The sequence below is a fragment of the Granulicella rosea genome (genome assembly GCF_900188085.1).
Taxonomy (GTDB): domain Bacteria; phylum Acidobacteriota; class Terriglobia; order Terriglobales; family Acidobacteriaceae; genus Edaphobacter; species Edaphobacter rosea.
In genome coordinates, this window is sequence record NZ_FZOU01000002.1 from 171,775 (window position 1) to 229,445 (window position 57,671).

The 57,671-nt window shown below is 64.0% G+C and carries 46 protein-coding genes and 2 tRNA genes (2 of these 48 only partly in view); 27 read left to right on the plus strand and 21 right to left on the minus strand.

Annotation, left to right across the window (positions count from 1 at the left end):
* From CHB87_RS06775 to CHB87_RS06790, 4 genes are all read right to left on the minus strand, one after another.
* A protein-coding gene (locus CHB87_RS06775) for an efflux RND transporter periplasmic adaptor subunit (RefSeq protein WP_089407664.1) crosses the window boundary here: on the minus strand, window positions 1-102 show its start. It extends 1,143 nt beyond the left edge of the window; 102 of the gene's 1,245 nt are visible here — the first part of the coding sequence; its start codon is at window positions 100-102; its stop codon lies beyond the left edge, outside the window.
* A 224-nt stretch (window positions 103-326) separates the two neighbouring features.
* Window positions 327-1,862, minus strand: a complete 1,536-nt coding sequence (locus CHB87_RS06780) for a methyl-accepting chemotaxis protein (protein WP_089407665.1) — start codon at window positions 1,860-1,862, stop codon at window positions 327-329.
* Window positions 1,863-1,926: 64 nt separating this feature from the next.
* The gene (gene recJ, locus CHB87_RS06785) at window positions 1,927-3,744 is read right to left on the minus strand and encodes a single-stranded-DNA-specific exonuclease RecJ (RefSeq protein WP_089407666.1); all 1,818 of its coding nucleotides are present in this window, start codon (window positions 3,742-3,744) and stop codon (window positions 1,927-1,929) included.
* An 11-nt stretch (window positions 3,745-3,755) separates the two neighbouring features.
* Window positions 3,756-4,217, minus strand: a complete 462-nt coding sequence (locus CHB87_RS06790) for a hypothetical protein (RefSeq protein WP_089407667.1) — start codon at window positions 4,215-4,217, stop codon at window positions 3,756-3,758.
* A 106-nt stretch (window positions 4,218-4,323) separates the two neighbouring features.
* On the opposite strand from CHB87_RS06790, the gene CHB87_RS22730 reads away from it, so the two are divergent.
* The 3 genes from CHB87_RS22730 (at window position 4,324) to CHB87_RS06805 (ending at window position 5,052) form a co-directional block, all read left to right on the plus strand.
* Window positions 4,324-4,602, plus strand: coding sequence for a DUF507 family protein (locus CHB87_RS22730; RefSeq protein WP_089408111.1), 279 nt, complete (start codon window positions 4,324-4,326; stop codon window positions 4,600-4,602).
* Entirely contained in the window at window positions 4,599-4,874 is a 276-nt protein-coding gene (locus tag CHB87_RS22735; RefSeq protein WP_089407668.1) for a DUF507 family protein, read from the plus strand. Before CHB87_RS22730 ends, CHB87_RS22735 begins: the two co-directional genes overlap by 4 nt.
* Window positions 4,875-4,975: 101 nt before the next feature.
* Window positions 4,976-5,052 (plus strand) — tRNA-Glu (locus CHB87_RS06805).
* Window positions 5,053-5,368: 316 nt separating this feature from the next.
* On the opposite strand, the gene CHB87_RS06810 is transcribed toward CHB87_RS06805, so the two are convergent.
* Window positions 5,369-5,444, minus strand: a tRNA-Glu gene (locus CHB87_RS06810).
* A gap of 114 nt (window positions 5,445-5,558) precedes the next feature.
* Here CHB87_RS06810 and CHB87_RS06815 point away from each other — a divergent pair.
* Window positions 5,559-6,272: a queuosine precursor transporter gene (locus CHB87_RS06815; protein ID WP_089407669.1), complete on the plus strand. Its 714-nt coding sequence runs from the start codon at window positions 5,559-5,561 to the stop codon at window positions 6,270-6,272.
* Here the strand turns inward: CHB87_RS06815 and CHB87_RS06820 are convergent.
* Genes CHB87_RS06820 through CHB87_RS06830 form a run of 3 tightly spaced genes read right to left on the minus strand, consistent with a single transcriptional unit; the run spans window position 6,269 to window position 10,232 of the window.
* Window positions 6,269-7,036 carry a 2-keto-4-pentenoate hydratase gene (locus tag CHB87_RS06820; RefSeq protein WP_089407670.1) on the minus strand — a complete coding sequence of 256 codons (768 nt, stop codon included), beginning with the start codon at window positions 7,034-7,036 and terminating at the stop codon, window positions 6,269-6,271. The two genes, CHB87_RS06815 and CHB87_RS06820, sit on opposite strands and share 4 nt — an antisense overlap.
* 60 nt (window positions 7,037-7,096) lie before the next feature.
* A complete protein-coding gene (locus CHB87_RS06825; RefSeq protein WP_176441635.1) occupies window positions 7,097-7,408 on the minus strand; it encodes an NTF2 fold immunity protein in 312 nt (103 codons plus the stop codon).
* A 16-nt stretch (window positions 7,409-7,424) separates the two neighbouring features.
* Entirely contained in the window at window positions 7,425-10,232 is a 2,808-nt protein-coding gene (locus CHB87_RS06830; protein WP_176441636.1) for a PIG-L family deacetylase, read from the minus strand.
* Between the two features lie 144 nt (window positions 10,233-10,376).
* Here CHB87_RS06830 and CHB87_RS06835 point away from each other — a divergent pair, with 144 nt between their 5' ends.
* A complete protein-coding gene (locus CHB87_RS06835; protein ID WP_281252321.1) occupies window positions 10,377-11,744 on the plus strand; it encodes an APC family permease in 1,368 nt (455 codons plus the stop codon).
* A gap of 71 nt (window positions 11,745-11,815) precedes the next feature.
* Window positions 11,816-13,951 (plus strand): DUF1800 domain-containing protein, encoded by a 2,136-nt coding sequence (locus CHB87_RS06840; RefSeq protein ID WP_089407674.1) that lies wholly within the window; start codon window positions 11,816-11,818, stop codon window positions 13,949-13,951.
* Here the strand turns inward: CHB87_RS06840 and CHB87_RS06845 are convergent.
* A complete protein-coding gene (locus tag CHB87_RS06845; RefSeq protein ID WP_089407675.1) occupies window positions 13,948-14,487 on the minus strand; it encodes an MOSC domain-containing protein in 540 nt (179 codons plus the stop codon). The two genes, CHB87_RS06840 and CHB87_RS06845, sit on opposite strands and share 4 nt — an antisense overlap.
* Before the next feature lie 39 nt (window positions 14,488-14,526).
* Here CHB87_RS06845 and CHB87_RS06850 point away from each other — a divergent pair, with 39 nt between their 5' ends.
* Together CHB87_RS06850 and CHB87_RS06855 are read left to right on the plus strand one after the other, a co-directional pair.
* Window positions 14,527-16,002: an RNB domain-containing ribonuclease gene (locus CHB87_RS06850; RefSeq protein WP_245817861.1), complete on the plus strand. Its 1,476-nt coding sequence runs from the start codon at window positions 14,527-14,529 to the stop codon at window positions 16,000-16,002.
* A 26-nt stretch (window positions 16,003-16,028) separates the two neighbouring features.
* On the plus strand, window positions 16,029-16,562 hold the full coding sequence (locus tag CHB87_RS06855) for a hypothetical protein (protein WP_089407676.1): 534 nt from the start codon (window positions 16,029-16,031) through the stop codon (window positions 16,560-16,562).
* Window positions 16,563-16,565: 3 nt separating this feature from the next.
* On the opposite strand, the gene CHB87_RS06860 is transcribed toward CHB87_RS06855, so the two are convergent.
* From CHB87_RS06860 to CHB87_RS06875, 4 genes are all read right to left on the minus strand, one after another.
* The gene (locus CHB87_RS06860) at window positions 16,566-17,360 is read right to left on the minus strand and encodes an EcsC family protein (RefSeq protein ID WP_089407677.1); all 795 of its coding nucleotides are present in this window, start codon (window positions 17,358-17,360) and stop codon (window positions 16,566-16,568) included.
* A gap of 33 nt (window positions 17,361-17,393) precedes the next feature.
* Window positions 17,394-18,011, minus strand: a complete 618-nt coding sequence (gene pdxH / locus CHB87_RS06865; RefSeq protein WP_089408113.1) for a pyridoxamine 5'-phosphate oxidase — start codon at window positions 18,009-18,011, stop codon at window positions 17,394-17,396.
* 118 nt (window positions 18,012-18,129) lie between these two features.
* Window positions 18,130-18,861, minus strand: a complete 732-nt coding sequence (locus CHB87_RS06870) for a PIG-L deacetylase family protein (RefSeq protein WP_089407678.1) — start codon at window positions 18,859-18,861, stop codon at window positions 18,130-18,132.
* On the minus strand, window positions 18,852-19,568 hold the full coding sequence (locus tag CHB87_RS06875) for a ribonuclease HII (protein ID WP_245817897.1): 717 nt from the start codon (window positions 19,566-19,568) through the stop codon (window positions 18,852-18,854). Before CHB87_RS06875 ends, CHB87_RS06870 begins: the two co-directional genes overlap by 10 nt.
* 241 nt (window positions 19,569-19,809) lie before the next feature.
* Here CHB87_RS06875 and CHB87_RS22195 point away from each other — a divergent pair, with 241 nt between their 5' ends.
* Window positions 19,810-20,760, plus strand: coding sequence for a hypothetical protein (locus tag CHB87_RS22195; protein ID WP_176441637.1), 951 nt, complete (start codon window positions 19,810-19,812; stop codon window positions 20,758-20,760).
* A 68-nt stretch (window positions 20,761-20,828) separates the two neighbouring features.
* Here CHB87_RS22195 and rplS read toward each other — a convergent pair whose 3' ends face one another.
* The 3 genes from rplS to CHB87_RS06895 all read right to left on the minus strand — a co-directional run bounded on the left by rplS (window position 20,829) and on the right by CHB87_RS06895 (window position 23,556).
* Window positions 20,829-21,185, minus strand: a complete 357-nt coding sequence (rplS, locus tag CHB87_RS06885) for a 50S ribosomal protein L19 (RefSeq protein ID WP_089407679.1) — start codon at window positions 21,183-21,185, stop codon at window positions 20,829-20,831.
* 170 nt (window positions 21,186-21,355) lie between these two features.
* Entirely contained in the window at window positions 21,356-23,149 is a 1,794-nt protein-coding gene (locus CHB87_RS06890) for an ATP-binding protein (protein ID WP_089407680.1), read from the minus strand.
* A gap of 32 nt (window positions 23,150-23,181) precedes the next feature.
* A complete protein-coding gene (locus tag CHB87_RS06895; RefSeq protein ID WP_089407681.1) occupies window positions 23,182-23,556 on the minus strand; it encodes a response regulator in 375 nt (124 codons plus the stop codon).
* A 232-nt stretch (window positions 23,557-23,788) separates the two neighbouring features.
* Between CHB87_RS06895 and CHB87_RS06900 the strand changes: the two genes are divergently transcribed.
* The 8 genes from CHB87_RS06900 (at window position 23,789) to rpiA (ending at window position 31,456) form a co-directional block, all read left to right on the plus strand.
* A complete protein-coding gene (locus CHB87_RS06900; RefSeq protein ID WP_089407682.1) occupies window positions 23,789-24,493 on the plus strand; it encodes a winged helix-turn-helix domain-containing protein in 705 nt (234 codons plus the stop codon).
* A gap of 176 nt (window positions 24,494-24,669) precedes the next feature.
* On the plus strand, window positions 24,670-26,040 hold the full coding sequence (locus CHB87_RS06905; RefSeq protein WP_089407683.1) for a sensor histidine kinase: 1,371 nt from the start codon (window positions 24,670-24,672) through the stop codon (window positions 26,038-26,040).
* Between the two features lie 146 nt (window positions 26,041-26,186).
* A complete protein-coding gene (gene pstS / locus CHB87_RS06910; RefSeq protein ID WP_245817862.1) occupies window positions 26,187-27,173 on the plus strand; it encodes a phosphate ABC transporter substrate-binding protein PstS in 987 nt (328 codons plus the stop codon).
* Window positions 27,174-27,270: 97 nt separating this feature from the next.
* Window positions 27,271-28,377 (plus strand): phosphate ABC transporter permease subunit PstC, encoded by a 1,107-nt coding sequence (gene pstC / locus CHB87_RS06915; protein ID WP_245817863.1) that lies wholly within the window; start codon window positions 27,271-27,273, stop codon window positions 28,375-28,377.
* 16 nt (window positions 28,378-28,393) lie between these two features.
* Window positions 28,394-29,290, plus strand: coding sequence for a phosphate ABC transporter permease PstA (pstA, locus tag CHB87_RS06920; RefSeq protein WP_089407685.1), 897 nt, complete (start codon window positions 28,394-28,396; stop codon window positions 29,288-29,290).
* The gene (gene pstB, locus CHB87_RS06925; protein WP_089407686.1) at window positions 29,290-30,048 is read left to right on the plus strand and encodes a phosphate ABC transporter ATP-binding protein PstB; all 759 of its coding nucleotides are present in this window, start codon (window positions 29,290-29,292) and stop codon (window positions 30,046-30,048) included. The genes pstA and pstB overlap by 1 nt, the downstream gene beginning before the upstream one ends.
* 1 nt (window position 30,049) lies before the next feature.
* Window positions 30,050-30,715 carry a phosphate signaling complex protein PhoU gene (gene phoU / locus CHB87_RS06930; protein WP_089407687.1) on the plus strand — a complete coding sequence of 222 codons (666 nt, stop codon included), beginning with the start codon at window positions 30,050-30,052 and terminating at the stop codon, window positions 30,713-30,715.
* A 51-nt stretch (window positions 30,716-30,766) separates the two neighbouring features.
* The gene (rpiA, locus tag CHB87_RS06935; protein WP_089407688.1) at window positions 30,767-31,456 is read left to right on the plus strand and encodes a ribose-5-phosphate isomerase RpiA; all 690 of its coding nucleotides are present in this window, start codon (window positions 30,767-30,769) and stop codon (window positions 31,454-31,456) included.
* A 4-nt stretch (window positions 31,457-31,460) separates the two neighbouring features.
* Here the strand turns inward: rpiA and CHB87_RS06940 are convergent, their stop codons facing one another.
* Window positions 31,461-33,290 (minus strand): NHL repeat-containing protein, encoded by a 1,830-nt coding sequence (locus CHB87_RS06940; protein WP_089407689.1) that lies wholly within the window; start codon window positions 33,288-33,290, stop codon window positions 31,461-31,463.
* 11 nt (window positions 33,291-33,301) lie between these two features.
* Window positions 33,302-34,981 carry an exosortase J gene (gene xrtJ, locus CHB87_RS06945; RefSeq protein WP_089407690.1) on the minus strand — a complete coding sequence of 560 codons (1,680 nt, stop codon included), beginning with the start codon at window positions 34,979-34,981 and terminating at the stop codon, window positions 33,302-33,304.
* 360 nt (window positions 34,982-35,341) lie between these two features.
* On the opposite strand from xrtJ, the gene CHB87_RS06950 reads away from it, so the two are divergent.
* The 3 genes from CHB87_RS06950 to CHB87_RS06960 all read left to right on the plus strand — a co-directional run bounded on the left by CHB87_RS06950 (window position 35,342) and on the right by CHB87_RS06960 (window position 47,622).
* On the plus strand, window positions 35,342-39,544 hold the full coding sequence (locus CHB87_RS06950; protein ID WP_089407691.1) for a choice-of-anchor D domain-containing protein: 4,203 nt from the start codon (window positions 35,342-35,344) through the stop codon (window positions 39,542-39,544).
* 225 nt (window positions 39,545-39,769) lie between these two features.
* A complete protein-coding gene (locus CHB87_RS06955) occupies window positions 39,770-43,924 on the plus strand; it encodes an Ig-like domain repeat protein (protein WP_089407692.1) in 4,155 nt (1,384 codons plus the stop codon).
* Window positions 43,925-44,061: 137 nt separating this feature from the next.
* On the plus strand, window positions 44,062-47,622 hold the full coding sequence (locus CHB87_RS06960) for a TonB-dependent receptor (RefSeq protein WP_089407693.1): 3,561 nt from the start codon (window positions 44,062-44,064) through the stop codon (window positions 47,620-47,622).
* A 67-nt stretch (window positions 47,623-47,689) separates the two neighbouring features.
* Here CHB87_RS06960 and CHB87_RS06965 read toward each other — a convergent pair whose 3' ends face one another.
* Window positions 47,690-48,592 (minus strand): S1/P1 nuclease, encoded by a 903-nt coding sequence (locus CHB87_RS06965; RefSeq protein ID WP_089407694.1) that lies wholly within the window; start codon window positions 48,590-48,592, stop codon window positions 47,690-47,692.
* Window positions 48,593-48,840: 248 nt separating this feature from the next.
* Here CHB87_RS06965 and CHB87_RS06970 point away from each other — a divergent pair, with 248 nt between their 5' ends.
* The gene (locus CHB87_RS06970) at window positions 48,841-50,991 is read left to right on the plus strand and encodes an NHL repeat-containing protein (RefSeq protein WP_089407695.1); all 2,151 of its coding nucleotides are present in this window, start codon (window positions 48,841-48,843) and stop codon (window positions 50,989-50,991) included.
* A gap of 79 nt (window positions 50,992-51,070) precedes the next feature.
* Here the strand turns inward: CHB87_RS06970 and CHB87_RS06975 are convergent, their stop codons facing one another.
* Window positions 51,071-52,105, minus strand: coding sequence for a YncE family protein (locus tag CHB87_RS06975; protein WP_245817864.1), 1,035 nt, complete (start codon window positions 52,103-52,105; stop codon window positions 51,071-51,073).
* A gap of 201 nt (window positions 52,106-52,306) precedes the next feature.
* On the opposite strand from CHB87_RS06975, the gene CHB87_RS06980 reads away from it, so the two are divergent.
* Together CHB87_RS06980 and CHB87_RS06985 are read left to right on the plus strand one after the other, a co-directional pair.
* On the plus strand, window positions 52,307-52,954 hold the full coding sequence (locus tag CHB87_RS06980; RefSeq protein ID WP_142988255.1) for a hypothetical protein: 648 nt from the start codon (window positions 52,307-52,309) through the stop codon (window positions 52,952-52,954).
* Between the two features lie 383 nt (window positions 52,955-53,337).
* Entirely contained in the window at window positions 53,338-54,291 is a 954-nt protein-coding gene (locus CHB87_RS06985; protein ID WP_089407697.1) for a hypothetical protein, read from the plus strand.
* Between the two features lie 92 nt (window positions 54,292-54,383).
* Here CHB87_RS06985 and CHB87_RS06990 read toward each other — a convergent pair whose 3' ends face one another.
* Window positions 54,384-54,776: a response regulator gene (locus CHB87_RS06990; protein WP_089407698.1), complete on the minus strand. Its 393-nt coding sequence runs from the start codon at window positions 54,774-54,776 to the stop codon at window positions 54,384-54,386.
* A 158-nt stretch (window positions 54,777-54,934) separates the two neighbouring features.
* On the opposite strand from CHB87_RS06990, the gene CHB87_RS06995 reads away from it, so the two are divergent.
* From CHB87_RS06995 to CHB87_RS07010, 4 genes are all read left to right on the plus strand, one after another.
* Window positions 54,935-55,690: a flagellar hook-basal body protein gene (locus tag CHB87_RS06995; protein WP_089407699.1), complete on the plus strand. Its 756-nt coding sequence runs from the start codon at window positions 54,935-54,937 to the stop codon at window positions 55,688-55,690.
* A 65-nt stretch (window positions 55,691-55,755) separates the two neighbouring features.
* On the plus strand, window positions 55,756-56,544 hold the full coding sequence (gene flgG / locus CHB87_RS07000) for a flagellar basal-body rod protein FlgG (RefSeq protein WP_089407700.1): 789 nt from the start codon (window positions 55,756-55,758) through the stop codon (window positions 56,542-56,544).
* A gap of 34 nt (window positions 56,545-56,578) precedes the next feature.
* Window positions 56,579-57,082 carry a flagella basal body P-ring formation protein FlgA gene (locus CHB87_RS07005; protein WP_089407701.1) on the plus strand — a complete coding sequence of 168 codons (504 nt, stop codon included), beginning with the start codon at window positions 56,579-56,581 and terminating at the stop codon, window positions 57,080-57,082.
* A 15-nt stretch (window positions 57,083-57,097) separates the two neighbouring features.
* Window positions 57,098-57,671 carry the 5' portion of a flagellar basal body L-ring protein FlgH gene (locus tag CHB87_RS07010; protein ID WP_245817865.1) on the plus strand. The gene runs 251 nt beyond the window's last position, so only the first 574 of its 825 coding nucleotides appear in the window; it begins with the start codon at window positions 57,098-57,100; the stop codon falls past the right edge of the window.

Consider the following 57,671-nt stretch of genomic DNA (forward strand, 5'->3'; position numbering starts at 1 on the left):
CGTCAGGGCGCGCACGCCGAAGACGATGATAACGACGATGACGGCTCCCGCGATCCAGAGGAGGGCGGGTCCTACGCGTCTTGGCTGCTCGACATTGGGCATAAGTAAGTCTTGAAGAGACAGTATATAAGACGCTGGCCCCGTAAAAACGGTCCATCTCTTTTCGACCTGTACCCGGGGAGTGTCCTGCGAGGCGCCTTGCCGTATCCGGCCGGGTTGCACCAACGGTGGTTCAACCCGAAACGAGGGGTTAGGCCAATGAAATCAGCGTGCCGACGCCTGCCGGGTGGGCGTTTCGGAGCTGCCCGAATTGGTGCGGGATATCCTCAGCCGTTGGCGGAGCTGTAGTGAAAACGGCGTACGCTGTCCACCAGTTCGTCCGACATGGTCTGCAGCGAGTGGCTGAGCTGGCCGACCTCGCCCAGGCTGGTCGAATTCGCCGCCACCGATTCGCCGATCTTGCGCATGCGGTCGACGACGTCGCCGGTCAGCTCGCGATGCCGGTCGGCGAGCTTGATGACCTGCTCGGCGCGTTCGGCGACCTGCGGAAGCTGCGCGACGGCGCTCTGCAGGCTTTTGCCGGCGCGGCTGAGCTGTTCGCCGCCGCTGATGGCCTGACCCCGGCAGTTGTCGGCGATGCGCCGGACGCGGTCGGTCTTGGTGCGCACCTGCCCGACCACGGCCTGCGCCTGAACGAGCGAGCCCTGGGTGCGCTGCGAAAGTTCGCGGACCTCCTGCGCGACGACGGCGAAGCCGCGGCCGAGGTCGCCTGCGCGGGCGGCCTCGATGGCGGCGTTCAGGGCGAGGAGGCTGGTCTGGTCGGCGATCTCGGAGACGATGCGGATGATCTCCTCGATGCGGCTGCTCTCCTGGTGGAGATCGTCGATCTGCGCGGAGAGACCGGTGACGGCGGCGACGACCTCTTCCATGACGGTCTGACTGAGACCCATATTCTCGCGCCCGTCGACGATCAGGTTTCCGGCCTTCTTGACGACGCTGACGACCTCCTCGAAGTCGTGGGTCATGGAGAGCGTGGAGCTGGCCATCTGCTGCACGGCCTGCAGCACGCCGTCGGCGTCCCGCTGCTGGGTGTGGCCTGCCTGGAGCATGCGTCCGGCGGCCTGGGTCATGGTTCCGGAGATGCCTCCGATGCCGAATGCGACCGAGCCGGCGTGGCTGACGGCGTCGTTGATCGTCCCCAGAAATTTGAGCATGCTGTGGCCGGAGGAGGTGCGGGCGTCGAGCCCAGGGCTGGTCAGGTCGATGACGCCGTCGTTCGAGTCGGACAGGCGTTGTCCGAGCTGGGCGATCGCCGCGGCTTCGAGCGCCTCGGTCCGGATCATCTCGCTAAGATAGACAAGGCCCGCGACCTCGAAGACCACGAAGCCGACATGCAGCCAGACGAGGTCGCAGTTGTGTCCGGGGGGAAAGACGTAGAAGCCGGTACCCGCCATCTGCAGGCGGCAGCCGATGAGATGATGCAGCGCCACGGTGACGGCGCCGGCCACGACCGGACGCCAGTCGCGGTAATAAAGGAGAAAGGCCAGGAAGGCGAAGATGCCGAAGTGCGCCTCGATGAGTCCATGCCATTGATGGATGAGCACGCCGGCGTAGGCCATCAGGACGATACTGCCGGCGAGCCGCGTGACGATCGAACCGGGCCGGAGCATCAACAGCGCCGTCATGGCGAGCGAGAGCGAGAGCGCGATCGTGAAGCTGACCATCCATGTGCCGTAGAGCGCGGCAACGCAGAGCGAGACGAGCCAGAGGATCCAGGAGAGCGCGCACATCAGCCGGTCGCCGTTGATCCGGATCGACGCGAGGACTGCCTCCTCTTCACGGCTGGAATGTAGTGCTGACATCGGTCTCCTGGGCGGGGATGCGTTCCTCGCTCTGTTCGTCTATCGGCGGTAGACCGGGAAAGGCTTACGCCGGATCGATATCGATCAGCTCCAACTCCAAACCTCCGTACTGCGGGTGGAGGTTGCGGCGCAGGCGGAAGAGCGTATCGATGTTGGACCCAGTCGTGAGCGCGGCTGTTCGTTCGGACCATGCAGCGGCGCCGGTGCGGCTCCAGCCCATGGCGTTGATGGGCTTCGCGCCCTGCGCGTCGGTGAGCTGCAGGCAGATGTGGCGGTCCTTGATGATGCGCGGCGGCGCGGAGAGGCGCAGGCCGCGCGCGACGAAGACTGGCTCCGGATTGTCCATGCCGAAGGGCGCGCAGCGGTCGAGCCAGTCGAAGAGTTCGGGCGTGATCTCGGGCAGGCTGATGGCGAGGTCGCAGGCAACCTCCGGCGTGAGGATCTCGCCGGTGAGCAGCTTCGCGCCGTATGCCTCGAGCCGTTCGCGCAGAGCCGCGAGCCGGAGCTTCGGCAGCGAGAAGCCGACGGCATGGGCATGTCCGCCAAAGCGGGTGAAGATATCGTCTTCGCCCTCGTCGTGGATGGCTGTGAGGGCGTCGAGCAGATGGAAGCCGGGGATGGACCGGCCGGAGCCGTGCGACTGCCCATCCTCTTCCGTCAGGATCAGTGCTGGTCGACCGGTGCGTTCGACCACGCGCGAGGCGAGGATTCCAAGGACGCCGCGGTGCCACTCCGGGTGGTCGAGCACGATGGGATGCGGCGGATAGGAGCCGTCGGCGTCGCGCATGCCCAGAAGCTGAAGTTCGATGGCCTCGAGCGCGGCGGCCTCGGTCGCGCGGCGGTCCTGGTTCAGGTCGTCGAGCTTCTGGGCGAGCGATTTTGCCAGTTCGACATCGCGCGTCAGGAAGAGTTCGACGACGTCGCTGGCGATGTCCATGCGGCCTGCGGCGTTGATGCGCGGGGCGAGGCGGAAGCCGACCTCGGTCGCCGTGGGCGCTCGGTCGAGCGGCAGCTTGGCGACCTCCATCAGCGCGCGCAGCCCGCTCTGGACGGGATTCTTCAACTCCCGCAGGCCGAGCCAGACGATGGCGCGATTCTCGCCCGTGAGCGAGACGGAGTCCGCGACCGTGGCGATGGCGACCAGCTTGAGGAAGGAGGGAAGCAGCAGACGGTTCAGGCGGTCGGTCTGTTGTTCGGGCTGGGCCGACCTGGCTGCCGCGGAGGCCAGCAGCGCGTGCGCGAGCTTGAACGCGACCGCGGCGCCGCAGAGCTGCTTGTAAGGATACGGGCAGCCCTCCTGCGCGGGGTTGATGACCGCCACTGCCTCCGGAACGCCAGCCATGCCGTCGGGCAGGTGATGGTCGGTGACGATCAGGTCGAGGCCGAGCGCCTTCGCCTCCTCGGCGGCCGCGAATGCGCGAATGCCGGTGTCGACCGAGATGACGAGGCGTACGCCCGACTCCGCCGCCAGCCCGAGACGGCTGTTCTGGATGCCGTAGCCCTCGCGCAGCCGGTGGGGGACGTGATAGGTCACCTGCGCCGGAAGCTCGGGCGCGGCGATGCGCTCGATGGCGGTCTTCAGCAGGACGGTTGCGGTCGTGCCGTCGACGTCGTAGTCGCCGTAGATCAGGATGGGTTCGCCGTCGCGTACGGCGCGTTCGATGCGCTCGACCGCCGACGCCATGCCGAGCATGAGCAGGGGATCGTGGAGGTCGGCGAGTGCCGGAGAGAAGAAGGTGGAAGCCTTGGCGGGTGTGTCTACGCCGCGCGAGACGAGCAGACGGGCGATGGACTCCGGGCAGCCGACGGCCTGAGCCAGCTCACGGACGGCGGAATCGGGTGCTTCACAGACGACCCAGCGCTTCGTCGCTTCTTTGGTCATCGCGGCGAAGGCTAATCCTGGTCGTGGTCGTCGAGGACGACTCCGCCGAAGTCGGTGGCGGTCTCCATCAGGTCCTGGAAGCGGTCGTACCAGTCGGTGGCGATCTCGAAGAGGAACATGACGCCCTGGTGGGCGAATCCGAGCTGCAGGTAGCCGAGCTTGCCGACGTGGCGCAGCAGCGATTCGGCGTCGTCGATGTCGAGGATGCCGTCGTCCGAGAAGCCGTGCTCGCGCAGTTGCTGGATGAGGATGGCGACGTCGGATTTCTCGAGCACGACCTCGCTCATGGTGACGAAGGGCGCGCCGGCGGCCTTGGCATGTTCGACGAAGTCCTTCCAGCCGTCGGGGTTTTCTTCCTCGAAGAGAACGGTGGGGACCTCTTCGGTGACGTAGCCGGGAAGCCGGCGCATGCCATGTCCGGCGATGAACGCCACCATGTCGTCTTTGAGCGAAATGAGATTGTCTGCCTGCATCAACCTTTATTGTCTCACCGTTAGGGTGGTTGCGATGGTGGAAATACAGACGTTTGCGGCGCCCCGTACCGGGTGCATGGCGGTGGTATACTTCGATTCCAAGACCATGATTTTCTCCAAGGATTACGTCGGGTATCTGGCGCGCCAGACGGTGAAACACCTCGTCGCCGAAAAGATGATTCATACGGATAAGGTTGGGCCGGTGAGTGAGAAGGTTGCGACCGCGATGGTCGATGAGCTTTCGCTCGAAGACCGGATCAACGATGAGGTCCGCGCCATTCTGGAGGCGATCCAGGAGGACATGCGCAAGGGCGGCGTCAGCTATCCGGAGATGTTCAAGAAGGTAAAGATCAAGCTGGTGAACCAGTACAAGGCGGTGCTATGAGGATCTCGCGCGACAAGCTGAACAAGCTTGCCCACACGATCGCAGACGCGCTGGCCGAGATTCCCGAGTGCGACTTTCTGGAGGATCGGAATACGATCCGGCAGGAGGCGCGCAAGGCGCTCGAAAAGCTGCTGATGGAAGAGACGAAGATCGACGCGGCCGCGCGCCTGAAGATCTCGTCGCAGCGTAAGATCATCGTCGAAGGCTCGCAGGAGTGGGAGATCCTCTACCGCAAGTACTACAACGACGAGGTCAAGAAACTGGGTCTGTAACGACCGGTTTTCCTAAGGGCAGGGATTGCGCAAACCGTAATCCCTGCTATACTTAGAAAGTCGCAAACGGGTGGATGCAACGTCCGCCCGGCAACAAATATGGCGTTATGGTGTAACTGGTTAACACGTCGCCCTCTCAAGGCGAAGAGTCCGGGTTCGAGCCCCGGTAACGCTACCAAAATCAAATTCCCACTACAATCCAATTTCCTGCGAAGCCGATTCGTCATGCCTGTGGGTATGGTGTGATTGCCGTTTTGAAAGCAATGGCCCATTGCCGGCGTGCATCGAGGAAGCAGTCGGACACCCTAAAGGCAATTCGCTCTGAAAGCGTGTGACCGACCACTTGGCTGCATGCGATGATGTGAGCGCTGCGTCTGGGAGGCTGCGGATTCGTGAAGTAGGGGTTATCCGGGGAGTCGGCTTCCTGCCGCTCCGTCTGCGCTTCATCGCGATAGAAATCGGGTGTGAAAGCTGAGATGTGATGGAAGTGAAATTGGCGTCCCCGACGGGATTCGAACCCGTGTTCTCGCCTTGAAAGGGCGGCGTCCTAGGCCTCTGGACGACGGGGACGCAACAGATAAGAGGCAGCCCCACGCCGCGCTCATCTCTTTCAGATTAACAACATATGGTGTGCATGTCAAAAGGGGGCTTACGCTGCTGCCGTTCTTACGGGATACTGGTGCGATGGATGCCCAAGTTGAATCACGCCGCTTCCGCTATCTGGATGCACTGACAACCACGTTCGTGGTCGTGCTGCTGGTCTCGAATCTGGTCGCGCAGAAGATCTGCCAGATCGGGCCGGTCTTCGGTCACACCTTCTTTGTATCGGGCGCGGTCCTGCTGTTTCCGGTCACATATATCTTTGGGGATGTCTTTACCGAAGTTTACGGGTTCGCCGCGTCGCGTCGCGCCATCTGGCTGGGGTTCTTTGGAACGGCGTTACTCTACGGTATGGGCGCGACCGTCATCGCGTTGCCGGCGGCGCCGGGCTGGCCGAATCAGAAGGCGTTTGAGACGGTCTTCGGCATCATTCCGCGCATCCTGGTTGCCAGTCTGATCGCCTTCTGGGCGGGCGAGTTCGTTAACTCCTACACCATGGCCAAGCTGAAGCTGGCGACCGGCGGCCGCATGCTGTGGACGCGCACCGTCGGCTCGACCGTGGCCGGGCAGGCGGTCGATACGGCGCTCGTGATCGCGCTGACCTTCGGCGGCACGATACCGGTGAGGACGCTTGTGAACATGATCCTCACCGGCTACGGGTTGAAGGTGGGATACGAGGTGCTGGCGACGCCGCTGACCTATCTCGTCATCCACGGCCTGAAGCGCGCCGAGGGCGTGGATGTATTCGATCGCGGCATCAGCTTCAATCCCTTTGCCTTCGGCGCTCGCCGCGATTAGGCGAAGGTCAACGTGACCCGGCCCACCGTGCCGAACCGGACGTCTACATCCGAGGTCGCCGTCGCGAGAGTGTTGCCGGTCCAGCTTCCGGTGGTGATCCACTGTCCGGCCTTCAAACCGCCGGTGCGCGACGCGCCTTCGTTCGCGAGCCAGGGGATGAGCTTCAGGAAGTCGCCCGAGGTGTTCGAGCCGGTGCGGTCGACGCGGATGCTGCCGTCGACCGCCAGCGTCACGTGCTCCTGGGTGAAGTCGACCGACTCCCACCCCGCGAAAGCCGGACCGTAAACGAAGCCGCCGTGCATCTGCATGTCGGCGATCATGGAAAATCGATTGGCAGCGGAGGGATCGGCGAGGCCCGCCTCCAGAATTTCGATCACCGGATGGCAGCTTGCGATGGCGGCCAGCGCCTCTTCGCGCGTGTAGGGCGTGGCGCGCGGCGGCAGGTCTTTGCCGAGGAGGAATGCGATCTCCGCCTCGAGCCCTCGATAGCGCCAGGTCTTGCCGGAGAGCACGCTGCCGGCCGGCGCGATCCAGGCGAGCGGCATGGGCGCGAAGATGGGCGTGGCCTCGGGCGTCGGCGCGCCGACCTTCCATCCACCGATGGTCTCGTAGGCCTCGGCCATGGCGTCCTGCACGAAGTAGGCCTCGTCGAGCGTGGTGGGCTGCAGTTCGGCGGGCAGTTCGGCGATGGGGCTTGCGTTGCGGCGCGCGTTCAGGAGGAGGTTGGCGGCTTCGATCAGTTGCTGTTCGCGGAGTCCAGTCATAGTCCTGCCAGTGTCGCTCATTCAGCAGTCGTATGTCATGTGCGGCTCACATCTAGTGTGCTATTTACCGTGGATCATCCCGACGATCCGGCCGTCTGCCTTTCGAATCTTCACCGTCGCAACGCCGCCTTCACATCCTGATTTTGCGCAGGGAATTGTTCCACTCACGACCCAGACCCCGCCTTCGAGAATCGCTGTGAAGGGCCTTTCGGATTCGATGAGCGCTTTGCCGTAGACCGGTTTCAAAACTGCTTCTGCGATCTCGCGGGCAGTTGCCGCATCCGGGACGTAACCATCCTTCGGCACAACGTTCTGCGCAAGAGAGGATGAAGCAAGAAGCAGCAATAGCCAAATGCATCTCGTTCGGCCCATCGACAAACTCCTCATGCTACTTCGCCGCCGGCGCCTTGCCCAGACTGAGCAGATTCGCAAACAGCCGGTAGCCGCCGGGAACACCCTCGGGCAACTGACGGTACAGCGCCAGCGACGTGTAGATGTACTTGCCCTTGCCGGTTTCGGCGATCAGCAGGCCGCCCTTCTGCGGGGCCTGGCCTGCATCGTGGGTCTCCAGGAGAGGGGTGAAGTGTGGGTCCCATGAGGCCATGAAGCCGTGGCCACGCTCTTCCACCCAACCGTCGAAGTCCTTCGAGCCGATTTTGTTCGGCCAGTTCAGCAGGGCCGCGTCGGGTTCGAGAATCTTCACCGGCGCGGTCTCTTCGACGACCTTTTCGTTGTCTCCCAGCGAGAGCGGATACGGCGTTACGCCAGAGGGAAATTCCCGGTAGGCATACTGCGCGATGACCACGCCGCCGGCCTGCGCGTAGGCGAGCAAGGCAGGGCTGGCCGCTGCGAGGTCTGGATGCGCCTCATATGGCCGCACCCCCAGCACGACCGCGTCGAAGTTCTTCAGGTTGTCGGCGGTCAGGTCGGCGACCGTCAACATCTTTGCGTGGACGCCGAGGTTTTCAAGCGTTGCCGGCACGTCGTCGCCGGTGCCGGGCAGGTAGCCGACCTTGAGGTCCGGCGCGATTTTGACATCGACGCCGTAGGCCCGGTAGGTCGCGGGCCGGTAGAGGTTCGTGCCCTGCAGGCCGGGGTATCCGGCTGTGCGATAGCCCTCGCGATACTTGTGGCCGTCGACCTCGGCGACGGCGGTCAGGGTGTACTCCGTTCCGGGAACCAGCTTCGCCGGCGTGACGGTGAAGGTCACGTCGCGCTCGGCGCCGCGCTGGGCGGAGTCGAGCGCGACCGTCTCGGGCGAGGAGGTCCAGCCAGACGGCAGCTCCAGCTTGAGTGTGCCTTTGGTCTGGCCTGTGCCGTTCTGCCCAAGGCCATCGATGCGAACATGCGTGGTCAGCGAGAGCGTCTTTTCGGTCAGCGGGATGATGCCCGCGCCCGGCGAGACCGACACCGAGACCGGCGGCACGACCACCAGAGGGCCATTGGAGCCGCGCACCACCTGCCGCATGATCAGGTCGACGCCGTCATAGCGAAAGCGCGCCACGGCCACCAGCGGGTAGGGCGTGATGGGCGAGTCGCGCAGTGCGGGGGCGGCGATGTCGTAGTACGGCTGCTCGATGCCGGGACGGAAGAAGTAGGGGCGCGTCGGCTTGGCATCGCTCGGGACGACAACCGTCACCTGGTCCTTGCAGGACGGCGTCGCGGAGTCGGACGAGAGCGCCGTGCCGTCCGCCGACTCGACCGTCAGGCCGACTGAATCAAGCTGGGTCTCTTCGTTGTGTTTCAGTCCGATGGCCAGCGGCAGCTTCTCGCCGGGCGCCAGCGGCTGCGCGGTCATCTCCTGCCCGCAGGCAGGGCCGACGGTCAGGGTGAGCGAGAGCGCCTGCACCAGCGCATCGTTGAACTGCGTATGCTTCACCCGCAGATCGTGCAGGACCAGCTCTTTTTCGACCGGCGTGATGTTGCTGGCGCGGACGTGGTCGGTCAGATCGGTAACAGCGATAAAGCCGTCGCGGAGGAAGGGCGCTATCTTCTCCGGCTCAGCGGGCGTGAAGGTGGCCTGCGCCTGATCCACGAGGGCTTGAATCTTCTTCAGCTCGGTCTGCAGCGCGGCCTTCTCGGTGGGAGAGGAGGTCACATAGCTCGCGATTCCCGCAAGGCTGGTGTCGATGCCGTCGAAGAAGCCCGTCTCCTTGCCGCTGATCTCGCCGTCCGGCTGGCCGAGGTGCGATCCATAGCGGTGATACTCGACATCGTGGACGCCGGCGGATGGCGGCCGCATCATTCCGCCCATCTGGCTCCTCTGCATCGAAAGACCCTTCCGCGCGAACTGCAGGTAGCTCATACCCAACAGCGGATCGGCATCTCCTTCGGGCACGACGACGTTCGCCTTCGGCACTGTCGTCGTGGTGACGCCCGAGACGTAGTTGTAAAACTTCGTCGGCGCGTACTGGTTGGTCGCGTAGTCGAACATGCCCTTGTCGTCGATGCGGGCGAAGGGGATGCGTGCGTAGACCTTCAACGGAGTCCAGGGCGGCAGCTTCATCTCGGGGAAGACCTTCGGATCGCCCGCCGCGTTGAAGACCTCCTGATCGATCTGTCCCGCGACCTGGTGGTGGCCGTGGCCGTCGGTGACGCCGCCGACGAAGACGCTCGCCAGCACCAGCGGGCGATAGAGCCGCACGGCGCGCACCGCGTCGTAGAGCACGCGGTCGTGGCCCCACTTCGCCAACGTCTCCTCTTTGGTCTTCGAAAAGCCGAAGTCGACGACCGAGCCGAACATCTGGTCCACGCCCATGTAGCGGTCCGCGGCCAGCAGCTCCTGCGTGCGGTCGAGGCCGAGCGCATCGTAAAAGTCGGCAGACATCACGTTCTGTCCACCTTCGCCGCGATTCAGCGTCAGCATGGCGACGCGTACGCCTTTGCCGCGCGACTCGTAGGTCAGCATGCCGCCGTCCTCGTCGTCCGGGTGGGCGACGATCATCATCATCGACGCGCGCGTGGCGAGCCTGCGCAGACTGGTCGCGAGCGCGATGGCGCCGGTGTTCTCGGGGATCGGGTCGGCGATGGGGTTGGCTTTGACGCGATCGGCGGCCAGGTTCGCGGGATCGGTCTGCTGAGGCGTCGGATTCTGGTTGCGAGCTGGATTCTGTCCCGCGCCGGGCAGGGTGTCGGCGAGCAGCAGCGAGAGCGCAAGCGCGGTGACGAGTCTAGGGGAGCTGCCAGAATTAGCCATTGGTTTAAATCTCTCATATCGCATGCGGCGGTGGAGGGGAAAGAATCAGGGCTTCGACTGGATTGGACGCGGGTTTGGATTCTGTAGACTCACCATATCTCTACTTTCGACCAACCCGGCGCCCAGCTTACCCGCACGCTCACGCTGCGTTCAGCCGTTGCGCTGAACATGCTGGACATGATCGGCGTCGGCCCGTTCATCACGCTGCCGCTGATTCTCTCGGCCATGGGCGGCCCGCAGGCGATGCTCGGCTGGATTCTGGGCGCGCTGCTGGCGCTGTGCGACGGGCTGGTATGGGCGGAGCTGGGCGCGGCAATGCCCGAGGCTGGCGGCTCCTACCAGTTCCTGCGCCGGATCTACCCCGGCAGGCTCGGTCGTTTTCTCGCCTTCCTGTTCGTCTTTCAACTGACATTTTCGGCGCCGCTCTCGGTCGCCAGCGGATGCATCGGACTCAGTCAGTACGCGACGTATCTCGTGCCGGCGCTGGGCGGCCATACGGTGCATGTCGGCTCGCGGATTACGGCAGGGCCGGGGACCGCGCTCGCCATCGGCGCCGTGGTGCTGGCAGTCGTTCTGCTCTATCGGAATCTGGCGAATCTGAAGGCGCTTTCGCTGGTGCTCTGGACGACGGTGCTCGCGACGATCGCCTGGGTGCTGGCGACCGCGCTGCTGCATGGGCATCTGGCGCAGGCCTTCACGCTGCCGCCCGATGCATTTCGCCCCAGCCCCGCGTTCTTTTCCGGGTTGGCGTCGGCGATGCTGATCGCGACCTACGACTTCTGGGGTTACTACAACATCACCTTCCTGGGCGCGGAGGTGAAGGATCCGGCGAGGACGATTCCGCGCGCGATCCTGATCTCGATCGGATGCGTGGGCGTGCTCTACCTGCTGCTGAATGTCGCGGTACTGGCGGTGCTGCCGTGGCAGCCGCTGCTTTCCGCGCAGAATCTCGACGCGCGCCGTGCGCTGATCTCGGTCTTCATGCAGACGGCCTATGGTCCGCGCTATGGCCATTTGATGGGAGAGATCGCGGCGGTCTTTGTCATGATCACGGCGTTCGCGAGCGTCTTCTCGCTGCTGCTTGGCTACTCGCGCATTCCGTATGCGGCGGCGCGGGACGGCAGCTTCTTCCGGGCGTTCGGCAAACTGCATCCGAGACGCGGCTTTCCGTATGTCTCGCTGCTGTACCTTGGCGTGGCGGCGTCGCTCTTCTGCTTCTTCTCGCTGGGAGAGGTGATCGCGGCGCTGGTGGTCATCCGCATCCTGCTGCAGTTCGTGATGCAGCATGTGGGCGTGCTGTATCTGCGGCGTTCGCAGCCGGGGCTGCCGAGGCCGTTCCGACTTTGGCTCTATCCGGCGCCGCCGCTGCTGGCGTTGGCGGGATTTCTCTATATCGTGTTCAAGCGGGCAGGCTCGGGCCGGGAGGTTGCGATGGCGGCGGTCGTCGTGGCGCTGGGCACGGCGGTCTTTTTCCTCTCGGGGAGAGCTTCGAGATCGGGTCATTCGGGTTAAGCGAAACAAAAGGCTCGGGCCGACGCAACTTTGCCCTCCGTTTTCGGTTCCAATCAGACAGAGGTCCAGCTATGCGTGTGCTCTCGTCCACCCTCGCCCTTGCACTGATCCCGCTTTCCGCTACCGCTCAGAATACGAAGCTCAAGCTGCCTCCGCCGTCGGCCTCGCCGCAGACGCCGCTCGACCAGCGCGAGCGAGCTGTTCAACTGCTCAATCGGTTCACCTTCGGCGCGCGTCCGGGCGATGTGGAGGCTGTGCTCGCCAGTGGGACGGACCATTGGTTCGACCAGCAGCTTGACCCCGCCTCCATCAAAGACGATGCCCTTAACAGGCGGCTCGCCGACTATCCGACCCTGGCCATGACGCCCGAGCAGGCGCTCACCGTCTACCCCGATCGCGGCACGGTGGAGCAGGTAGCCGACGGCAAGCGCCCCTACCCAACGGACCCGCTGCTGGCCTGCGTCTACGAGGTGCAGGTCCACAAGTTGATGGACGAGCGCGACCAGAAGAAGCAGCTTGCGCTCGCCAGGCCCGAACCCACCGACGCCGAAAAGGCCGCCGCGAAGAAGGCGGATCAGGAGACTGCGGCCCGCGTTGCCGGCGAACTCTTCTCGCTGCCCAAGGCTCAGCGCATGGCGACGCTGATCAAGATGCCGGTGGAGGATCGCATCGCCTTCGCGAACAACGTTGCGGGCGACCAGAAGAATCTGCTGCTTGCCGACTTCACGCCGCGCGAACGCGAGACCTTCTACGGCATGCAGGGCGGCGTTGGAGTGCAGTATCAGATCGGCAACGAGCTGGCGCAGGCCAAGATCGTCCGCGCCATCCTGACCGAGCGGCAGGTGCAGGAGGTGATGACCGACTTCTGGTTCAACCACTTCAACATCTATGTGAACAAAGATTCGGACCAGTGGTATACCACCAGCTACGAGCGCGATGTCATTCGCCCGCACGCGCTGGGCAAGTTCCGCGACCTGCTGCTTGCGACCGCCGAGTCGCCGGCCATGATGGTCTACCTCGACAACTGGCTGTCGATCGGGCCGGAGTCGCTCGCGAACGGCGTTAACCCCGCGAACCCCAAGTCGAAGAAGGGCGCGAAGGGCCTCAACGAGAACTATGGCCGCGAAGTCATGGAGCTGCACACGGTCGGCGTGAACGGCGGTTATACCCAGGCCGATGTGACGCATCTTTCGGCGATCCTTACGGGATGGAGCGTCGACCGCCCGAACCAGGCGGGACCGTTTATCTTCGATCCCAAGAAGCATGAGCCGGGTACGAAGGACTGGTTCGGCTATCGCATCGACGAGGACGGCAACGCCTCGAGGATCGGCCCGGCCGACGCCAAGGGGGATTCCGCCCCGGCTGGCGCCGCTCCCGTGGTGCGCGCCGCCGCCGTACCCGGGGCCGTGCCTGAGGCCCCCGGCCTGAAGCAGGGAATCACCGCGCTGAACCTGCTGGCCGCCAGCCCGAAGACCGCTCACTTCATCTGCTACCTGCTGGCCCAGCGCTTTGTCGCGGACGATCCACCGGCGGCGCTCGTCGACCGCATGGCCGCAACGTATATGTCGTCCGACGGCGACATCAAGGCCATCCTGCACATGTTGGTCGGCTCGCCGGAGTTCAACTCGCACCGCTACTTCCGCAACAAGGTGAAGACGCCGGTGGAGTTCATGGCTTCAGCCTTCCGCTCGACCGCGACAGACCCGCAGAACCCCGGCGCCCTGACCAATGCGATCCGCGATATGGGCATGCAGCTTTACTACGCGCTGCCGCCGACTGGCTACTATCTGACCGCCGATCATTGGATGAACACCTCCGCACTGGTGGGCCGGCTGAACTTCGCCGACCAGCTCACCCACAATCGCTTCTCGAACCAGAAGTTCGACGCGCCGCGCGTGCTGGCCTTTGGTCTGATGTCGCAGCCCGCCGCCGCAGGTTCGGCCACGCAGGTTGGCTTCGGTGGCGGTTCGAGCAAGCCGCGCCCGATGAACATTGCGGACCATGTCGCGACCGCGGAGTCGCCAGCAACCGGCGCCGACGTCGCGCTGCATGTGCTTGAGGGAACGCTGATCGGCGGTGATGTCTCCGCCCAGACCAATCAGTTGATTCGCAAGCAGGTGACCTCGCAGGCGGCGAACAATCCTACTGAGAAGCTAAACCTGCTCACAGCGCTGGTGCTCGGCTCGCCGGAGTTCCAGTTGCGCTAAACCGGCCCCATCTTCCGGTGCGGCAGCGGCGGCAGTTCGATACGGATGGAGTCTCCGGGTCGGACCTCACCGCCGCTGAGCACAGTGCCCATGATGCCGGCCTTCCGGACCAGTTCGCCATCCGCGTCGCGCGCGATGCAGGCCTTCATCAGCCCTGGTTGCAGGTCGTTCATCAGGTTGCAGGGGTCGCGTAGTCCGGTGACCTCGACGACCGCCTCCGCGCCGATCGAGATCAGCGCTCCGACGGGAAGCGAGAGCAGGTCGACGCCGGCGGTTGTGATGTTCTCGCCCATCTCTCCCGGCCCGATTTGCAGACCCTGAGAACGCAGCTCGTCGAATAGCTCGGCATGGATGAGATGGACCTGGCAGAGGTTCGGCGCGGTGGGATCTTTACGGACGCGGTAGCGATGCTTCACCAGCGCGCCGGCGTGAGCGTCGCCCTCGACGCCGTAGTTTTCGATCAGCCGGATGGCGAGTTGCGGCGACTTCGAGAAGCTGTGCGTCGGACTCAGGCTGACGGCGATGACGGAACTCATGCATACGAGAATACTGCAGGCGTGATAGCCTTCCCGAGAATGTCTATCGCGCCCTCTGTTCATCCGTTCGATCTCGCTGCGGCCGCCCTTTCGGAGATGATCCGCGATGGCTTTCATGTCGGTCCGGTTGCCGGAGCGGACGAGCAGGTCGCCGCGATTCGCGCCGCCGAGGCCGCCGAATCGCACCGGCCCACGTTGCTCGACCTGCGCGGGCTGGAGTGGTCGTCGATCGATAACGACACCTCACGCGATCTCGACCAGATCGAATACGCCGAGCGCGTTCCGGGCGGCATCCGGGTGCTGGTTGGAATCGCCGATGTGTCGGCGGTTGTGGAAAAAGACACGCCGCTCGACCAGTTCGCCCGTGCGCAGACCCAGACCATCTACACCGCGGTACACAACTTTCCCATGCTGCCGCTGGCGCTCTCGACCGATCTCACTTCGCTGAACGAGGGCGAGGATCGAGCATCGCTGGTGATTGAGTTCACGGTCGATCCGCAGGGCGTGCTGATCGATACAAAGATCTATCCCGCGCTGGTGCGGAACAGGACGCAGCTTGCGTATTCACGCGTCGGGCCGTGGCTTGAAGGGACGGCGCACGCGGACGAGAAGCTGGCCGCCTCGCCTAGCCTGCAGGCGCAGATCCGGCTGCAGGACGAAGCCTCTCGGCTGCTGCGTGCGCAACGCATTCAGCTTGGCGCGCTGGACTTCAGCCGCGCCGAGGCCGATCCCGTCGTCATCGACGGCAAGGTGCAGGCGCTGCGGTCCTCGGTGCAGAATCGCGCTGGCGAGCTGATCGCCGACTTCATGATCGCCGCGAACGAGACCATGGCGCGTACGCTGCGTGCGTCGGGCCGGTCGAGCATCCGCCGCGTCGTCCGCTCGCCGGAGCGCTGGTCACGCATCGTGGCGCTGGTCGCGGCGAAGGGAACGACGCTGCCCGCAACGCCCGACTCCGCTGCGCTGAACCAGTTCCTGCAGGCGCAGCGCGCGGCCGACCCGCTGCGTTATCCCGACCTGTCGCTCTCGATCATCAAGCTGATGGGGCCAGGGGAGTATGTGCTCGCGCGTGGCGGCGAGCCCGACCAGCCGGGACACTTCGGCCTTGCTGCGCTCGACTACACGCACTCCACCGCGCCGAATCGCCGCTTTGCCGATCTCGTGACGCAGCGCGTGGTGAAGGCGATGCTCGCCGGCACGCCCGCGCCCTATACCGACGACGAACTCGCCGCCATCGCGCAGCACTGTACCGAGCGCGACTCGGCCGCACGCAAGGTCGAGCGCGCCATGCAGAAGCGCGTCGCCGCCGTCGGTCTGCAATCCAGCATCGGCCACCAGTTTCACGGGGTCATCACCGGCGCCAAGGACAAGGGCACCTTCGTCCGTGTCTTCGATCCGCCGGTGGAGGGCAAGATCATCCGCGGGGCCGAGGGTCTGGACGTCGGCGACACCGTCACGGTCACGCTGGCGAACGCCGATCCGGTCCACGCGTTTATCGACTTCACCCGGCCTTGAGCATGCGCAGGCGTACCATGAGGGCTATGGTCAAGCGTTTGTTTGCCTCATCCGCCGTGCTGGTCGTGCTGCTGACTGCCTGTAACTCGAAGACGGCCGCGACGCCGGAGAACTATACCGCCGCGTTGAATGCCTGGTTCGTCGATCACCCCGAGTGCCTGCTCGACGGCTCGGTCCACTTTCCGCTGGAGACGACCGACGCCGCTCAGACGAAGCAGATGGACTCGCTCGTCGCCGCGCAGATCCTCGAAGCGAAGAAGGAACCGGCGATCCACATCACACGCTACACCCTGACGACTACAGGCGAACGCGCGGGAACGCACCTCTGCTACGGACACCGGCAGGTAACGAGCATTGTCAGCTCCACGCCTCCCGTGCAGGCCAACGGGTTCCTCGAGAGCAACGTCACCTACGGGTACAAGCTGGTGGACACGCCGATGTGGGCGAAGACCGCCGAGGTCGAAGCCGCCTATCCGAAGATGGCGGAGCAGGTGAGCGGGAACGCGAAGGCGACGATGACGCTCGCACGCAATCGCGTCGCGTGGGTTGTGCCGGAATAGAGGCTACGCCGAAGCCTGCAACGCCTCGTATGCGTGCCGCACGGGTAGGGGGCCATAACGCCGCTCCAGCGCGCGGACGGCGAAGTGGCCCTCGGCGATCTGCTGGAAGTGCTGGGTGAAGAGCACGTTCAACGCCAGCCCACCCACCGCGCCAGCTACCGGAACGAGCTGGGCCGCAGCCTTCTCGCTGACCTCGAGTCCAAAGCGCGCCGCGATCTTCGCCAGGAACGAGACCAGCACCGGCGTGCCCTCCTTCGCCACGCCCTTCTGCGCGAGATAGGCGACGGCGTCGCGCGTGACCTGCGCCAGCGCCGCACGGGTGGTGTAGTACGCGCTCTCGATCAAGTCGTTCTGGCTGCCGTCCGGGCCGAGCGCCAGCACTTCAAGACACGCGAGCGCGGCATCGGGTTGATTCAGGTCCTCGCCGTGGCTGCGCGCGATCTCGGCGATGGAGTGGAGCATCAGCGTCGTCGTTACGGGCAGCTCGACCAGCATGCCGGGCAAGCCGAAGAAGCCCCCGGCGGCGCCGGTCGCGGCGGTCAACAATGTATGGGTCCGGTTCCGCGGAGCCGTGGGCAGGGCGCCGCGCCCGGCTGCCAGCGCGACCTGCAGACACTGCTCCAGCGCCTTGTTCACCGCGCCGCCCACCTTGTGCTGGACCGGCGCGGGCAGCAGCCGCACTAAACCTTCGACCGGCATGCCGACCTTCGCCGCGACGGTCATGGCGAAGCTCTGTTTCTCAAGGCGCGCGACTGCCTCGCGAAGTACCTGCGTGTCCTGCGGTGTAAGGCTGTTCATGTGTTCAGGCTACATCCAATGTCAGATCGGCGCTTAGGGGAATATGCGGCCTTTGCCCCAGCTTCCGTCCGCGCCACAGGTGAATAGGATGCGGTCATGCAGGCGAAAGTCGCCCTCCTGCCAGAACTCGATCGTCCTGGGGGTGAGCAGGAAACCGGTCCAGTATGGCGGCCGCGGAACCTCTTTGGGAAAGCGTTCGCCGACCTGCTTCGTCAGCGACTCCAGCTCCTCGCGGCTGGCCAGCGGGCGGCTTTGCTGCGAGGCCCATGCGCCGACCTGGCTCATGCGCGGCCGGTGTTCGAAGTAGGCGTCGGCGTCGGCTGCCGGAAGCTCCGTGATCGTGCCCTCCACGCGTACCTGGCGGTGGCGGCTCTTCCAGTGGAAGCAGAGCGCGGCGTGCGGATTGGCGCGCAACTCGCCGCCCTTGCGGCTCTCGCCGTTGGTGTAGAAGGCGAAGCCGGAGGCGTCGAAACGCTTTAGCAGCACGATGCGCACCGAGGGAACGCCGCCGGGCGTCGCGGTCGCGAGCGACATGGCGTTCGGGTCGTTCAGCTCGGAGGCCTTCGCGTCCTTCATCCAGCAGTCGAAGAGGACGTGCGGGTCGGTGGCTTCTGCAAGAGGGATGCCGCAACGTTGATGCATTTCGGACATGTTCACGCTCCAGACCACGAAGTCTATCGCGAAAAGCGCCAATAGGGAAACTAGTCTTCAGGACTTCCAAAAAATCGATGGCCCCAACAAATCTCAGCCGCGCCTCCAGGCAGCGAAACTAGCCCTCCAGCCCCGCGAAGAGGTCGGTAACCTGCTCGGCCGGCTGCGGCTCCGTGGCGGCGGCCAGGGTGTAGAACTCCGCCTTGCCGTAGCGCTCGAACATGGATTTGGTCTGCTCCACCAGAGGCGCCTGCGAGACGTGGCGGCGGAAGGCCTCCTGTTTGCGCGCGAGTACGCTGCGTACGTCGAGCGCCGCGGTCCAAGGCGCGGGCAGCGGTGTGGGCCGGCCCTCCATGAAGAAGTTGGTCGACAGAAAATAAAGGCGCGCGGCGGTGTGTGTCGGGCCCAGCTCCGGGAAGCGCTTCGCCGACGCCGCCCAGTGGAAGGCTGCGCTGGTGAAGCAGGAGACCATCGTGTGATCGGGATGCGTGTTTACCGCGCCGTCCTGGCCGAAGGTGAGCACCACGTGCGGCCTGAAGGCGCGAATCTTTTCGACCAGCCGCGCGGCGGTGTGGGAGAAGTTCGCGAACTCCAACTGTGCGTCCTGGTAGTCCAGCAGTTCGTAGTGATCGACGCCCAGCACCTGGCAGGATGCGACGAACTCCTGCCGGCGCATCCTGCCCAGCTCTTCGCCCGAGGCGGCATCGCCGCGATAGGTCGCCGCCTGCCCATCGGTCAGACAGATGACGGTCGTTTCGACGCCACGGTCCGCAGCCAGCGCCAGCGCGCCGCCAAAGGCAAAGCACTCGTCGTCCGGGTGCGCCACAATGCAAAGCAGTCTCAGGCCCATGCGGCTCCTTCTTTCAACTCTTCGAGAACATCGTCGTCCAGCAGTCCATCATCGAAAATCAACTCTTCGCCAGGCGCGCCGAGCCCGGCAGCCGCGCGCACCGGCGCAAAGGTCATACGATGCAGCGGCGTCGGGCCAAACTCCACCAGCGCGCGCCGGTGCGCGGGCGTACCGTAACCTTTGTGCGAGGCGATGCCGTACGCCGGATGCAGCGCGTCCAGGTCGCGCATCATCGCATCGCGGTGGACCTTCGCGACGACAGACGCAGCCGCGATCGACAGGCTGAGCGAGTCGCCGTAGATCAGCTTCGTCTGCGCGCACGGGTGGTCGAGCCGCATCGCATCGATCAGCAGGTGGTCGGGCGCAAGCGACAGACCTTCGACTGCGGCCAGCATCGCCAGCCGCGTCGCCTGGTAGATGTTCACCCGGTCGATGGTCGCGGCGTCGATCTCGGCCACGCTGATGCAGAGCGCGATGCGGCGAATCTCGATGTCCAGCTCCTCGCGCTGCTCGCGGGTCAACTGCTTGGAGTCGCGCAGCCCCGCGCCGGCGAGCGAGTCCATGCACTCCGGCAGGATGACTGCGGCGGCGACGACCGGACCGAAGAGGCTGCCGCGTCCCACCTCGTCCACTCCGGCGATCGACTGCGCGCCGCGATAGCGCAGAGCCTGCTCGGGCGCGTCGCTGCAGACCAGTTGGCGGAGCATCTTCTGCTTGGCCGTCTGCTTGCCAACCGGGGACGGGACGACCTTTGGCGTGCGCCTGGACTTCGTGTCGGAAACTGGAGAGGAAATCTTCATGCGCTGCATAGAGTTTATCGCTTCGTCATGAAAAAAGACGGTTCTTCACAGGCGGCATCGCGTATTCTTCACTCAAACGGGGACCGCCCTCATCGGTACCGTTTTACTCCCTGCCCACCAACCGTCTGTCTGCCTTTGGAGGTTCTCCGTGCGCGCGTTCCTGTCCCCCCTTGCCGCCGCTGTTCTGCTTGTACTTCTGTCTGTCGCAAATACTCCTGGCAACGCTCAGCGAACCGCCCCGCCGGCGGCTCCGGTGGCGCAGGAGCAGGAAAAGCCAGCCGATGCGGCTCCGGTGACAGCGCCCCCTGCCGATGCTGCCGCGGCTCCGGCTGCGGTCAAGCCGCCGGTACTTGGTCCGGACGGCAAACCGCTGCCCGCTTTGACTCCGGTCAAGGGAGGGAAGCCGGAGAAGAAGAAAAAAGAGAAGCCGCCGAAGCTCTATCCCGTCACCATCACGCGCGGCATCCTGACGGTCGACGGCTGGACCAGCCGCGCCGCCCTGAACTACGACATCCCCGACTTCAAGTTCCTCTATATCTCCGTTCCCGGGATGGGGACGACCGTCGTCTCGAATGCGCCATTTCCGGGCGGCAAGGAGCAGGCTGACGCGTTCAAGGATTCCAGCATCATTGTGAAGGTGGACGGTCATGTGCTGGAGCTGGCCTCCGACAACCGCCTGATGGGCAAGAAGCCTCTGCCTGCATGGGTGCTGCTCGACACCACTTACACCTACCCCTCGACCTACCCGACGGTCGGCTACGGCTACGACGTGCATGCGCCGTACCTGTGGCCGGGATCGAAGCCGAACGTCGCGGCGAAGGGAATCGCAGCCACCGCGCCGCCGCTTCCGAAGAATCTGCGTCCGGTGGATCTGGCAAAGCCTTGCCTGCCGATCAAACCCGGCCCCGGACCGGCGCCGCCGAACCCGAAGGGTCTGCCGCCATGCGTGGCGCCGCCGAAGCCCATTGCTCCAGTTTCCGCAACTCCCGTGGCTGCGGTGTCCGCGCCTGCACCGGCTGTAGAGGCTCCTCCTGCCGCCCCGGCGCCGGAACCCGCTCCTGCGGCAGCCCCCGCTGCAGCGCCGGAGTCCGCGAAGTAAACCTGCTGACGGGCATAAAAAAGCCACGGCCCGAGGGTCGTGGCTTTTCACATGAAAGAAGGGAAAGACTAGCGGGCGCGCTCGACCTCGCGCAGACGGGCAGCCTTGCCGCGCAGACCACGGAGGTAGAAGAGCTTCGAGCGGCGAACCTGGTAGGAACGAACCTTCTCGACCTTGTCGACAACCTTGGAGTTGAAGGGGAAGATACGCTCGACGCCCTGGCCGAAGCTCATCTTGCGAACGGTGAAGGTGCCCTGCGGTCCACGGCGGCATGCGATGACCATGCCCTCGAACGCCTGCAGCCGCTCCTTCTCGCCTTCTTTAATCTTGACCTGAACGCGGACGGTGTCGCCGGGTGCAAATGACGGTAGATCGGTCCGCTCGTATTTGGCGGCCAGCTTCTGCATGATTGGATGAATGGACATGGACTACTTTCCTGTAATGAACTCTGACATCTAAGTGTACACCAAAAATGACGCAGCCGGGTCCGATAACGGCCGGAAATCCGCGCGACTTATCTACATCATTGTAGCTTATCCGGTTGGATTGCACCACAAATGCAACAGCAGATCCTCTTCGAGTGAAGACAGATGCTTCAATCGCCGCCCAACTGGATCACCGGATCGAAGGCCAGAAAGACCGAGATGCTCGTGCCGTGGTGCTCTTCGCTGGTGTCGCTGCCGATCGAGATGGTCCCGCCGTGCTTCGTGATGATGCCTTTGCTGACCCACAGGCCGAGGCCGGTGCCGCTTTCGCCCTTGGTCGTGAAGAACGGCCGGAAGAGCTGGCTGCGGACCGGCTCAGGGATGCCCGGTCCGTTGTCGCTGATGACCACGACCGCGCCCGACGGCAGCGAGTGCCCGTTCTCGTCGAAGCCGGCCGGCGCGGGGTGGACGATGAGCTGCAGCTTGCCGCCCTCGCCCGCCGCCTCGGCCGCGTTCGTCAGCAGGTTGGTGAAGACCTGGCGCAGTTCGGCGGGAAAGCCGCGCACCTGCAGGCCGGGGGGCAGGTCCGTCGCAACCGTGACGCCCGTATCGAGGAAGCGCCGGTCCATCAACAGCAGAATGGACTCGAGCATCTCTTTCAGGTCGATCGTCACCGGCGCCTTGGCCTCGCGGTAAAGGCTCAGCATGGCGCGGCTGATCTGGGTCACGCGCGAGAGCTCCTGTTTGGCGATCTGCAGGAACTCCGCCGACTCTTCCGGCGTGGCCTGCCCGTCCATGAGGAAGAGCAGGTTCGAGACCGAGTCCAGCGGATTGTGAATCTCGTGCGCGATGGTCGCCGCCAGCCGGCCCGCAACCGCCAGCTTCTCGTTCGCCAGGAGCGCCGCCTGCGACTTGCGCTGCAGCGTCACGTCGCGGAAGACCAGCACCACGCCCGAGAGCGCGCCACTCTGATCGCGAATCGGCGCGCCGCTGTCATCGATCAGGATTTCGCTGCCATCCGGGCGGCGCAGAACGGTGTGGTTGGCGAGCGCGACGATGCGGTTCAGGCGCTTCACCTTGGCGACCGGGTTCTCGACCGGCTCGCGCGTGCTCTCGTCGAAGATTTCGAAGACTTTGCTGAGCGCCACGCCGCGCGCCTCCTGTTCGGTCCAGCCGGTCAGGTTCTGGGCGACCGCGTTCATGGTCAACACCTTACCGTCGGCGTCGCAGGTAATGACGGCGTCGCCGATGGAGGCGAGCGTGGTGCGCAGGTTTTGTTCCGAGCGGAAGGTCTCGTCTGCGCGCTGACGGATCACATTCAGCGACTTCCGGAAGGCGTCCGAGACCTGCTGGAGCTGACGTCGCATGTAGAGCCCGATCATCAGTCCGACTACCACGGCCAGCAGCACGAGATAGATCGCCATGCTCCGCATCTGCTGCTGGTACTGGCGGATGCGCTGATCCCGGCGAGCGGCGGCGCTGCGGAAGATCGCCGTCTCGAGCAGGCGAATCTTGTCCATCTGCTGCTTGCCTTGTAGATTCAATGTGACGTCATTGGTCTGGCCGCCGGCCTTCAGGGTGGCGATCAATGGCACGGCGAATCCCTCCTGCCACTCCTGGCAGGCGCCGCGCAGGTTCAGTACGGCCGCCTTCTGCTCGGGCGTGCCGGCCCCCGCCTCGAGACCGTCGAAGATCGCGGGGAGGCGATTGGTGGCTTCGAAATAAGGTTGCAGAAAGACGGCGTCGCCAGTGATGCCGTAGCCGCGCAGCCCACTCTCCTGATCGACGACCAGCCTCTGCACCAGCGCCGCCTGATTAATCCAGCCGCTTGAAGCCTGGATCAGGTTCACGGTCTGGTTGGCGTCGTGCATCTGCCAATAAAGAGCCGCCGCCATCAGCGCCAGTGCGACGACCGGCAGAATCAGCACCTGGCGCAGAATTCGGTTGAACTGATCCAGATTCACGACGATACTCCCGGCTGGCAGAGTTGCTCTGGTTAGGATGCCTGGTTTTCGCGGAGCAGGCTGTTGAGGTTTTGCAGCAACACGGGAGCGCCTTCGCCCTTGGTCATGGCGATATCGACCAGCGATGTAATCTCTTTCGATAGACCGACATAGGCGGTAAGAAGAAGAATGGGAATGCCGGGTTTGGACTGCCGCATGACGCTCGCGATGGCGTCGCCGGTCATGCCGGGCATGGAGTAGTCGAGCACCACGGCCTCCACCGGCTCGCGGTTGAAGATCTCGAGGCCAGACGGTCCGTCGGGCGCGGTCAGCACCTTGTACCCGGCCCGCTCCAGCAGAATCCGGCGCACATGCAGGCCAACGACCTCGTCATCCACGCACAGGATCAGGTGCTCGCGTTTGCTCATAACCGCACTTCTCTCCGCAGTCGCTCTTCCGGTAACCTACGGTAACCTGGCTGTCGACGCAACCAGAATATCGTGTGTTGTCCTTCCGTCACTAACTCTTACAGGTCATAGCCTGTGCAAACGATTCATCGTACGTTCGCATTGGAGCGCCGGGAGATCGGTTAAGCTGGCAGAGGCCTGCCCTGCGGCAACTCGCCGGCGCGGCCGAAGAAGATCGCAGAGGGAACGACATTTGAGTCAGACAATCTTTGTTCTGGAAGATGAGGCCGACATCTCCCGGCTGGTGCAGTATCACCTGGAGGGCGCGGGCTTCACCGTCCGGCCGTACCTCGCCATCGGTTCCATCCTTTCGGACGCGGAGCGCCAACCACCGTCGCTGTTTCTGCTGGACATCATGGTTCCTGGCGGCGATGGTCTGGATCTATGCCGGCGTCTGCGTTCGAACCCGACCCTGAGCGTCGTACCCATTATCTTCCTGACTGCGCGCGCGGCGGAGAACGACCGCGTCCACGGCCTGGAGCTGGGAGCGGACGATTATATTACGAAGCCCTTCGCGACGCGCGAGCTGGTCGCCAGGGTGAAGGCCGTTCTGCGGCGCTTCGAGCGGCCCACGGCGCCGTCGGTCGTCCGGTTCGAGCATATCGAGATCGACGCCAACGCCATGCAACTGCGCGTTCGCGGCGAGCTGGTGACGACGACCGCGACTGAGTTCCGCCTGCTCGACTACCTTGCCCGGCATCCGGGACGGGTCTTCAGCCGCGACCATCTGCTGGACGCCGTCTGGGGCGATGCACGCTTCGTCACGCCGCGTTCTGTCGACGTGTACGTGCGGCGCATCCGCGAGAAGATCGAGGACGACGCCGAGCTGCCGCGCTATCTTAAGACGATGCGAGGAGCAGGGTATCGCTTCGAGATTCCGAAGGTTGTGGCACAGTAGTTTTTACAGTTTGAATGACCACGAGCCTGTCATCCTGAGCGCAGCGCAGCGTAGTCGAAGGATCTGCGTTTCGCTGCGGGGCGGCATGAATATCTGCGGGTGCGGCAAACGAAAGCAGGTCCTTCGCTTCGCTCAGGATGACAGGAGTTCGAGGCAGAGAGGAGGGGAGATCATTCATGACGCGTAGTCTCTTCCTCAATCTCTTTGGCCGGATGCTGCTTGCCATCCTCGTCGCAGTGCTGGTCCATCGCTACATTCACCTGGCGAATTACATGGTGGGCGCACTGCTGGTGCTGCTGGCTGCGGCGATGGCGCTGTGGACGGTCTTTTCGCTCCGTCGCAACCTGGCGCCCATGCAGCGCGCGGCCAACTCGCTGGTCGAAGGCCGTCAGACGCCGGTGAACCCGGCTTACAGCGACTTCGACGCACTGGCGCGCGCGCTTGCGGCCGCATCGGGTTCGGTGCAGAACGCGCTGCTGGAGGCTGCGGAGAGCCGTCGCGAGCTTGAAGGTCTGCTGGATTCCATGCAGGACGCCGTCGTCGCGGTGGACGTGAACGGCCGCATCCAGTGGACGAATCGGCGCATGCAGCGGCTTATTCCCGGGGCGACGCTCTCGGGCGCCGTACGGGTCGGCCGGGCGCTGGTCCAGACGGTTCGCGACCCCGAGGTGCTGGACTGCGTCGGTTCCGTGCTCAAGGAGCGCAACGTCTGTGTGCGCCGCTCCACCTCGCTGGTTCCCGGTCGCATCTACGAGGTAAACGCCGCGCCGATGCCGGGTGGGGGAGCGGTCGCCGTGCTGCACGACATCACGCGCGTGGAGGAGGTCGAGCGGACGCAGCGGGACTTTGTCGCCAACGTATCGCACGAGCTGCGCACGCCGCTGACTTCGATCACGGGCTACGTCGAGACGCTGCTGGACCACGAGACGCTGAGTCCGGTCGCGCGTGAGTTTTTGTCGACGATCCTCAAGAACGCCACGCGAATGAATCGCCTGACCGAGGACCTGCTGGTGATGGCGCGGGTCGAGTCGGCCAGTCAGGAGCTGCATCCGGCGCCGGTCGCCGCGAGTGTGCTGGTGCAGGACGCTGTCAAGGCGATGAGCGGCCTGGTCGCCGAGAGCAGCAGCGGGGTCGACATCGAGATCGGCGAGGTGACCTCCATGCAGGTGTACGCGGACGTCGACGCCGTGATGCAGGTACTCGGCAATCTGATCGAGAACGCGGTGAAGTATGGGCTGTCGCGCGGAGATGTGCGCAGTCGCGTGATCGTCAGTTGCCATGAGGTGCAGGAGCCGATCGAGGGAGTCGAGTTCCGCGTGCGCGACTTCGGCCAGGGCATCGCGTACGAGCACCTGAACCGCATCTTCGAACGGTTCTACCGGGTCGACAAGACGCGCTCGCGGGAGTCCGGCGGCACCGGACTGGGGCTCGCGATTGCACGGCATATTGTGCAGTCGCAGGGCGGTGCCATCCGCGCCGAGAGCAAGATGAACGTCGGCAGCACCTTCCTCTTCACGCTGCCCAAAGCGCTTTATCCCGTCTCCTGATCCTTCGGATTGCCGCCAAACTGTTGATTCTTCGCTCTTTTATGCAGATGTAACCTTGCCGTAACATAGCTCCCGCAGACTATTCCTAGTCAAACAGACGGTCTTTGTGCAGTAAATTCCGAGGAGGAATGGTGAGAGTTAAATTGTTGGCAGCAGGTCTTCTGGCGATCGCGGCGGCGACGGCCTCCGCGCAGAACATCAACGGCGCGGGCGCAACCTTCCCGTATCCGATCTACTCCCGCTGGTTCAGCGAGTATGCAAAGCTGCATCCGGATGTGAAGATCAACTATCAGTCGATCGGTTCGGGTGGCGGCATCCGCCAGGTTTCAGAAGGCACTGTGGACTTCGGCGCGACCGACGGCCCGATGTCGGACGACGCGATCAAGTCGGCGAAGGTGAAGACGATCCACATTCCGACCGTCCTGGGCGCCGTCGTTCCGGTGTACAACCTGAAGGGCGTCAGCCAGCAGCTCAACTTCTCGGGCGACGTGATCGCCGACATCTATCTCGGCAAGATCAGCAAGTGGAACGACCCGCGCATTGCCAAGGACAATCCCGGCGTGAATCTTCCGGCGGCGGCGATCCTGCCTGTCTACCGTTCGGACGGATCGGGCACTTCGTTCATCTTCACCGACTATCTCTCGAAGGTCAGCGCGGACTTCAAGGCGAAGGTCGGCGCGGCCACCAGCGTGAAGTGGCCCACCGGGATCGGCCAGAAGGGTAATGAAGGCGTAGCGGGCATGGTTCGCCAGGCTCCGAACTCCTTCGGCTATGTCGAGCTGATCTATGCGCGCGGCAATAACATGCCGTTCGGTAAGGTGAAGAACGCATCTGGCAAGTTCATCGAGGCTTCGACCGACGGCGTGACCGCCGCAGCGGCGGGCGCGACGATCCCCGCCGACTACCGTGTGTCGATCACGAACGCTCCGGGCGCGAATGCGTATCCGATCTCCTCGTTTACCTGGCTGCTGATTCCCGTGCAGGCGACCGACGCGAGCAAGTCCAAGGCGATCAAAGGCTTCCTCGAGTGGATGCTTTCGACCGGTGAGGCTGAAGCCGCGCAGATGACCTATGCTCCGCTTCCCAAGGCTGTCGCGGATCGGGTGAAGCAGACGGTTGCCGGAATCAAGTAGTCTGAGTTGAAGGTTCGCCGCACGGTCTTTTCGGGGCCGTGCGGCGATTGTCATCTCGCATTAAGGCTCTCCATGGAAGGCAGGGAGTAAGCTGAACATGAGCAGAGCAGAAGATCATTCCACTACCCTGGACCGCATGACCGCCGACCATAACGTGAACTCCGATTCCTCCACTCCGCCGGCGCTGATTGTCTCGCACTTCGTGCAGGAGCCGGCGCCCGGTACGCCGCAGGCTCCGCCGCCCGAGCCCTCCGAGATTCGCCGCTTCCTGTCGCAGCGCGGCAGCGGCGCCTTTGCCGACAACAGCTTCGCGGGCGTCATTTTGCTCTGCGCATGCAGCATCTTCGCGATCGTCATCTTCATCGCGGCGATCCTGATCAAGAGTTCGCATCTTTCAATCGCGCAGTTCGGGCTGAAGTTCTTCTCGACCTCCGACTGGGATCCGGTCAGCGGACAGTTCGGCGCGCTGCCATTCATCTTCGGCACGCTGGCTACTTCGTTTTTGGCGCTGCTGATCGCGGTGCCGCTGGCGCTGGGCGTCGCGGTCTTCATCTCGGAGCTCTGCCCGCGTCCGCTGCGCGCGCCCATCTCATTCCTGACCGAACTGCTGGCCGCGATCCCCAGCGTCGTCTACGGTCTGTGGGCGGTCTTCGTGCTGGTGCCGCTCATGCGCGATCAGCTTGGGCCGTTCCTGGTGAAATACTTCGGATGGACGCATCTCTTTGAAGGCGCGAACTTCGGCGTCGGCTTGCTTACCGCGGGCATCATCCTCGCGATCATGATTTTGCCGATCATCTCGTCGATCACGCGCGACATCATGCTCTCGGTGCCGAACCATCAGCGCGAAGCCGTGCTGGCGCTCGGCGCGACGCGCTGGGAGATGATTCGCACCGGCGTGCTGCGCAATGCCCGCATCGGGATCGTGGGCGCGGTCATCCTCGGACTGGGCCGTGCGCTGGGCGAGACGATGGCCGTCACGATGGTCATCGGCAACCACGCCGAGATCGCACACTCGCTCTTCGCGCCCGGGAACACGCTGGCAAGCGTCATCGCCAACGAGTTCTCCGAGGCTACCGGCGACCTGTACCTTTCGTCGCTCATTGAGATCGGCCTCGCGCTCTTCCTTGTAACGATTATCGTGAACGCCATCGCGCGGCTGCTGGTCTGGGCCGTGACGCGCGGCGCACCGGCGAGGGTCTCCTAAGATGAGCTCCACACCCATGCTTCCACCGCGGCCGCCGATCGACTTCGATACGCCGGTCATGCGCTTTCACCGCTCGCGCCGCAAGGTGACGAACATCGTCGTCTCCGGACTGGCGATTCTAGCCACCGTCATCGTCATCGCACCGCTGGTCGCGATCCTCGTCTATCTGCTTTACAAGGGCGCAAGCTCGCTGAACTTCAACTTCTTTACGAAGATTCCGGCTCCGGTGGGCGAAGAGGGCGGCGGCATGGCGAACTCCATCGTCGGCTCCGGCATCATCCTCGTCCTGGCCAGCCTGATGGGTATTCCTATCGGCATCGCGGCGGGTGTTTACCTGTCGGAGTTCGGACGCGGCAAGTTTCTCGCGAACGCCATTCGCTTCACGGCAGACGTGTTGAACGGCGTGCCCTCGATCGTGATGGGCATCGCGATCTACTCGCTGATCGTCATGCGCCAGAAGCACTTTTCGGCCTTCGCGGGTGGCGTGGCGCTGGCGATCATGATGGTGCCGACGATCACGCGTACAACCGAGGAGATGCTCTCGACGGTGCCTCATGCGATCCGCGAGGCGGCGCTCGGCCTCGGCGTGCCGAAGTGGCGCACGGTGCTCTCGGTCAGCCTGCGGACGGCTTCGCCGGGCATCATCACCGGCTGCATGCTGGCCTTTGCCCGCGTCGCGGGTGAGACGGCGCCGCTGCTCTTTACGGCCTTCGGCAACCAGTTCTGGAGCGTCAAGCTGAATGAGCCCATCGGCGCGCTGCCGTTGCAGATCTATGTGTATGCCATCTCGCCCTACGACGAATGGCACCGCCTGGCATGGGCCGGCTCGCTTGTTCTGATCGTCATGATTATGGTTTCAGTCACACTTGTACGTGTATTCGCCAGCCGCGGCGCATTAAAGGGAGGCAACTAGTGGGAGTCGGAATTCAGGTACAGGATCTGAACGCTTGGTATGGGTCGACACACACGCTGCAGGATATTAACCTGCACATCCCGGCCAACCATGCGACGGCGCTCATCGGCCCCTCCGGCTGCGGCAAGTCGACCTTCGTACGTTGCCTGAACCGCATGCACGAGACCAACCCCATCGCGCGCGCCACGGGCGTCGTGAAGATGGGCGAGCTCGACATCTACAAGGATGCGAGCCCGGTCGAGATTCGCCGCCGCATCGGCATGGTCTTCCAGCGTCCCAATCCGTTCCCGACCATGTCGATCTACGACAACGTCGCGAGCGGGCTGAAGCTGAACGGCTTCCGCAATCGCCGCATCATTGACGAGACGGTCGAGCGTTCTTTGAAGCAGGCCGCGCTGTGGGAAGAGGTCAAGGACGACCTGAAGAAGAAGTCCGGCGCCAGCCTCTCCGGCGGACAGCAGCAGCGCATGTGCATCGCCCGTGCTCTCGCAGTCGATCCCGAGGTCCTGCTGATGGACGAGCCCGCCTCGGCGCTCGATCCGGTCTCGACCTCGAAGATCGAAGACCTTATCTTCCAGTTGAAGTCGCAGTACACGATCGTCATCGTGACGCACAACATGCAGCAGGCGGCGCGTGTGGCCGAGAACACCGGCTTCTTCCTGAACGGCAAGATGGTCGAGTTCGACTCGACGCACAAGATCTTCACCAATCCGCGCGACAAACGGACGGAAGACTACATCACCGGGAGGTTTGGCTGATATGGCGCGCATCAAGTTTCAGCAGAGCCTCGACGACCTGAAAGAGCGTCTTCTCGTCATGGCCGGTATGGCCGAGCAGGCCATCCAGCGCGCCATCGAAGCGTACAGCACGCGCGATCTCAGCATCTGCGAACTCGTCTTCCGCTCCGAGCCGGCAATCAACAAGCTGGAGCGCGAGATCGACCAGATGGCTTTGGACCTTCTGGCAATGGAGCAGCCCATGGCCATCGACCTGCGCTTCATCCTCTCGGTCATCCATATCAACGCGGACCTCGAGCGCGTGGGCGATCAGGCCGTGAACATCGCCGTGCGCGTGCGCGAGATGGGCGCCTTCGCCAATATCGATCTGCCGATCGATATCCCGAAGATGGCTCTGCTGGCGTCCGCCATGGTGCGCAAGGCGTTGCAGGCCTTCATCGAGGCCGACGCCGATCTCGCGCAGTCCGTGCTGAAGTTGGACGATCAGGTGGACGAGTTGAACGACGCGGCCTTCTACTCGCTCAGCTCGCTGATCAAGGAGCGTCCCGAACTGACGCCGCAGTCCCTGAACGCGCTCATCATCTCGCGTAATCTGGAACGCGTCGGCGACCACGCGACCAACATCGCCGAAGACGTCATCTTCTGGGTGCGCGGCGCGGATGTGCGGCACAACAGCAAGGGTCTTTAGCGTTTAGAATCGTCCTTGGCGCAACACAGGAACGATTCGGAGACCCAAGCCATGAGTGACGCACAGCAGGCAGCAAAGATGGTGGCCGCACAACGCGCCGCAGACCTGATCGAAGAGGGAATGGTGGTCGGTCTCGGCTCCGGTTCGACCGCGACGCTGTTCATCAAGGTGTTGGGCGAGAAGGTGAAGAGCGGTCTGAAGATTCGGGCGATCGCCTCATCGGCCGCCAGTGAGACGCTCGCCCGCGAACTCAACATCCCCATCACTGACTTCGACGCCGACCCGGTCATCGACCTGACGGTCGACGGCGCGGACGAGGTCGCACCCGGTCTCGCGCTGATCAAGGGCGGCGGCGGCGCGCTGCTGCGTGAGAAGATCGTCGCCAGCGCCTCGAAGCAGTTCTTCATCGTCGCCGACAAGTCGAAGATCGTCGAGCGCCTGGGCAAGTTTCCGCTGCCGGTCGAGGTGATTCCCATGGCCGCGCCGCTGGTCTCGCGGCAGCTTCAGGATCTTGCGCTCATCCCAACGATTCGCCATCATGCGGACGGCAGTCTCTACATCACCGATGAAGGGAACCTGATTCTCGACTGCGCCTCCGGGCCGGAGCTGATCGCCGATCCCGAGCTGCTGGCGGCGGAGATTCGCGCCATGGTCGGTGTGGTCGAGCACGGACTCTTCCTTGGCATGGCCGATCTGGCGCTCATCGCCGATACGACGGGCGTCGAAGAGCATCGCCCCTAGAAGACTACGGCTGCTGCGGGGGGCCGAGCAGCGGCGTCCTGATGGGGCTGGCCGCGCCGACGATCTCGACGAGCTGGTTCGTTCCCGCGCTGGTCACCCAGACGTTTCCGCTGGCGTCCAACGCCACGCCGAAGGGCTCCACAAGGCCCGAGGCCGAGCCGAAGCCGGCGCTCTCCGAGATGGGGGCGCCGGGCGTTGCGCTCATATAGCCAGCGAGCTCCGTCAAGGAGCCCCCGTGGTAGTTCGTTGCCCACACCGAGCCGGCGCTGTCGATGGCGATGCCCTGCGGATACTGCAACCCACCGACCATCGTGGGCGTCGCCAGCACCGCGCCGGCGGATGAAAGCTCGACCAGCCGGGAGGCGTAATAGTCTGCAAGCCAGACGTTTCCGCCCGGATCGACCGCGATGCCCGAAGGATCGCCGCAACAGCGGTAGTTCGCGACCGTGCCATCCGGGCCGATCTTCGTCGCTCCGCCCTGGACCGCGAGCCAGGCGTTGTGATGCGCGTCCACCGCAATGGCGAGCGGAAAGGGTGTCAGCGAACCGCCGAAGCCGGAGCCGGTCGAGAGCGCGCTTCCACTGGGGGTGAGCAGGGTGGCGGCGGAATCTCCGTAGTCTGCGATCCAGACGTTTCCATCGGGATCCGCAGCTACCGATCCCGGGTAGTAGACGCCGCCGCCGGTGAAGCCGCTGCCAGAGATGACCTGTCCAGCCTGATTGAACACGGTGAGGCTGCCATCCGCGGTATTGACCGCGTAGGGCGTATCGCGGCTCGCCACCCAGACATTGCTGGCGCTGTCGATGGCGAGGCCGTAGACATCCTGCACGGGGCCGGCAAAGCCGTTTGCGGCGAGTGGCGACCCGGTGGTGGTGAACTCCGACACGGCATTCCCGAAGTAGTTGGCGACCCAGACGTTGCCAGAGGCGTCCACCCCAAGTGCCGTGGGCAGATCAAGCCCGCCGCCCTGGTACGCGACCGACATCGTCCAGTCGATCGGCGCCGCTGCGAGAGCTGGCTGAAAGGGGCTAAGCGCCGAGGTTAGGTTGAAGACATCCAAGACATGAACGGCGGGGTTGCGGACGATGGAGAGCGCCGCGTCCAACGTGTTGGCGGGCGCTGGGCCGCTGCCCGAGACCGCGAAGAGCGCTGTGCAGGGGGCGCCGCCATCCGAGTTGATGCAGACGGAGATAGCATCGGCGAGCGTGACGATCTTGGCGGTTTCGACGACCGCGCCGTTGGGCAGAGTTCCACCGGGCGTGGAGCCGGAGGCGACGTTGACCAGGTTGGCTGCACTGGCGAAGGCGTTGCGCAGGCCGGTCGCATTGGTGGGGTTCGCTCCGACGATCCCGCCAGCGCCCATGAACTGCTGCAGCGCCCAGACCGCGCCGACCGTCGTGATCTCGTTCATCTGGATGAAGCTGTTCGAGTTAAGCGCGCCGCAGTCGCCGAGCGCCGCCATCTGCAGGATGGCCGGGTTGGTTGCGCCGCTGGCTAGCCCTGGGTTGCCGCCCTGGGCGACGAGGTAGACCTGCGTGGTCGCGGCCGGGCAGGTGAAATCGCCGGAGATCTTGAATCCGCCACGGTTGTCGGTAACGACGGAGGTGGTGAGCAGGTTGGACGCGCCCACGCCGGGGCCGGCCGCGCCAGCCTGATAGAGGTAGACCGACGCGCCGGAGATGGGTTGCTGACCGCCATGGACCGTGCCCGCGATCGAGAGGGACGACGGCTGCAGCGCTGCGTTGCCGGTCTCGGTCGCGGCGGCGCCGCAACCGCACAGCCACGCAGCCGAAGCCAGCGATAGCAGGGCAACTTCGCCGCGGCGGCCAGCCATCACGGAGGGACTCAATGGCCCACGCTCTGAACCAGCGGCTGAATCTGCAGGTGGGCGACGAAGTCGCGTGCGTCGGCCTCAAACTCCGCTCGTTGCGCGGTCTGAGGGACGGTGGCGTCGGTCCACTCCCGCCGCAAAAGGATTGGCAGGCGGCGCGTGGAGCGCGCAACGGCGAGTTCGGCGAGGTCGGGCGAGCTGAAGACGATGCCTGTTTTGGGGTCCATCACCAGATTTTCGCGGCAGCCAGACGCGATGCAGGCGGTCTCAGCATCATAGCTGCGGTTCACGCCATCGTCGTAGAAGCTGCCGATGAAGCGCACCGGCAGGGAAGAGGCCGCGGTGGCCTCGAAGGCGCCGGTCCACTGCGGATGCACATCCCGATACAGCTTGCTGTTGGCGACGAAGTGATTGCCGCCGCCGATCCAGAGACCCAGCGTGAAGCGGCCATCCTTTACATCGTCGGCGCGGTATTCGCCGAGCACGATATTGACCTTCCTGGCGGTGTCGCCTTCGGTCCAGGTGCGGGTCAGGGTGTAGCGGCCCACCTGCTTCGGCAATGCGGCCAGCACATCGGCCGCCGTCGGTTCGACGGTGTGACGCGCCGCGTTGATCGCGCGCGCCTGTGGAATCAGAAAGACAAGGATCAGCGCGGCGAAGCAGAGCGCCCGAAGGGCGAAGCCAGTGGCCGGCGAGGCCGGCAGCGCCGGGGGAGCCTGTTCCCCAGAACCTTCGCGAAGCTGATAGAAACGCACGGCAAGCCCGATGCCGAGCGTGGCGAAGAGGAAGATCGTGCAGCCGATGACGTAGTCGATCTCGACGCCGTACTTCTGGATCGCGATCCACGAAAGGCCGACTTTATAGTAGATCACCAGCGTGCAGAGCCGGATCAGGTTCAGCACATACCCCATCAGAAAGGCGCCGGTCGTCAGCACGGCCAGCGCCTTCGCCGAAAGCCCACGGGTGTAACCGAAGATGAGCGCCAGGTAGCCAAGGGTGATCGAGCCGCGTACGCCGTTGCAGCCCGGCACGATCATCATGCCGAAGTCGGGTGCGAACATCATCTTCAATTGCTCGCCCGTGGGCCGCAGGCCGATGAGGTGCGAGAAGGCGCGGGCAGTGCCTGCGCCGAGCTGCTGCAAAGGAAGATCCACCACCGTGTTGAAGAAACGTGGAACGGGATTGATCAGCAGCAGCAGGCAGAGCGGGAAGATGGCGCGTCGCAGCAGCGGCACGCCGCCGAAGAGCAGGGTGCAGCCGATACCGTAACAGAAGAGCACCATGCCAGGGTGAAGCAGTCCCCAGCGCTGTCCCCCGAGTGTGACGTTGAAGGTGGCGGCGTCGAACACCCTTGCGCCGAGGATTGAAAGCGCGATGAGGAGCAGACCCCAGTAGCTCCCCCGGCCGCGAAACTGAAGCCGTCGCCAGCGCCAGAGCACCAGCAGCAGCGCGATGATGGGGAAGATGGCGCCGATCGAACGCAGCGGATCTTCCGACCAGAGCGTCCATGCGTTCTGCCACATGGGAAAAAGCGCGGCCGACCCAGCGGCGGTCAGCAGGGCGATGCCCACGGCGCGGAGCAGGCCGGGTTCCTCGCGTAGCGTGACCGCCTGCATCGGGTGGTGTCCGTTGTGGAGATCCTGCGGACCAGCTATCGAAGCCACTTCATCAACCTCATCTTCTACTGGCAGCATGCGGCCGGTCTCCGACCCGCCGCGCACACCCGCAAGAGAATCCTATGCGAACGCGGAAGGAAGGACAAACCCTGAACGTTGCAGCAGTGGCCTGGTTGGCGCGGTAAACTCAGCATACTACGAAGGTTCTGATCGACGCGAAATCGTCCTCTCATTCAAGGGGTGCTCTGATTAAGTCCGCAACCCATATCCCAGGGGCTAAAGCCCCACTGACTCTGCGGGGCTTATTGTCCGGGCTAAAGCCCGGACCTATCTTAATCAGAGGTTCCCAAGAGCGGTTTGGCCGAGCGGCGAAATACTTTAGACACGATTCTCTGAATTTTGTTGCGGCTTAAGTTTTCCTGAATGTAGTATCGCGACATGCACACCAAGTTTTCGGCCCAGGGCGTACTCCGCGCGCTCATCGTATTCGTATTTTCTATTTTTGCCGTACACGATGCCTTTGCCGTGTCGAACACGGTCGTCATCAGTCAGGTTTACGGTGCGGGCGGCAACTCCGGGTCGAACTTGAGCGAAGATTACGTGGAGCTCTTCAACCTGGGCACGACGCCGGTCTCGCTGACCGGCTGGTCGCTGCAATACAGGTCGGCCACCGGCACGGGAGCCTTTACCTCCTTCGCGCTCCCTTCGGGCGCGGTCATTCAGCCGGGGCAGTTCTATCTGGTCGGCGCAAGCGCCGCGGGCTCGGGCGCCGCGCTTCCGACGCCTGACGCTCAGTTGACCATCTCGCTCTCCGGCACCGCCGGTCAGATCGCTCTGTCAAGCTCAACGGTGGCGCTTACCGGCTGCCCCGCCGCTCCGACCGCCGATCCGGCGATCGTCGACTTCGTGGGCTACGGCACGACCGCCACCTGCTCCGAGGGTCTGGCTCCGACCGCGACGCTGACCGCGACTACCTCCGCCAGCCGCAAGAATGTCTGCACCGACACCGATAACAACGCGGCGGACTTCTCCGTCGGCGCGGATGTGCCGCGCAACTCCGCCACCGCCACCCAGGTCTGCAGCGGCACGGCGACCTTCGGCGTAAGCGCCAGCGCCAGCCCCACGACGGTCAACGTCGGCAGCACCACCTTGTTCACCGCGCGCGTCACCAAGGGCGCGACCAGCAGCGGCATCGCCGTCACGGCCGACCTCAGCACCCTCGGCGGCTCCTCCACCCAGCCGCTCTACGACGACGGCACCCACGGCGACACGACCGCCGGCGACAATGTCTTCAACTACCTCGCGACCGTCGGCAGCGGCGCCACCGCGGGCGTCAAGACGGTCAAGCTGAGCGCGACCGACGCGCAGGCCGAGGCCTCCTCCGCAACGCTCGCAATCACCGTGACCGCGACCTCCGCCGTCACGCCGATCCACACGATTCAGGCCGGAGCGCCTGCCTCGTCCTACCTCGGCCAGACGGTCACCACAACCGGCATCGTCACGGCGCTGGGCAACGGCGGCTTCTACCTTGAGGCGCGCGACTCCGCGCAGGATGCGGACCCCACCACCTCCGAAGGCATCTTTGTCGTCTCGGGCACGAACGCATCGGTCGTGGTCGGTAATGAACTGAATGTCACCGGCACGGTCAGCGTGACGTCGTCCAGCTCCGCAACGGCCGCGACCGAGATCAACGGCACGGTCACCATGACGGTCGTATCCACCGGCAACACGCTGCCGACGCCGGTCAGCCTTACCGCGGCGAACGACAGCCCGACGGGCGGCTTCCAGCAGTTCCTCCGCTACCAGTCCATGCGTGTGCTCATCCCCAGCTTCACCACCACCGCGCCCACCGGCGGCACACTGGCCGAGACGACCGAGACCGTCACCAGCGACGGAACATTCTGGGGCGTCGTGACCGGCGTTGCGCGGCCCTTCGTCGAGCCCGGCATCTCGGTGCTCGAACCCAGCCTGCCCAGCGGCACGCCCGCGACGGTTCCGCGCTTCGACGGCAATCCCGAGCTGATCTACGTCAGCAGCACCTTCCTCGGCGGCGCGGCATTGAACGTGACCAGCAACCAGACGATCACGAACTTCCTCGGCATCTTCGACTTCACGACGAACACGGCTGTCTTCGCTCCGGACAAGGCTGCGCCCGGCACGCTCGGCGCGCCGATGACCGTCGTCGTCGCGCCCAAGCCGGCGGCCAACGAGTTCACCATCGCCAGCATGAACGTGGAGCGCTTCTACTCCGACACCGCGCCCGGCAACGGCGGCCTGACGCTGACCACGCCTGCTTATCAAGGCCGCCTGTCGAAGCTCTCGCTGCTCATCCGCAACGTGCTCGGCTCGCCCGACATCGTCGGCATGCAGGAGATGGGCACGCTCTCCACGCTGACCGCGCTCGCCTCGAAGATCAGCACCGACGCCATCGCGGCCGGTCAGACTGATCCGAAGTATCTGCCGTATCTCATCCAAGGCAACGATTCGAGCGGCATCAACACGGCCTTCCTGGTCAGCCCGAACCGCGTCACGGTCTCGGACGTCAGCCAGTTCGGCAAGGCGACCACCTTCACCAACTCCACCGGCGTGCAGGCGGTGCTGAACGATCGTCCGCCGCTGGTGCTGCACGCCATCGTCAACATTCCTGGTTACACGGCGTATCCCGTGACCGTCATCAGCAACCACCTGAAGGCGCTGACCGGCGAGGACGATACGACCAGCACCGGCGCGACCGTCCGTCTGAAGAAGGAGGCGCAGGCAGAGTTCCTCGCCAACCTGATTCAGGGCTATCAGAACAACGGCGAGCACGTCGTCTCCCTGGGCGACTACAACGCCTTCCCGTTCAATGACGGTTATGTCGATGTCGTCGGCGTCGTGCGCGGCAACCCGGTTGCGGCAGGGCAGTCGGTCATCACCGGCACACCGAACCTGGTGTCGCCCAACATGACCGACCTGGTCACGACCATCACCGATCCGGCCCAGCAGTACGACTACACCTACATCGGCAACGCCCAGAGCCTCGACCATATTCTCACCACGTCGAACATCACCGGCGCGCACCTGTTCTATGTACACGAGGACTCCGACTTTCCGCTCATCAACTACAACGATCCGACGACCCCGCTGAACACCTCGGACCACGACGGCGGCGTCGCTTACTTCCCGCTGCTGCAGAGCGGCCAGACCTCGACCGCCACGCTGACCCCGGCCACGCAGGACTTCGGCTCCATCGCGCAGGGAACCGCCTCGGCGACCAAGCCGATCGTCTTCACCAACACCGGCAACACGGCGCTGACGGTTACAAGCGTCGTCGCGACCGGCGACTTCGCCCAGACCAACAACTGCACGACCGTCGCCGCCGGCGCAACCTGCACCGTCAACGTGGCCTTTACCCCCACGACCACGGGCGCGCGCACCGGCAGCCTGACGGTCGTCTCCTCCTCGATCACGAACCGGACGCTGGTGACGAGCCTGACCGGCACGGGTCTATCGGCCAGCGCAACGCTAGCGTTGAACCCCTCGACGCTTGGCTTTGCCAGCCTCGTCGCGGGCGGCGTCTCGACCGCGCAGAGCATTACGCTGACGAACACCGGCGGCGTGGCGGCCACCCTCGGTACGATCGCCGCGACGGGCGACTTCACCCAGACCAACACCTGTGGCACGAGCGTCGCGTCGCTCGGCAACTGCACGATCAGCGTCACCTTCCGGCCAACGGCCGTGGGTGCGCGGACCGGCACGCTGTCGATCCCGGTGACGGCGCCCGCCGGCGTCGGAACGCTTTCCGCATCGCTCAACGGCACGGCCGCGGCGCAGGCCTCGCTCTCCGCCGCTGCCGCCTTCCCGACGACGATCACCGGGAAGACGTCCGCCGCGCAGACCGTTACGCTGACCAACCTCTCAACCTCCGCGATCACGCTTTCGAGCGCGTCGATCTCCGTCGGGACGAACTTTACCCAGACCAACAACTGCGGCGCGACGCTGGCTGCATCGGCGACCTGCACGATCAGCGTCGTCTTCGCACCCACGTCGGCGGGCGCGCTGACCGGCGCGCTCACGGTCACCCCCACCATCGGCGCCGTCTCGACGACGATTACGACCGCGCTCAGCGGCACGGCGCAGTCAGCGCCGGACTTCGCCCTGACCCCCACGTCGCAGGCGGGTTCGCTCGTCGCGGGAACCAGCGCCTCTACCACCTTGACGCTGTCTTCTCTGGGCGGTTATACGGGGAAGGTCGCGATCGCCTGCAGCGGCGCGCCGGCCGGTTCGACCTGTGCGCTGAGCACCGGCACGCTGGTTCTGGCGCTCAATCCAACGACGAATCTCATCCCTTCGCTCAACCTGAATGTCGTGATCTCGACCTCGAAGGCATCGGGCGCTGGCTTCGGCGGGCTTCCGGGTCGCAGCGGGACGATCCTGATGCTGGTTGCACTCGGAAGTGCGGTGCTGATGTTCTCGAACCGTCGCAAGCTACGCGGTGCGGCGCTCTTCCTCGCACTGCTGACCGTCTCGGTCTGGACGACAGGCTGTGGATCGGGCGGCAACTCCGCAGCCCCGACCCCAACCGGCAGCTATGTTTACACCATTACCGCAACCGATGGTGCCCTGACTCACACCGCGACCTACAACCTGACCGTGCAGTAGCGCGCACCGTCTTTCCAACGCTCCGGATTTCCGATTTGCGGGAGATTCCGGAGCGGCCGGTCTTAAGACGAGAAAAAATCTGAAACGATGACAATTTTGTTATCTACTTTTCGCCTGTAGCACCCTATACTTGGCACTTCGATTCAGTAAATCTTAACTAAGCCAGTCCGTCGAGGGCAGTTCGCCTCCCACAGGACCGAATTACATAGACCCCCCGGAGCATTCATGTCCCGTTCTTCCGCATTTGCTGTTGCTCGCCGCCTGATTCTTGCCGCTGTTTCAATCTGCGCCGCCTCTGCGGGGTCTACCCCTGCCGCTGCCGCCGCAGCGACTCCCCAGCTTCTGCCGTACACGATCACCACGGTTGCGGGCGGAGCAGCAACGAATCCCGCCGCCGGCGCCGCCTGCGCCGCTGGCTCGACGCGCGTCTCGACCGACGCCTATGGCGACGGTTGTCTTGCGACCCAGGTTTCGATCCCCCTGACTCGGGCCGTCGTTGCCGATAGCCAGGGCAACCTGTTCATCGTCGATGGGACGAACAACATCATCCGCCGCGTGGACGCCCACACCGGCGTCATCACCACCATCGCCGGCAACGCGTCTGCCACCCCGGCGGCCGGTGTGGCCTGCGCCTCCGGCTCGTCGCTCGTGGCCACCGGAACGCTGGGCGATGGCTGTCTTGCGACTCAGGTCAAGCTCGCCGCACCGGAAGGCATCGCGTTCGATCCCGCAGGCAATCTCTGGTTCAGCGACTTCACCCTCGGCGCGGTGCGCGAGATCAACAAGACCACCGGCATCATCACCACGCCCGTGAACGCCTCCGGAACCTCCGGCTACAAGGCGGAGGGCGCCGCCAATCCGGGCGTCAGCGTTCTCGCCACCGCCGGTCAGCTTTATCGTCCCTACGGCATCGCCTTCGATCGCGCCGGCAACCTTTATATCGCGGACAACTACAATAACTCCGTCGAAGCGGTAAACCTGCAGAGCACGTCGACGAGCATCGCCGGCATCACGATCGCAGCCGGACATATCTATACCATTGCGGGCGCCGGCTGCGCGATCGGCACCTCTCCCGGATGCACGTCCGCCTATGGCAAGACGGGCGGTCAGTCGCCCAGCTCCACCCTCGACAGCCCCTACCAGATCGCCGTGGACAACTCCGGCAACATCTATATTGCCGACGAATATCCGTACGATGTCCGTGTCATCAGCGCCTCCACCGGCATTCTGTCTACCTTCGCGAACAGCGCCTTCACCAAGAGCGCGACCATCGTGCGCGGACCGGCAGTTTCCACCAGCCTTGCCAGCACCTTCGGCGTTGCGACGGATAGCTACGGCAACGTCTACATCGGCGTCTACGACGCGACCACCTCTTCCAGCTACATCGATCGCGTCGACATCGCGACCGGCATCATCTATCCGATCGCCGGCCAGGCCGTTACCGCTGTGCAGACCGCCGGCGCCGCCAGCGCCAGCGCGACCTACTGCTCGGCGAAGACTGACGCCATCGGCGATGGTTGCCCCGCCACCCAGGCCACCCTGTTCAAGCCCTATCAGCCTTCGCTCGATGCCGCCGGCAACGTCTACGTCGCCGACCAGGGCAACGGCCTGATCCGCAAGGTCTCGGTGGGAACCCAGTTCGCGGCGACCGCGACCGGCTCGTCCATCACCCAGAACATTGAGATTCACTTCGGCGCGGGCGATGCCCCGGCTACTTCGGCCGCATACGCACTGCCCACCGGCTTCACCGAGTTCACCCTTGGCAGCGCGGTCTGCGGCGCGGTCAACTCCGACAACACCGAAGACTGCGTGCTGCCTGTCACCTTCACGCCTGCCGCTCCCGGCGGCCGCACCGCGCCGCTGACCGTGAAGAGTTCGCTCGGTTCGACCGTTACCTTCTCCCTCACCGGCCTCGGCCAGGCTCCGGTTCTCTCCGTCGACCCCGGCACGCAGACCACGCTCTCTTCGACCGGCCTCTCCGCGGTCAACGGCATTGCGCTCGACAGCGCGGGCAACACCTACGCGGCGCTGCCCAATGCGACCTCCGGCTCGGTCGTGAAGCTCACCTCCGCCGGCGTCGCCTCGACCGTGGGCACGATCGCCAAGGCCTCGGCTGTCGCGGTCGACGCGGCGGGGAATGTCTACGCAGCGCTCTCCACCGGCACGGTCGTCGAGGTTCCGGCCAACGGCTCCGCGCAGATTACGCTCGGTACAGGATTCACCAAGCCCTCGGGCATCGCGGTCGACGGCTTCGGCGACGTCTTCGTCTCCGACCAGTCCGCCAATCAGGTGTCGGAGATCTTCGCAGGCATCGGTACCCAGACAGTCCTGGCCACCGGCCTGAACGGCCCCTCCGGCCTCGCGGTCGACTCGTTCGGCAACGTCTTTGTCGCGAACACGATTGCAAATAACGTCGTCGAGATTCCGTTCGGCGTGGGTTCGACCATCACGCTTGGCTCGGGCCTCTCGTCTCCATCGGCTGTCGCGGTTGACGCCGCCGGTTCGGTCTATGTGGCGGACAGCCGCAACGGTCGCATCGTCTTCATTCCGAACGAGAGCGGCACACTGAACACGGCCGATCAACTCGTCGTCGTCAGCGGCCTCACCTCGCCGGTGGGCGTCGCGGTCAGCGGCACGGGCAATATCTCAGTCGCGGATAACTCCACCTCGGCCATCTACACCTTCAACCGCACGGGCGCGACGATTGCCTTCGGCAACGACCCGATCGGCACGCAGCTTACGCTTCCGGCGGACATGGTGAACTCGGGCAACCTGCCCGTGCTCTTCACGACGCCGTTCAGCGTGGCCACCGGCAACACCACCGACTTCACCCTGACCCCGACCACCCTGACCGGCGGAACGAGCTTCGCGGCGGGTCTTGGACTACAGCTCACGGCCGGCTTCAAGCCGACCGCAACCGGCGCGCGCACCGCGACCTACCTGCTCTCGACCACCAACGTCACGCAGCCGAAGATCGTGCTGAACGGCACGGGCATTACGCCGGTGAACGCGACCACCACGACTATCTCCGCCACTCCGGCGAGCGGCACTTACGGCCAGACCGTCGCGATCGGCATCACGGTCTCGACCGGCAGCGGCAACCCTGCCGCCACCGGCTCGGTCACGGTCAAGGTCGACACCGCAAGCTACACCGTGACCCTGACCTCGGGAGCGGGCACGCTGAGCGTTCCGGCGCTCGGTGCAGGCACGCACACCATCACGGCCAACTATCCCGGCGACACGCTTTCGAGCCCCAGCACCGCGGTTCCGGTCACGGTGACGCTGGCGAAGGCGCCGCTCGCGGTCGTCGTCAACAGCCTGACCAAGGCGTACTACTCCGCCAACCCCACGCTGACGGGCACGCTGACCGGCGTGGTGAACAACGACCAGATCGGCATCACCTACAGCACGACGGCCGTCACCAGCTCGCCGCTCGGGACTTACCCCATCACCGCCGTGGCTCCTGCGGCTGTAACGGCAAACTACAACGTGACCGTAACCCCGGGCGTTCTGACGGTCGTGCAGGCAACCACCGCGACGACGGTTGCGGCTTCCTCGACCAGCGTATCGGCGACGACCTCCGTTACGCTGACCGCGACGGTTTCGCCCCAGGCCGGCACCCAGACCGGCGGCATCCCCACCGGCACGGTGACATTCTTCAACAACGGCACGCAGCTCGGCACTCCGGTGACGATCAACGCCGCCGGAGTCGCAACCTACGCCACCACCTTCGCGGTAGTGGGCCAGAGCACGAACAACGTCATCACCGCAACCTACTCGGGCGATACGAACTTCACCAAGTCCTCCGCCTCTTCGCTGACCGTCGTATCCTCGCTGCCCGGTTTCACGTTGACCCCGAGCACGAACCCGCCGGCGGTCACGGTGGTTCAAGGCCAGTACGGTTTGCAGACCTTCACCCTGACGCCGACCTTTGGCTACAACGGTACGGTGACCTTCTCCTGCACGGGGCTGATCCCAACCGTGGGCTGCACCTTCTCGCCCGCCTCACTCACCGCGAACGGCGCCAACACGGCCAGCTTCGTGGCGGTCACCTTCACAACGCAGCAGCCCGGACCGGTCGCCATGTTGACGACGGGGCAGAAGGCGATGTGGGCGGGTATTCCGGCCCTGGCGCTGCTGCTGGGTTTCGCGGGACGCCGGCGTAAGCTGCTGCGCGGTCTGCGTCCGCTGCTCATGCTGGGACTCTGCATCCTCGGCCTGGGTCTGTCGGGCTGCGGAGGACAGAAGACCGTCAGTGGATCGACGATTGGCGCGGATACGATCACCGTCATCGCGACCGGAACCCCCGGCGCCGGCTCGACGGCCAACATCACGCAGCAGTTCAATGTCACGCTCACGATCACAGCCGACACGAAGTAAACGCAACGGCTTGCAATGGGCGACGGGAGACAGGCAAGGATCGTCTCCCGTCGCGTCATCTCTCTATCAGCAACCGGCATTCGCAACACCGCACCTGTCCCAGGCGCACTTTTTTACCAGGCACCCTTAGGAGAACCATGTTGACCGTTCGTCGCCGCCTCTTACCCGCAACGTTTTCGCTTCTGGCTCTGGCGCCCGCAAGTTTGTTCGTCTCTCTGACCCCGGCTGCGTTCGCCCAGTCTTCCGTCGCTGGCGCGATCAGCGGCGTCATCTACGACCAGCAGAAGGCCGTCGTTCCCGGCGCCGCCATCACCGCGGTGAACAACGACACCCAGGCTTCCACGACCGCCACCAGCGATGCGCGCGGCGAATACCGGCTGGAAAATCTGACGCCCGGCGTCTATACCGTCACCGTGACGAAGGACGGCTTCAAGACCTTCAAACAGGAGAGCTTCACGATCAACGTCGGCGTCATCTCGCAGCTAGCGCCCAGCCTCGTGGTCGGCAGCTCGGGGGAGACAGTCGATGTCGCCGGCGACTCGCCGCTGATGCACGTCGATTCGTCCGAGATCTCGTCGGTCATCGACCAGAACATGATCGACAACCTGCCGATCAACGGCCGTCGCGCCAGCAACTTCGCGCTGCTGACGCCGGGCGTCGTCTCGAACGGCGACGGCTTCGGCCTGCTGAGCTTCCGCGGCATCAGCTTTCTGCTCAACAACTCCACCGTCGACGGCATGGACGACAACCAGGCCTACTTCTCCGAGCAGCGCGGCCGCACCCGCGCCGCCTACTCCATCTCGCAGTCGGCCGTGCAGGAGTTCCAGGTGAATACCTCGAACTTCTCGGCTGAGTATGGACGCTCCGCCGGCGGCGTCATCAATACGGTCACCAAGAGCGGCGGCAACTCGCTGCACGGACAGCTCTTCTTCTTCGACCGCGATAACGACTTCGGCGCCAGCAACCCGTACACCGTGCTGACCAGCCTGAACCCGGCGACGGGGAACTACATCACGCAGAACTACAAGCCCAAGGACTGGCGCAAGCAGTGGGGCTTCGGCATCGGCGGCGCGCTCATCCACGACAAGCTCTTCTGGTTCTACTCGTACGACCAGTCCCGCCGTAACTTCCCGGGCACAGCGACTGCTTCGACCGCGACCGCGGGTCTGTTCGCGCCGGCGGATCCCGTGTTGACCAACGATACCTGTTCGGGCGGTAAGGGCACGAACGTGACATCGTCGCTCACCGGCGACTACGGCGTCTGCGCGCTTGCGTATGCGTTGAACCTGGGCCAGACCGCGGCGGCCTACCAGGCGGCTGCATCCTACTACGGCGCCGGCCAGGCCATTCTCGCCTCATACCTTGGCGCGGTGCCGCGCAACAGCGACCAGGTACTGAACTTCCCCAAACTCGACTGGCAGATCAACGATCGCAACCACCTCGCGCTGCAGTACAACCGCCTGCGCGTCAGTTCGCCGGCCGGTGTGCAGACGCAGCAGATCAATACCTACGGGCGCGCCTCGTTCGGCAACGACTTCGTCAAGGAAGACTTCGGCATCATGCGTCTCGCGTCCACGCTGAGTTCGACCATGACCAACGAGCTGCGATTCCAGTACGGGCGCGACTTCGAATACGGCACCTCGCAGACGCCGACCGGCAACGAGCAGCCGCTCGCGAACAACCAGTTCAACCGTCCGCCGGACGTCAGCATCGGCTATGACTACGACGCCGCGGGCTTCGATATCGGCAAGCCGCTGTCGCTCGAGCGCAAGGCGCTGCCCGACGAGCGCCGCATCCAGGGCTCCGACGGTTTCACCTGGGCTCACGGCAAGAACACGACCAAGGCCGGTCTCGACTTCAACCGCGTCAACGACTACATCAGCAATCTGTACAACGAGAACGGAAGCTACAGCGAAGACTCCGGTCCGGATTTCATGGCGGACTACTTCCATGCTGTGAACGGCTTGTCGTACTTCGGACCGAATTATTACCAGTTCAGCCAGGGCTTCGGCACCCCGAGCGGTGAGATTGCAACCACCGACTACGCGGGCTACCTGACGAACGACTGGCGCATCCTGCCGCGCCTGACCCTGACGGCGGGCGTGCGTTACGAGTACGAGTACATCCCGGTCAACCCGTACGCGAACCTCACCGGCACCAGCGGCAACGTGACCATCAACGGCAAGACGAGCCTCTACCCGCTGGTCGGCGCGCTGCCCCAGACCGCCAGCCGCCCCGACGACCGTAACAACGTGCAGCCGCGTCTCGGTTTCGCGTGGGACGTCTTCGGCAACGCCAGCACCACCGTTCGCGGCGGCTACGGCATCTACAACGGCCGCATCATCAATGCGAACATTCTGCAGGTTTACCTGAACTCGGGCGGACCGCTCGGTCAGTTCTACATGTCGACCAGTGGCCAGACGACCTGCACACCCGCACTTACTTTCCCCAACATCTTCCAGAGCGGCATCCAGGGCGCGTTGAACTTCGGCGCGATGTGCGGCGCGACCACTACAGCGGCGTACCTCGATCCGCACCTGCAGAATCCGCAGGTACACGAGATCGATCTTGCCATCGAGCAGCAGCTTGGCCACGGCACGGTGATGCAGATCAGCTACATGGGTTCGCTTGGCCGCGAGCTGGCTTCGGCAGTCGACAAGAATCTCACGCTGGGCAACGTCAATATCCTGAGCGATACCTACACGACGGCTATCCCGGCGACCGTGCCGAGCACCGGCTATCAGCTTCCGCTGCCTCGCGGCGGCAAGGCGGGTCCGCTCGCTGCCGGCTCCACGACCGCGTTGAAGCTCTACACCCTCTGCACCGCCGCACAGCTCGCGGCCGGGACGACATGCGGTTCCGGATCGCGAACCACCCAGGGCGTCTACCAACTGCTCGACTTCAAGAGCGACGTGAACTCCGCCTATAACGCGATGTCGATCCAGTTGACGCATCGCTTCAGCCAGGGCTACTCCTTCATGGCGCACTACACCTGGGCGCACGCGCTCGACTACAACCCCTACCTGAGCACCAACGACGGAACCAACCAGCAGCTCGACCCGAACGACCTCTCGCAGGAGTACGGCAACAGCACGCTGAACGTGCAGTCGCGCTTCGTCTTCTCCGGCAACTATCGCACGACCCTGCACGCCGCCCACCGCTGGGAGACGCTGGCCGCGACCGGCTGGCAGGTCTCGGCCATCTTCCAGACCCAGACCGGGCTACCGTATTCCGCGATGACCGCGAAGACCGCACCCGGTGGCGCCTTCTCCGGCATCATCGGCGCCGGCGGCATCAACCGGCTGCCGAAGTACGACGTCAATCACAATCTGCTCTCGTCGCGCGACTCCTACAACCTGCCCAACATCGCCGTGCTGGATATGCGTCTCAGCCGCAGCTTCTTCCTCGATAACCGGTTCGGTCACTTCCGGCTGGAGTTCCTGGGCGAGGCGTTCAACGTGCTGAACCACCAGAACATCACCAAGGTGAACACGACCGCCTACACGATCTGCACGGGAACGGTCACCACCTACGAAGATCCGCGCGTCACGGTCGGCACCTCGGCCTGCCCAAGCACCGCAAGTGCGACCGCGCCGGTGCTGCTCTTCAACCCGCTGTTCGGCACCAACACGGCTTCGAACAGCAACACCATCTACACCCCGCGTCAGTTGGAAGGCGCGATCCGCCTGCACTTCTAGGGCGGGTGCGGCAACGCAAAGAGGCGGTCCCGAGCTTCGGGACCGCCTCTTTCCATTTGGGGTTGAGCTATTTGGAGGGTTGGCCCTGCAGCTCTGGACGCGGCGTCAGCACCGGCGCGCCTTCGCGATGCGGCGCGGCGACCAGCAGGGTATTCAGCACGCTCGCCAGATGCAGGCCGCCGAACTCCAGCTCGCGGTCGAGCACGGGAATCTCCGCGTCGTAGTAGTCCTTGCCGATGACGCCGCCGTTCGGAACCCAGGCCTCGACCGCCGCGCGGTGCGATGCATTGGTCCAGGAGATCGGATTGCCGATGGGCTTGTCGGCAAGCTTCAGCTCGGTGATCTCGGCCTCCAGGCCGGCGACGTACTTCTGTTCGCTGATCCGCTTGTGCTCGATCAGGCCGTAGTCCCATGCGCCATGCAGGTTGCAGGTCTGGCGTTCGGCGCACTGCTGGGTGCCGAAGAGGATGATCTTGATCGAGTTGCCGCCGCGCGCCTCGCCGATGGCGTGCAGCGGCTGGTGGATGTCGCCGATCAGGTGGATCAGGAATTTCAGCGCGTCGACCCGCTGCGCGCGGGGCGTCTCGGGATTCTTCAGGATGCTTTCGAAGTAAAGGATGCGGTCGGCCGCGCAGTCGCGCCATGCGGTCGCGGCGGTGTTGGCGTCGGCATTCTTGGGCAGGGGACAGTCGCGCTCGCGCACGTAGCTCTTCTCGTTCAGCGGGATATCGACGAAGTGCCAGCCCGCGGTCTCCGGCTTTTCGCTGCGTACGTCGTCTGCCCAGGATGCGACGTCGGCCATGCTTTCGCTGCCCAGCAGCTCATGCACCTGCGCGGCGGCCACCGGCGTAAGGTGATCGGCGGCGATCAGCGCCACCATGCGATGCCCTTCGCGGCCCCATGCAAATGCGCTCGCGGACATGGAGAGCAGCAACCAGCCTGCCAGCCAGCGGTTCCCGTTTCTTTTCATGAACTTCTCCGAAATCCTTAATGTTCGTTGCAGATCATTGTCCCATGCAGAAGGGCTGCGGCAAAAGGTTTACAGGTGCGTGCGATTTATCTGTGAATATTCCACTTTTCCGCTAACTGATGGAGCTTGTTGTGGTTATACTGGGGGCACAGACCATTTTCATGCAATCTTAAGGTTCGGGCAGTCCCGAACCCAAAGACATTTTCGTTTCACTGAACCATTACAACGGGTCCCAGGAGATTCTGCTCATGTCGCAAAGAACGTTCTTCCCGCAGCGTATCGGAAAGCTGCCGCTCACGCTCGCTCTCGCCGCATCCTCGATGATCCTGACCACGGGCTGCGCCAATATGGCGACCACGGCCGGCGCCGGTAACGCCTTCGTCGAGCCGGGCTCGCTTGGCGGTATTGTGCATGGCGGGAACCAGCCTATCGGCGGCGCGACGGTCGATCTCTGGACCGTTGGCACCACCGGTTACGGCAGCAAGGGCACGAAGCTCGCGACGACGACGACGGCGAAGGATGGCACCGGGAGCTTCAACTTCAACAAGTCCGGCACCTCCATCGGCAACTACACTTGTCCAAGCGCGAACACTCTGCTGTACGTTGTTGCAAGCGGTGGAAATACGCTCAATGACTACAGCAAGACTTATAACAACACGGCCGCTGTCATGGTTGCCGCCGTCGGTCAGTGCGGCACTGCCGGCAGCCAGTTTATCGACCTGAACGAAGTCTCTTCGGTCGCGACGATCTTCGCGCTGGCTCAATACATGAATCCCGGCGCGACGACCGGAGCTGGCTCTACGGTCTCGATCGGCACCGCAAGCGACTACACGGTCTCCATCCCGTCCCAGTCCGGCATCGGACTCATCAACGCCTTCAACTCGGTTGCCACCCTGGCGACGATCGGCAACGGCACGGCAAACGCGACCGTCACCCCGAAGAGCTCCGTGGCGGGCATCACAATCACGGCCACCCCTGAGAGCGCGAAGATCAACACCATCGCCGATATCCTGGCCTCCTGCGTGAACAATGCGGACAACACGGCCCAGACCTGTACCAATCTGTTTACCGCGGCCGTTCCTCCGCCGGCTGCCGTTACCAGCCAGCCGAGTGCAACCTTCCCGACAGCGGGCGATACGTTGCAGGCGGCTTATTACATGGCGGTCAACCCGTCCAATAGCAACAGCACCAGCAATGCCGCGACTCTGTATGCCCTGGTGACCGGCTCCGGTGCGCCCTTCCAGCCGACGGTCACGGCTCAGCCTCTCGATTGGACGATCTCCGTCTCCTACACGTCCTCTGGAACCTGCACATCCTCGAACACCGCCGGCTTCCTTGCGTCTCCGGAGACGGTTGCCGTCGACGCGTCAGGGAACGTCTGGATGCTGAACGGCGCCACCGGCGCAACCAACGCGCTCGTACAGTTCGGACCCACCGGCACGGCTCAGCTTTGCGTGGCGGGTAACATCACCACCGGACGCGGTCTCACCATCGACACCAAGGGCAACGTGTGGGCTGCCGGCGCAGTTGCAGGCACTGGCATCCTGGAGTATCTGGCCAACGGAAGCACCCTGAGCTGGCCGACGACCTACGCAGCGGGCGGCATCGTTGCGGACGGAAGCGGCAACATCTTCTACGCGCAGAATACCGGCGCCGGAACGGTACAGGAGTTTCCGGGCGCGGCCACCGCGACTGTCGCGGCGTCCGCGGCGACCTCCGTCGGTTCCAGCCTGCCGTCTGCTGCTTACCTCTACATGGCCGTCGACCATCTCGGAAATGTGCTGGTGCCGAATCCCTCTTCGGGCAGCAGCATCTACGATCTCGCGCCTACCACCTATGCATCCACGGATCTGGGCTCGGCTTCGCTCCTTTTGAATGGCTACGGCGCGGCGGTGGACCGGAGCGGATACCTCATCGGCGCCAGCACCTGCTGCTCCAACGTCGTGTCGAATACGATCTTCAAGGCCGCTCCGACCGGCTCCGGTCTGACCTCGACGGTCAGCGGCAAGTACGCCGGCGGCCTCGTCGGTCCTCGCTCGTCGGCAGTCGATGGAGCGAACAACTACTGGTTCGGCATGGGTTATCCGACGGTGCCAGTTTCGTCGACCAATACCTCGACCACCTTCGCCCTGGCGGAGACGGATTCGAGCTTCAACTCGCTCTCGCCTGGCGGTTCGGTACCCGCGACCTGCTCCTCGACCAACACGAACTGCTACACCAACGGTGGTTTCCAGAAGAGCAGCCTCGCGACCGTGCGCAGCCTTGCCATCGATCCTTCGGGCAATGTCTGGGCGGCCAGCTCGAACGGTAATATGGTGGAACTCGTCGGAGCCGCGGTACCGGTGGTTACGCCTCTTTCCGCTGCTGCCGCTGCGGGCACCTATGGAACCAAACCGTAATTGCAAAGATGTTGCCGCAAGCAGAGGCCCCGGAGATGACTCCGGGGCTTTTGCTTGCGCTCAACCAACGTTGGCAACCTTATTTCTTGGCGATGACCAGCACGGTAAAGGTGCCGGGCAGGGCCGTCGCGCGCGGCTTTGGGGTCGCCGCCGTCGGGGCCGGCTTCGGACCCATCTTCGCCACGACGACGTACGCCTTGCCGGTGGCGAAGTCGAAGGCCATCGTGCGGCCGGTGGCTTGCGTCGGCAGCGTCTGGAGCGTGGTGAATTTCCCGCCCGCGGTGCTCACGATGCTCAGGGTGCCTTCGCCGTTCGAGCTGAAGGCGAGCTGATCCTTCGCGTCATAGGCCGCCGCGTCGGGGCCTTCTCCGATGGTGACGAGCGCGATCTGCCTGCCGGTGTCGCCATCGGTGACCGGCATCTTCCTGCCGTCGCAGACGCTAAAGAGATGGCGATGCTCCCGGTCGATGGCAAGGCCGGAGGGCGACTCGCAGCCTGCGAGCGGCCACTCGGCGGTCTGCTTCAGGGTCTTCGCGTCGAGCTTTACGAGCGTGTTCTTCGTCTCGATGTTCACCCAAATCGCTCCCTTGCCGTCGACGGCGGGGAACTCGGGCTTGCCGGAGAGTTTGATGGTCGCGACGGTCTTCATCCCGACCGCGTCGATGACCGTGACGTCGCTGCTGCGACCGTTGAAGGCCCAGACGGTTTTGGTCGAAGGCTCCCACGCCATGCCGTCGGGATTCGTTCCGGCTGGAATCCTGTTCACAATGGCGAAGGTCTTGCGGTCGAAGACTACGACGACATTGCCGCCGCCATCGCTGATGAAGCCGTACTTGCCCTCGTCGTCGAGCACGACGCCGTGCGTGCCCTTCAGACCGGTGATCGCGCCGACGGGCTTGCCGGTGGTGGTGTCGACGACCTCGACTCGCGTCGCATGCGTGACGTAAAGCAGGTGATTCGCGGAATCGGCCAGCAGGTAATCCCATCCGCCCTCGCCGCCCAGCACCCACTTATCGACCACGGCATACGGCCCGGCCTGTGCCGCCAATCCCGCGGGCGCCAGTGCGCACCCCGCCAACACTCCCACCGCCGCCAGCCGCAAAGGCATCTTCATCGCTTGTCCTCGTCCCTCGAAAGTTTTTCTTTAGCTTGATTTGAGGTTATGTGGCTAAGCTGAAGAGAGCGTGAAGCTCCCTGTCTTTCTTGTGAATGCAACTTTCGCGTACCAAGGGCCACACCACTTGCCGATGCAGGTTGCATCACTCTTCTAGGGAACTGCCGGAGAGGTGGATTGTCAGGAAGTCGACGCAACCCTTTGATCTCCATCGCCTTTCGTGAGCATGAGTCAGTTGGAGCTTATAGTAAGAGAATGCAGCCAGCAATCTGGAACACCTTGGAAGTTGCGAAGCTAGTTGTTAGCGCATCGACCGCCTTCATTCTTGCGCTCTTGGGCATTTTCATCCATCGAACAACGAAAAGGTTTGAAAATAGACAGTGGCTAAATCAGAAGCTGGTAGAGAAGAGAATTCAGATTTATGAGGATCTTGCCCCACTCCTCAATGACCTGCTTTGCTATTACACATTTGTGGGCTGCTGGAAAGACCTCGACCCGCCGGATGTGATCAGAAAGAAGCGTGACTTAGATAAAAAACTTTATCTCGCGCAGCCCCTCATACCGAAAGCTCTCTTTGACGCCTGCAAAAAGTTCATAGACGCATGCTTTACGACCTTCAATGGATGGGGGCAAGACGCGAAGATGAAGACTCCGACTCAAAAGAGACGAACTTCGCACTGCAAGCCTTGGGAAGACGGATGGAGCAAATACTTTTCTGATGAACACGTTGATCCATCGCTATTACAGGATTTATACAAAGCAGCCATGGTTGAATTTGCATTGAGTTTTGGCAGATTTGATTTTTCATCATCTGACAGCTTGAGCAGGTTGCCTAGAAATATCGCTTAGCTCCGTCAAGCCTTCGATCGTCCTCATTAGACCGATTCTCAATACGCGTTATCTGCTCTTTCGCCTTCTCGTGCTGCAAGGCAGATTGCGAGGTCTGGTGACGGATGTCAATCGTGCTGTCGAGTTCGCGAGATCACCGCGTTCATCGGATCCGTATCTTGTGTCATCCCAATAGTCGACTCGACGTGGCACATCGAAATCCGACCGCTGGAACGTTCCCTGCTTGACCGGCGCGCATCAACCGGCGAAAATGATCCGGCAGGAGCGACAACCTTCTACCGTTCGCGCCGTCCAATCCGTATATTTACTTGCCTTGCACCGTAATTCACGGAAGAATAGAACGGTTGCGCCGCCGAAACGATCGCTGCCACGGGAGCTTTACCTTGAATTTGTTCACCAGACGTCACCTCACCCTCGCCGCCCTCGCCGTCTCCACCTGTTTTGCGTCCGCGCACGCCGCCGAGTTGTCGAGCGACGGTAAGTCCTCTATTCCCAAGGATGTACAGCAGATCATCGTGGTCGACTATCGCGCGATGCAGAACTCGCCCGCAGCGATGAACCTGAAGGATCGCGTCCTGCCGCCGGAGCTGAAGCGGCTTGAGACCGCGCTGAAGACCTCCGGTCTGAAGGTCGACCAGGACGCCGATGTGCTCGCCTTTGCCGCCTTCCGGGCGGGAACCGAGGGCACGCGCATCGTCGGCATCGCCCAGGGACAGTTCCATACCGGCGCCATCATGGCGAACTTCACCAAGCAGAAGACGAAGTCGGTGACGCTGCGCAATAACAGCATCTATCCGCTCGGCTCGGCCGGGATGAGCGTCTGCTTCCTGAACCAGACGACGATGGTCTTTGGCGACCGCGATGCCGTGAAGGCCGCGCTCGACGCGCGCGATGGCGTCAGCCAGAACTTCCTCGCGAACTCCGACATGGTCAACGAGATGACCGCCGTCGAGTCGAAGGCCGTCTGGAGCCTGCTCGACCAGAAGGGCACGCAGACGATGATGAAGAGCGTGCTGGGAGACGCCGCCGCGCTGGCCGACTACGACACCGTCCGCAACCGCATGAAGAGCTCGCGCTACACGATGGACTTTTCGAACGGCGTGAAGTTCAACATGGCAGTCGTCATGTCCGATACCGTGACCGCCGCGACCGCCGCGACGCTGATGAAGGGTGTATCGATCATGCGCAAGACCTCGGGTTCGCCGCTCGAGAAGACAGCGCTCGATGCAACCACGATCGATTCGAACTCGGGCACGCTGACGGTGGACTACAGCTCGTCGGACAGCCAGTTCTCGAGCCTGCTGAGTTCGCCGCTGTTCCAGTCCGTAGTCAAGTAGCTCCAGTGTGGGTGCAGTACAAAGAGGCGGCTCCGTTACGGGGCCGCCTCTTTCATTTAAGAAGTTCTAAGATATCGATCCCGCTGCGGTATCTACCGCACGGCGCTCGCGGAATTCAGCACGGGCAGAATCCGCAGCTTCACCTGGTCGGTCGTGAAGGGTTTGCAGATATAGCCCTTGGCTCCGGCTGCGATAGCGCGCAGTACGGCTGCCGCGCCGCCTTCGGTCGTGATCATGACGACGGGCACATTCATGGCGAGCTTCTCCTCCGCGCGTTTTTCAAGGAACAGCAGACCATCCATCACCGGCATATTGATGTCGCTCAGCACGAGGTCGAGGTCGCCGTTGGTCGCGCGCAGGACTTCGAGCGCTTCGACGCCGTTCGCCGCCTGCAGGCATTCGGCGATCTCCATGCCGGCCTGTCGCAGTGCGCGTTCGACGACCTTTCGCATGACGGTGGAATCATCGACGATCAAAATCCTCATGTGCGGCTCTCCCCAAACCAGTGTCTGTCTGAAGCCTCTATCGACGGGTTTTGGCGCTCGCATGAGGTGTGCGGTTTTTGGGCAGCGGTCGAGTACCGTTACGAGAATCTAATCAGTGCGGGCGGCGGTTCGGCCACTCAGATGCTTTACCGCTCTGCATGGACAGCGGACTCTACGCGGCATACACCGGACTCCTTGCACGCACCCAGGCGCTCGACACGGCGTCGAACAATCTCGCCAACGCGAGCACCAATGGCTTTCGCGCCGAGCGCGACTACTTCCGCGGCGTCTTGTCCAGCGGCCTTGGAGAGTTCGAAGAGGGCTCTCAGGTCGGCGATACGGTCAATGGCTTTGGCGTACTTGGCGGCAGCCTGCCCGACCTTGGCCAGGGCACGCTGACGCCCACGGGCAACCCGCTCGACCTCGCCCTGAGCGGCCAGGGCTTCTTCAGCATTCAGACGAAGGCGGGCGTCCGCTACACACGCGACGGCTCGTTCCAGAAGTCGCCCACGGGCGTCCTGCAGACGGCGGCCGGCGAGCCGGTGCTCGACAACCGGGGAAACAAGATCATCCTGCCATCGGGTGCGGTGACGGTCGCGCCTGATGGCACGGTCTCGGTGGCGAGTCCGGACGGCTCGGCCATCGTCGCAAAGCTCGGCGTGGTCACCTTCTCGCCGGATGCGAGCCTGACGCCCGAGGGTGCGAATCGTTTCGTGGCCGGCCTCAACGACAAGCCGGTCGCGGCCAATGCCGAGATCGCGCAGGGCTCGCTCGAAGGCTCGAACGAGGATAGCGTCCACGGCACGATGCAGCTCATCCTCATCCAGCGCCAGGCGGAGATGATGCAGAAGGCGCTGAGCGTGTTCGACAACGACTTCGACAAGACAGCGGTCGAGCAGTTGGCCCGAGTTTAGCAACGCGGTTTCGGCATGGCTGAAGCCGTGCCCTTAACAAGACGAAGTATCCAGGAGCAAACGCAATGATCCGAGCTTTATACACAGCGGCCAGCGGCATGAGCGCCCAGCAGGCCAACCTCGACACCATCGCCAACAACCTCGCCAACTCGGCCACCGCCGGCTTCCGCAGCCGCCAGGTGCAGTTCGAGGACATGGTCTACCAGAACATGATCACGCCGGGCTCGCCGGCCAGCGCGCAGACCTCGACCGCCGGCATGCAGATCGGTCTCGGCACGCGCTCCGCCGCCACCGAGATCATCATGACGCAGGGCGACTTCAACCAGACCAACAACCCCTACGACATCGCGATTCAGGGCTCCGGCTTCTTCCAGGTCTCGCTGCCCGACGGCACGCTGGCTTATACGCGCGCCGGCACCTTCCACCTGAACAACCAGGGCACGCTGGTCACCGCCGACGGCAATACCGTGCTGCCAACGATCACCATCCCCTCGAACGCGACCTCGGTGACGATCTCGCAGTATGGCGTGGTCTCGGCGCAGGTCGCCGGCCAGACGAATGCGACGCAGCTTGGCACGATTCAACTGGCGAACTTCGCCAATCCCAACGGCCTGACCTCGATCGGCAACAGCCTCTTCCAGCAGAACCTGGTCTCGGGCAACGCCATCACGGATACGCCCGGCGGCACCTCGGGCGTCGGCCTGCTGCAGCAGGGATACACCGAGAACTCGAACGTCGACGTCGTCACGGAGTTCGTGCAGATGATCCTTGCGCAGCGCGCCTACGAGAGCAACTCGAAGGTCGTCCACGTGGCCGACGACATGTACTCGCAGATCAACGGGCTGGTTCGCTGACCCTGTTTGGTTCTATCCCGTCGCGGAGGTTTCGATGCGTCGCTCTCTTCTTGCTCTTGCTGCCTGCCTGGCGCTGCTTGCCCCTGCCGCCTCTGCTCTGACGGCGGTCTGCTATCCCACGCCCGCCGATGCGGCGCGGCAGCAGACGGACGGCGTAACCGACCTGAAGAGCGGCTACCGCGTGGAGAGTCGGCGCTTCGACCCGCTGCTGAACCGCTACTGGGTGATGGTTCGCGACTGCGAGCATCCCGAGCGTCCGGCGCAGACGATTGCGTCGAACGATTTCGCGCCCCTGCCGGCTGAAGGCGCGCGCAGCCTCGTCGCGACGAAGCCGGTCGTCGTTCGCGCGGGCAGCCTGGTGCGAGTGGTCAGCAACTCGGCCAGCGTTCATCTCGAGACGCCCGCCTATGCGATCGGCAATGGCGGCATCGGAGACCGCATCCGCGTGCGTCTCGTGCGTCTGTCGACCGACACCGGCCAGACGGCGGTGGAACTGACCGCCACGGTGCGCGGTCCCGATTATCTGGAACTTGAGTAAGAGAAGAGGGAAGCCATGAAGGATGCGAGCCTGCACATTCACGAAATATCCACCACGCCATACGAGCACCCTCTGCGGGAGGCCGTCGCGCCCACCCGCAAGCAGCCGCGCGAACTGCGATTCGCGGCGCTCTTTGCCGGGCTGCTCCTGCTGCTGTTCGCGGTCTCGACGTTGCGGGCGCAGAACAAGATCATCAGCGCGCTGACGCCGACGCCCGCCGTCGATCCCGCCACCGCCTCGCTCAAGGCATACATCCTGAAGGTCCGGACGGCGAATGCGACCGACCGGCCGGCGGACGGGTCGATCTTCATCGACAGCGGCCGGCTGACGCGCATCAGCACCGACGTCCGGGCGATGCGCGCGAACGACCTGATCTCGGTGGTCGTGTCGGAGAGCCTTGCTGCCTCGACCGACGGGACGGTGAAGAACTCCCGCGCGAGCAACGCCAGCAGCTCGGTCTCGGCCCTGCTCGGCACGCTCCATGCGGGCAACGCGCTGCAGAACCTGCTGAACCAAAGCTCTGCCTCCGGCCTGACCGCCGCCGGCCAGAGCGCCACCAACTCCAGCCTCAGCACGACCTTTGGCGGCC

Excerpts from the sequence above, each read along its gene's own strand:
- CHB87_RS06970 (WP_089407695.1), top strand. The coding sequence starts at position 48,841 with ATGTCGCAAAGAACGTTCTTCCCGCAGCGTATCGGAAAGCTGCCGCTC.
- CHB87_RS06895 (WP_089407681.1), bottom strand. The coding sequence starts at position 23,556 with ATGAGCAAACGCGAGCACCTGATCCTGTGCGTGGATGACGAGGTCGTT.
- CHB87_RS06855 (WP_089407676.1), top strand. The coding sequence starts at position 16,029 with ATGGTCAAGCGTTTGTTTGCCTCATCCGCCGTGCTGGTCGTGCTGCTG.
- CHB87_RS06790 (WP_089407667.1), bottom strand. The coding sequence starts at position 4,217 with ATGCAGGCAGACAATCTCATTTCGCTCAAAGACGACATGGTGGCGTTC.
- CHB87_RS06995 (WP_089407699.1), top strand. The coding sequence starts at position 54,935 with ATGGACAGCGGACTCTACGCGGCATACACCGGACTCCTTGCACGCACC.
- CHB87_RS06955 (WP_089407692.1), top strand. The coding sequence starts at position 39,770 with ATGTCCCGTTCTTCCGCATTTGCTGTTGCTCGCCGCCTGATTCTTGCC.
- pstA (WP_089407685.1), top strand. The coding sequence starts at position 28,394 with ATGCTTCCACCGCGGCCGCCGATCGACTTCGATACGCCGGTCATGCGC.
- xrtJ (WP_089407690.1), bottom strand. The coding sequence starts at position 34,981 with ATGCTGCCAGTAGAAGATGAGGTTGATGAAGTGGCTTCGATAGCTGGT.
- CHB87_RS06825 (WP_176441635.1), bottom strand. The coding sequence starts at position 7,408 with ATGGGCCGAACGAGATGCATTTGGCTATTGCTGCTTCTTGCTTCATCC.
- rplS (WP_089407679.1), bottom strand. The coding sequence starts at position 21,185 with ATGTCCATTCATCCAATCATGCAGAAGCTGGCCGCCAAATACGAGCGG.
- CHB87_RS06875 (WP_245817897.1), bottom strand. The coding sequence starts at position 19,568 with ATGCTCCGCCAACTGGTCTGCAGCGACGCGCCCGAGCAGGCTCTGCGC.
- CHB87_RS06990 (WP_089407698.1), bottom strand. The coding sequence starts at position 54,776 with ATGAGGATTTTGATCGTCGATGATTCCACCGTCATGCGAAAGGTCGTC.
- CHB87_RS06815 (WP_089407669.1), top strand. The coding sequence starts at position 5,559 with ATGGATGCCCAAGTTGAATCACGCCGCTTCCGCTATCTGGATGCACTG.
- CHB87_RS06840 (WP_089407674.1), top strand. The coding sequence starts at position 11,816 with ATGCGTGTGCTCTCGTCCACCCTCGCCCTTGCACTGATCCCGCTTTCC.
- phoU (WP_089407687.1), top strand. The coding sequence starts at position 30,050 with ATGGCGCGCATCAAGTTTCAGCAGAGCCTCGACGACCTGAAAGAGCGT.
- rpiA (WP_089407688.1), top strand. The coding sequence starts at position 30,767 with ATGAGTGACGCACAGCAGGCAGCAAAGATGGTGGCCGCACAACGCGCC.
- CHB87_RS07005 (WP_089407701.1), top strand. The coding sequence starts at position 56,579 with ATGCGTCGCTCTCTTCTTGCTCTTGCTGCCTGCCTGGCGCTGCTTGCC.
- CHB87_RS06950 (WP_089407691.1), top strand. The coding sequence starts at position 35,342 with ATGCACACCAAGTTTTCGGCCCAGGGCGTACTCCGCGCGCTCATCGTA.
- pstC (WP_245817863.1), top strand. The coding sequence starts at position 27,271 with ATGAGCAGAGCAGAAGATCATTCCACTACCCTGGACCGCATGACCGCC.
- CHB87_RS06960 (WP_089407693.1), top strand. The coding sequence starts at position 44,062 with ATGTTGACCGTTCGTCGCCGCCTCTTACCCGCAACGTTTTCGCTTCTG.
- CHB87_RS22735 (WP_089407668.1), top strand. The coding sequence starts at position 4,599 with ATGAGGATCTCGCGCGACAAGCTGAACAAGCTTGCCCACACGATCGCA.
- flgG (WP_089407700.1), top strand. The coding sequence starts at position 55,756 with ATGATCCGAGCTTTATACACAGCGGCCAGCGGCATGAGCGCCCAGCAG.
- CHB87_RS06940 (WP_089407689.1), bottom strand. The coding sequence starts at position 33,290 with ATGGCTGGCCGCCGCGGCGAAGTTGCCCTGCTATCGCTGGCTTCGGCT.
- CHB87_RS06780 (WP_089407665.1), bottom strand. The coding sequence starts at position 1,862 with ATGTCAGCACTACATTCCAGCCGTGAAGAGGAGGCAGTCCTCGCGTCG.
- CHB87_RS06870 (WP_089407678.1), bottom strand. The coding sequence starts at position 18,861 with ATGGGCCTGAGACTGCTTTGCATTGTGGCGCACCCGGACGACGAGTGC.
- CHB87_RS06905 (WP_089407683.1), top strand. The coding sequence starts at position 24,670 with ATGACGCGTAGTCTCTTCCTCAATCTCTTTGGCCGGATGCTGCTTGCC.
- CHB87_RS06975 (WP_245817864.1), bottom strand. The coding sequence starts at position 52,105 with ATGAAGATGCCTTTGCGGCTGGCGGCGGTGGGAGTGTTGGCGGGGTGC.
- pdxH (WP_089408113.1), bottom strand. The coding sequence starts at position 18,011 with ATGTCCGAAATGCATCAACGTTGCGGCATCCCTCTTGCAGAAGCCACC.
- CHB87_RS06860 (WP_089407677.1), bottom strand. The coding sequence starts at position 17,360 with ATGAACAGCCTTACACCGCAGGACACGCAGGTACTTCGCGAGGCAGTC.
- CHB87_RS22730 (WP_089408111.1), top strand. The coding sequence starts at position 4,324 with ATGATTTTCTCCAAGGATTACGTCGGGTATCTGGCGCGCCAGACGGTG.
- CHB87_RS06850 (WP_245817861.1), top strand. The coding sequence starts at position 14,527 with ATGTCTATCGCGCCCTCTGTTCATCCGTTCGATCTCGCTGCGGCCGCC.
- recJ (WP_089407666.1), bottom strand. The coding sequence starts at position 3,744 with ATGACCAAAGAAGCGACGAAGCGCTGGGTCGTCTGTGAAGCACCCGAT.
- CHB87_RS06820 (WP_089407670.1), bottom strand. The coding sequence starts at position 7,036 with ATGACTGGACTCCGCGAACAGCAACTGATCGAAGCCGCCAACCTCCTC.
- CHB87_RS06965 (WP_089407694.1), bottom strand. The coding sequence starts at position 48,592 with ATGAAAAGAAACGGGAACCGCTGGCTGGCAGGCTGGTTGCTGCTCTCC.
- CHB87_RS06830 (WP_176441636.1), bottom strand. The coding sequence starts at position 10,232 with ATGGCTAATTCTGGCAGCTCCCCTAGACTCGTCACCGCGCTTGCGCTC.
- CHB87_RS06845 (WP_089407675.1), bottom strand. The coding sequence starts at position 14,487 with ATGAGTTCCGTCATCGCCGTCAGCCTGAGTCCGACGCACAGCTTCTCG.